This window comes from Microbacterium sp. KSW4-4, from assembly GCF_023091185.1.
In the GTDB taxonomy this organism is placed as follows: Bacteria; Actinomycetota; Actinomycetes; order Actinomycetales; family Microbacteriaceae; genus Microbacterium; species Microbacterium paraoxydans.
Genome location: NZ_JAHWXJ010000001.1, coordinates 112,580 through 167,596, shown reverse-complemented (window position 1 = coordinate 167,596; position 55,017 = coordinate 112,580). Strand labels below are relative to the sequence as shown.

Sequence of the window (55,017 nt, the reverse complement as noted above, 5' to 3'; positions counted from 1 at the left end):
CGTGAACACCGCGGAGGCGTACTCGATGATTGCGGCGACCGAGTGGATCATGTCGGTGAGCGGGGCGTGCTGGCGGACCTCGCCGTTCACCCGCGTCTCGATCGTGGCCTGTGCGGGGTCGAAGTCCGTCTCGATCACGGGGCCGAGCGGGCAGAACGTGTCGAAGCCCTTCGCCCGCGACCACTGCCCGTCCTTGCGCTGCAGGTCGCGCGCCGTGACGTCGTTGCCGATGGTGTAGCCGAGCACGTGGTCGAGGGCGTTCTCCGCCTTCACGTTCTTGGCGATCCGCCCGATCACGACCACGAGCTCGCCCTCGTACTCCGTCCGCTCGGAGAGGGCGACGGGACGCACGATCGCGTCGTCGGGGCCGATCACGGCGGTGTTCGGCTTGAGGAACAGCAGCGGCTCCTCGGGGGCCACTCCCCCCATCTCGGCGGCGTGGTCGTGGTAGTTCTTCCCAACGCAGACGACCTTGGAGCGCGGGATCACGGGCGCGAGCAGCGTGACCTCGGTCAGCGGGACGCGGGCGCCGGTGGTCTCGTACCCGGAGAACATCGGGTCCCCGGCCAGGACCACGAGCTCGCGGTCGTCGATGATCCCGTACATGATGGCGTCGTCGTGGCTGAACCGGGCGATCTTCATCCCTCCACCCTAGATCCCCTGCTCCCCTGTCGAGACCCCGCTTTCTCGTCGAGACCCCGCCTTGCGTGCGCAGGTGAGGCGGGGTCTCGACGCGAGCCCGGGGGCTCAACCGACCTCAGCCGGGCGGATGGATGCCGAACGCGGCGAGCCGGCGCCCGAGGTCCTCGGGGGTGCGGATGTGTCGGGAGCCCCAGCGCACCACCCGCCACCCCGTGACCCCGCGGATCTCGTCCTCGCGGTGCTTCTCCGCCATCACCGCATCGGTCGCCGTGGGCGTCGTCCGCAGCTCCGCATCCCGGTACTTGTCCTCCCCGTCGAACTCCCCGAAGGCCTGCGACCGCGGGAAGCCGAAGTCGGCGAAGTACCGCGCGCCGTCAGAGCCGACGACGGGGATCTGCAGACCGATGTCCCGGAAGCCGAGTCGGTGGAGCTGGAGGCGACTCACGCTCTCGCCCGGAAGCTGCGCCCGTCCGTCCGCGAAGGCTCCGATCCACCGCGCGCGCCGCACGCCCCGGAGCCCCGCCGTACACAGCCGGTCGACCTCGGCCCGCCAGGCGTCGACCTCATCGTGGTCGACCTCGTGTCCGTCGATCGAGACCATCCGAAGCGCCGCGTCCCCGGCCGCGACGACGGCCTCTGGGCGCAGCAGCCTCGCGAGGTCGAACACGGTACGGATCAACGACGTGCACCGGAGCCCGTGTCGCCGGACGATGTCGCCCTCGTCGAGCGCCATCTGGTGTCGGACGACCCCGGCCTCGGTCCGGCTGTGCCGACGGCTGCGGATCGCGGTGTGCACGTCGTCCCGGATCGGCCCCACGAGCGGCAGCCCCCAGAGCGCCGCCGCGGAGAGGTGCGAGAATACCGGACCTCCGCCGGCGCTGGCCCGTCGTACGGCGCACACCCGCACGAGCTGTCGCCCCTCCGGCCACAGCGCGTCCCAGACCTCCGCGTCGACATACGCCCCCCGGTGCACCCGTCGCAGCCTGCCGTACGCGACCGCCTCCCCCAGTTCCCGTTCCGTGACCCCCGTGTCGAGGACCTCCTCCCGCGATCGCACGAGATCCCAGGCTTCGGAGAACGAGAGGCGCCGCGACATCCCCTCACTCTCCCCCGCCTGCTCTCCTCACCTCTCGTTCTCCACACCCCCCGCTCCTCTTCCCCCACTCCCCCCGCATTGTGCAGGAACCGTCCCCGCGCGCGAGACCCCGGGTACACGCCGAGACCCCGCCTTCCACGCGGCGACACGGCGGGGTGTCGGCGGGGAGACGGGGTCTCGGGGAATCGGATCAGGCGTCGAGGCGGAGCAGCCAGCCGTGCTTGTCCTCGCGGCGCCCGTACTGGATGTCGGTGAGCTCTTCGCGGAGCGACAGCGCGAGCTCACCCAGCGGCTGCGGCTCGTCGAAGCCCTCGCCCACGAGCGCGCCGATCGGGGTCACGACCGCGGCCGTGCCACAGGCGAACACCTCGACGATGTCACCGGAGGCCACGCCCTCACGCCACTCGTCGATCGAGATCGGACGCTTCTCGACCGTGTAGCCGCGGTCCTCGGCGAGCTGCAGCAGCGAGTCGCGCGTGATGCCCTCGAGGATGCTGTCCGACTCCGGCGTCACGACACGACCGTCTTTGAACACGAACACGACGTTCATGCCGCCGAGCTCCTCGACATCGCGGTTCTCGTTGAGGAACACGACCTGGTCACAGCCCTTCGCACTGGCCTCGGCCTGCGGCAGGAGGCTGGAGGCGTAGTTGCCGCCCGTCTTCGCCTTGCCGGTGCCACCGCGTCCCGCGCGGGCGTAGTCCTCGGAGAGCCAGATCCGCACGGGCTTCACGCCTCCGGTGAAGTAGGCGCCCGCGGGGCTCGCGATCACGTAGTAGGCGACCTTCTGCGCCGCGCGCACACCGAGGAAGGCCTCCTTGGCGAACATGAACGGCCGCAGGTACAGGCTCTGGTCGGCGCCGGAGGGCACCCAGCGGCCGTCGACGGCGATGAGCTCGCGCAGCGACTGGATGAAGTACTCCGTCGGCAGCTCCGGCAGCGCCAGGCGGCGGGCGCTCGCCTGAAGGCGCGCGGCGTTGCGGTCGGGACGGAAGGTGTGGATCGAACCGTCCGCGTGCCGGTAGGCCTTGATGCCCTCGAAGATCTCCTGCGCGTAGTGCAGCACGGACGCCGCGGGGTCGAGCGGGATCGGGCCGTAGGGCTGCACGCGCGGACGGTGCCAGCCGCCCTTGGCCGACCAGCAGATGTCGACCATGTGGTCGGTGAAGACGACCCCGAAACCGGGGTTCTCCAGCACTTCGGCGACGCGTGCCGGCGAGGCCGCGTTCAGGTTCTTCGTCACGGCGAACTCCAGGGGAGCCACGCTCGTCTCGGCGTCGATCGTCGTCATGTCGTCATCCAATCCTCGTGGGGTGGGCGCATCCTCGCGCCCTGTCAGCCTACGCCCGCCGTTCAGAGACGGGCAGTGATCGCGGAGCCGATCTCCGCGGTGGTGCGGGCACCACTGCGGGCGGCGATGTCCGCCTCGACCGCGGCGCTCACACGCGCCGACTCGGCCGTCAGGCCGAGGTGGTCGAGCAGCAGCGCGATGGAGAGGATCGCGGCGGTCGGGTCGGCCTTCTGCTGGCCCGCGATGTCCGGAGCCGAGCCGTGCACGGGCTCGAACATCGACGGGAAGGCGCCATCGGGGTTGATGTTCCCCGAGGCGGCGAGGCCGATGCCGCCCGTGACGGCGCCGGCGAGGTCGGTGAGGATGTCACCGAAGAGATTGTCCGTCACGATCACGTCGAAGCGCGAGGGATCGGTGACGAGGAAGATGGTGGCGGCGTCGACGTGCAGGTAGTCGACGGCGACGTCAGGGTGCTCGGCGGCGACCTCGTTCACGATGCGCTGCCAGATCGCACCGGCGTGCACGAGCACGTTGGTCTTGTGCACGAGGGTCAGCTTCTGACGGCGGCGCTCGGCAAGCGCGAAGGCGTAACGGACGACCCGCTCGACGCCGAACGCCGTGTTCACGGACGTCTCGTTCGCGACCTCCTGCGGTGTCCCCTGCCGGATCGCTCCGCCGTTGCCGACGTAAGGCCCTTCCGTCCCTTCACGGACCACGACGAAGTCGACCTCGCCCGGGTCCGACAGCGGACCGGGCGCTCCGGCGAAGAGCTTCGAGGGGCGCAGGTTCACGTAGTGGTCGAGAGTGAACCGGAGCTTCAGCAGGAGTCCGCGCTCGATGTTCGCGTCCTTCAGGCGCGGGTCGCCCGGCGTGCCGCCGACCGCACCGAGGAGGATCGCGTCGTGCGCGGAGATCGCGGCGAGGTCGTCGTCGGTGAGCGTGTCGCCGGTCTCGAGGTACCGGCCGGCACCGAGCGAGAAGCGGGTCTTGTCGAACGTCACGGCACTGTCGGCGGTGACGGCGTCGAGCACCTTCTCCGCCTCGGCGATGACCTCGGGACCGATGCCGTCACCCGGGATGACGGCCAGCTTCACGACACGCGACATGAGACTCCTTGCGCACTGCACGGGGGTGGACCGGCCGCGGCGCGACCGCGGGTCGAACGGGCCGGTCCCCCCAGCGTAGTGGTCAGTGCGTGGGTGCCTTGCGCAGTGTGACGGCCGCGATGACCGCCGCGACGACGACGAGGCCCGCACCGATGAGCGACGTGACCGTGACTCCCGAGCCGAACGCGTCGGCCGCCGCCTGCCACAGGGTGTCGCCGAGCGCGGCCGGGAGCTCGTGGGCGGCGGTGTACGCACCGGCCAGCGTCTCCTGCGCAGCGCGGGCCACCTCGGCCGGAAGCCCCTCGGGCAGCACCAGCGCGCCGCGGTAGAACGCGGTGATGATGCCGCCGAGGATCGCGGTCCCCAGCACGGCGCCGAGCTCGTACGCCGTCTCGGACACCGCGCTCGCGGCACCCGCCTTCGCCGCGGGAGCGCTGGAGAGAATGAGTTCGTTCGAGATGGTCTCGGCCGCACCGATGCCGATGCCGAGGACGACGAAGGCGAGGATGAGCGGTGCCACGCCGTGCGCGTGCGTCGTGAAGGCGACGATGAGGTACCCCGCGACGGAGAACACCAGCGCCGCCGGGATGAGCACGTGCGGCGGAACCCGCCGCGAGATCGGTACCACCGTGAGTCCGGCGACGATCATGGCCGCCATCCCCGGCACGAGCGCGAGGCCCGCGACCATCGGCGAGAGTCCCAGCACGAGCTGCAGGTGCTGCGACACGAAGTAGAGGAACCCGACGAGGGCCACGACGCTGAGCAGGTTCACCAGGATCGCCCCCGAGAACGACCCGCGGCGGAACAGCGCCATGTCGAGCATCGGGGTGTCGGCGCGGAGCTGACGGCGCACGAACAGCGCCCCCATCACGAGGCCGAGCAGCGCCCATCCCCCGGCGTAGAGCGACGGACCGTCGACCGCGAAGGACTTGATCGCGTAGACGACCGGGATCATCGCGGCCATCGAGAGGGCGATGCTGAGCGGGTCGATGCGGCCCGGGTTCGGGTCACGGCTCTCCGGCACGAGCAGCGGCGCGGCGATGAGCAGCGGGATGAGGACGGGGACGGCGATGAGGAACACCGAACCCCACGCGAAGTGCTCGAGGAGGAAGCCGCCGACGATGGGGCCGAGCGCGGATCCGGCGGAGAACGCGGACGCCCAGACCGCGATGGCCATGCGGCGCTGGTCGCGGTTCTGGAAGATCGATCGCAGCAGCGACAGGGTCGACGGCATCAGCATGGCGCCGAAGAAGCCGAGCAGGGCGCGGGCGGCGATGAGCAGGCCCGCGGTCGGCGCGAAGGCGGCCAGCGCGGAGACCACGGCGAAACCGGTGGCGCCGATGAGGAGCAGACGACGACGCCCGAAGCGGTCGCCGAGTGTCCCCATGGTCACCAGGAGTCCGGCGAGCACGAGCGGATAGACGTCGATGATCCACAGCTGTTCGGCCCCGCTCGGCGCGAGCGAGATCGAGATCTCGGGCAGCGCGAAGCTCAGCACCGTGTTGTCCACTGACACCAGCAGCACCGGGAGCATGAGGACGACGAGCGCCGCCCACCCCCGAGCCCCGACGCGGGGAGCTTCCGTCTCTGTCGTCGGGATCGACGCAGTACGGGTCATGGAACACCTTTCCTTCCTGCGGACCGCTCGTTACTAAACCGTCCGGCTGGTATAGTAACAGATGCCGCCCTCCCGATCCCGCTCAGAGGATGAACGATGCCCCGCCCACCCCTCGCCCGCGAGAAGGTCCTCGACGCCTTCGAGGCGATCCTCATCGACGACGGCGAACGCGCCGCGACGCTCGAGGCGACGGCCAAGGCCGCCGGCGTGTCGAAGGGCGGCCTGCTCTACCACTTCCGCTCCAAGGACGACCTCGAGGCCGGGCTCCTGGAGCGCCTCGACCACCTGACCACCCTCGATCTGGAGCGCATGCGCACCGCCGACGAAGGTCCCGTCGCGTACTACGTGCGGACCTCGGTGATGGAGGACGACGCCCTCGATCGGGCGCTGATCGCCACGACCCGGCTGGCCCAGGGCGGCTCGTCCGCCGCGTCCGACATGCTCCGGGATACCCGGCGTCGCTGGGCGGAGACGATCCGCCCGCACGTCCGCGACACCGCCAGCCTCGACCTCGTGATGCTCGTGAGCGACGGCCTCTACTTCAACAACTCTCTCGACGTGCACGGGCCGGAGCGCCTGGTCCCGCGCAGCGACGAGCTCGCCGATCTCATCGCCCTCGTGCTGCGGGCCACCGCCTGACGCCGGATAGGGCTGCAGATACGGAGAAGGGCGGGAGCATCGCGCTCCCGCCCTTCTCCCCCGCTCTGCGGTGTCAGACCTCGGTGATCTCGATCTGACGGAAGAGGTCGGCGTCGATGGCGCCCCGCACGTCGTCCAGCAGCTCCTCGGACACGGGCGAGTCGAGCGTCAGCACGCTGAGCGCCTGGTCGCCGGCCGCGAGCCGCGAGATCTGCATGCCGGCGATGTTGATCCCGGCCTCGCCGAACTTCTGCCCGTAGACGGCCACGATGCCGGGGCGGTCGGTGTAGAGCATGACGACGTGGTGCTTCTCGATCGGCAGCTCCAGGGCGTGGTCGTTGATGCCGACGAGCTTCTCGGCCTGCTTCGGTCCGGTCAGCGTGCCCGACACCGAGAGCTGCGATCCGTCGGACAGCGCCCCCGTGAGGGTGATGACGTTCCGGTACTCCTCGCTCACGTCGTCCTTGAGCAGGCGCACCGCGATGCCGCGCTGCTCCGCCAGGAGGGGCGCGTTCACGTACGACACGGTCTCGCTCACGATGTTCGTGAAGACACCCTTGAGGGCAGCCAGCTTGAGCACGCTCACGTCGTAGTCGTTGAGCTCGCCGTGCACCTCGACGTCGAGGCTCGTGAGCGGCGACGTGGCCAGCGCGGCGAAGATCTGGCCGAGCTTCTCCACGAGCGAGATGCCGGGACGCACGTACGGGTCGATGACGCCGCCCGCGACGTTGACCGCATCCGGGACGAGGTCGCCGCCGAGCGCGAGCCGCACCGAGCGCGCGACCGAGACGCCGGCCTTCTCCTGCGCCTCTTCCGTGCTCGCACCGAGGTGCGGGGTCACGACGACGTTCGGGAGGTCGAGCAGCGCGCGGGCGCTACCGCCCTCGGCCGGGGGCTCGGAGGTGAAGACGTCCAGGCCGGCCCCGGCGATCTCGCCGGCGACGAGCGCCTCGTGCAGCGCCTCCTCGTCGATGAGTCCACCGCGGGCGACGTTGACGACGAACGCGGTCGGCTTCATGGCGGCGAACTGCTCCGCGCCGATCATGCCCGTCGTCTCCGGGGTCTTGGGCATGTGGATCGTGAGGAAGTCGGCTTCGGCGACGAGCTCGTCGAGCGAGAGGAGCTGCACGCCGAGCTGCTGGGCGCGCGCCGAGGTGACGTAGGGGTCGTACGCGACGACGCGCATGTCGAAGGCGGCGAGGCGAGCAGCGACGAGAGCGCCGATCCGGCCCAGTCCGACGATGCCGACGGTCTTCTCGAAGAGCTCGGCACCGGTGAAGGAGCTGCGCTTCCACTGCCCGGCGGACAGCGAGGCGTGCGCGGCCGGGATGCGGCGGGCCAGGCTGAGGATGTGGCCGACCGTCAGCTCGGCGGCCGAGACGATGTTCGACGTCGGGGCGTTGACGACCATGACGCCGGCCGCGGTCGCGGCCTTGATGTCGACGTTGTCGAGGCCGACACCGGCCCGCGCGACGACCTTGAGCTTCGGCGCGTGCGACAGCGCCTCCTCGTCGATGCGGGTCGCGGAGCGGATGAGCACCGCGTCCGACTCCGCGAGGGCGGCGAACAGCGCCTCGCGATCGGTACCGTCGACGTGGCGGACGTCGAAGTCGGGGCCGAGCGCCTCGATCGTGGCGGGAGAGAGTACTTCGGCGATGAGCACGACAGGCTTCGGCACAGTGGATCCTTCGGGGCAGCGCGACAGGCGGGAGGGGCCGATGCGCCGCACACCGTCGGGGGCGCGATCGCGACAACTCTACCGGAGCGCCGGGACCGCTCCGTGCCGTGTGACGGCGTGACGGATGCGGGTCAGGCGCTGGGCAGCGTCAGACTCAGCGCGAGCAGGCTCATCCAGAACACCGCGACGATCCCGAGTCCGGCGAGGAACGTCAGAGCGAGCTCGCCCACCCGCCGCCGCCGGCCGATCGCGAAGGCGAACCCGAACACGATGACGGGGAACACCACGCCGAACAGGAGCGTCGCCCATCCGGTGCCGGTGAGACCGGTCTGGGCCATGGTGATGAGGTGCGCGACCGCGTTCCACACCGCGTAGGCGTAGAAGAGCCCGGCGAGGGCGATGACGGTCCACACGAGCCAGCGCGGCGAGCCGGTCGCCACGGCGGACGGTGCCTTCGGAGCGGTCATGAGCCGATCACCCCCACGGTCACGAACGGCCACGGCACGAGCAGTACGACGCCCGCCAGGAGCACGGCGGCGCGGATCCAGGAGGCCCGGCCCCGCGTCAGCACCCATGTCGCGAGGAACCACAGCGCGGGGGCGGCGATCGCCAGCACGAACCAGGGCAGGAACATGAAATCCGCGACGAGGAACGAGGCGAGTGGCTGCAGGCGGAGACCGCCCGCGATCCACCCCAGGGTGTAGAGCAGGTAGACGCCCCCGACGACCCCGACGAGGACCAGCATCGCGTTGCTGAGACCGGAGGGCGCCGCGGTCGTCTCGTCCCCCGACGCGGATGCGGGCGCCGCGGGCGCGACGGCCTCGACCGGCGTCGGTTCCGGAGCGGGCGTGGAGCGCCGTGCGGCGTCCCGGGGGCGTCGCTCCGCGCTGTCGTCGCCCTCCCAGCTCAGGGCGTCGTCCGAATCGGATGTCATCTCTCCAGCGTAGGACACCGCGGCCACTAGGCTCGGGGATGCCTCGGCGGGGTCGCCGAGGACTTTCGGGGGAAAGGACAACCATGGCCGAGAACGACCAGACGTCTTCCGCCGCGCCGCGTCGTCCCACGACCGGCGCCGCGACCGGCGAGCCGCCCGCGGGCTGGACGCCGAGCCCGGAGGCCAAGGCCTCCGCGACGCGCTTCCGCATCATCGCCGCGGTCCTCTGGGCACTCGCCATCGCGGGCGAGGCCGTCGGCATCTTCTGGCTCCTGCGCCAGCGCGAGTTCGTCGACGAGGGCGGCAGGCTGCTCCGCGATCCGGACACCGGCCTCCTGGAAGAGCAGGGAGCGACCGCGCAATTCCCGCAGTGGGCGTTCATCGCCCTGCTCGTCCTGCTGGTCGTGATCGCCGCGCTGTCGATCGTCGGCTCGATCCTGTGGAAGAAGGCCAACACCCTCGACCCGGCGCGGCGCGCGGACAAGACGCGGTTCTTCGTCCAGAACCAGCTCGGCGCGATCATCGCGGTCGTCGCCTTCCTGCCCCTGGTCATCCTCATCTTCCTGAACAAGGACATGGACAAGGGGCAGAAGGCGACCGCCGGCATCGTGGGCATCGTCCTGGCCGTCCTCGCCGCGGTCGTCGGGACGAGCTTCGCCCCGCCGTCCGTCGAGCAGTACACCGCGGACCAGTCCGCCGTGATCCAGCTCCTCGGGGCCGATGAGGTCGTGTGGGTCGACGGCGGCAAGGTCTATCACGTCTGCGACGAGGTGCCCGCGCTCCAGACCGGCAGCGAGATCCGCACTGGCACCACCTCCGAGGCCATCGAGGCGGGGAAAATACGGCTCACCCTGCAGTTCGCGTCCGAGCTGCGCACCTGCGGCCTGGCGGTGCCCGAGAACGCCGACGAGATCACCGAAGCCCTCCGCGCGATCCAGGCCGGCCAGGTCGATACGCCTCTGCCTGCTCCGGTCTGGGCCGACCCGACGGACGCACCCATCGAGATCCAGGACGCCCCCGCCGACGCGGGCTGACGTCAGGAGCCGTGCAGGGCCTCGACGAGATGGTCCTCGGCCGAGGCGAGGTGGGCACGCAGCACGGCGGCCGCGCGCTCCGCGTCCCCGGCGGCGACGGCCTCGAGCATCTCGGCGTGCTGCGCGGCGATGAGTTCCGCGTCGAGGAGACGCCGCCCCTGCACCTGCGCCATGCACAGCCGCACCTCGTCCAGCACGCTCCGGTACATGCGACTGGTGCGCTCGCTTCCCAGCGCGTCGATGAGGGCCGTGTGGAAACGGAGGTCGGGATCGACCGTCGCGGGATCGGGGCCCGGTGCCATCGCCTGCAGCTCGGCGTTCGCCGCCACAGCGGCCGCCGGCACGGCCGCGCTCTCCGCCAGCTCGCGCAGCGCCGCGCTCTCCAGCCGGATCCGCGTGCGGTAGACGTCGCGGACGGTCTCCGCCTCGATGCCGACCACACGCGCCGTGCGATGCGCCGTCCGGACGAGCAGTCCACTGGCCACGAGCTGCTCGATGGCCGCTTTCGCGCTGGGCCGGGCGACGCCGTAGGCCTGGGAGACGGCCGCCTCGGTCAGCGGCTCCCCCGAGCGGATCTCGCCGGAGAGGATCCGGGTGCGCAGCTGTCCGGTCACGGCATCGACCACGCCGACCACGCCGAGGGGGCGCTCCGCGATCGAGGTCATGCGGAACAGTCTAGTGAGACGGCCGTCGTTCAGTACACTTGTCAGACAATCTTCGAGCGGAGCAGAGGAGCACCGTGCCCACCACCCTCGACCACCCCCTCGATCCCGCACTGTTGGGGACCGAGACGCAGGTCCACGCCCGATCCATCGACCGGTTCGCCCGCGCCCACGACGCCTCGCATTACCTGCTCGTCCCGGACGCAGTGCTCTCCCCCGCGGACGCGGAGGGCGTCGCCCGCGCGTTCACAGCGGTCCGGGCGGCCGGGCGTACGCTCACGTTCCGCTCCGGCGGCACCAGCCTCTCCGGACAGGGCATCAGCGGCGACATCCTCGTCGACACGCGCAGCCACTTCCGCGACATACACATCGAGGAGGACGGCGCCGCGGTGCGGGTCGGCCCCGGGGCCACGGTCCGGCAGGTGAACACACGGCTGTCCCGGTACCGCCGCAAGCTCGGACCGGATCCGGCCAGCGAGATCGCCTGCACGATCGGCGGCGTCGTCGCCAACAACTCCAGCGGCATGGCCTGCGGCATCACGGAGAACTCGTACCAGACGATCACCTCGATGGTCGTCGTGCTGCCCAGCGGCACCGTGCTGGACACCGGACGGGCGGACGCCGCGGATGTGCTCCGCGCCGCGGAACCCGGCCTGTTCGCCGGGCTGTCGTCGCTCCGGGAGCGGCTGCTCGCCGCGCCCGAGAACGTCGCCTTCCTCCGACAGCAGTTCTCGATGAAGAACACCATGGGCTACGGCCTGAACGCCCTGCTCGACTTCGACGACCCGGTGCGGATCCTCGAACACCTCCTCATCGGATCGGAAGGGACCCTCGGCTTCGTCGCGGAGGCCCGTTTCCGCACCATCGAGGTGCGCCCCGCGATCGCCACCGGCCTGCTCGTCTTCGAGACGCTGTCGGCGGCGATGACCGCGCTCCCCGCTCTCACGGAGCTCGGACTTGCGACGATCGAACTCCTCGACGCCGCCTCGCTGCGCGTCGCCCAGGGCCTGAGCGACGTCCCGGCCGCGATCTCCGAGATCGACGTGCAGGGCCACGCCGCCCTCCTCGTCGAGGTGCACGCCGTGGATGACGACGCCCTCGCCGTCGCGAGCGCATCAGCGCAGGCGCACTTCGATGCCCTCCCCCTCGCCGTCGCCCCACGCCTGACGACCGATGCGGGAGAGCGCGCCGCGCTGTGGCACGTCCGCAAGGGCCTCTACACGGCGGTCGCCGGAGCGCGGCCGTCCGGCACGACCGCTCTCCTCGAAGACATCGTCGTCCCCGTCCCCCGGCTGCTGGCCACCTGCGAACGCCTGATCGAGCTGTTCGCGGAACACGGCTACGAGGGGTCCGTCATCTTCGGGCACGCGAAGGACGGCAACGTCCACTTCCTGCTGAACGAGCGTTTCGACGACCCCGACAGCGTGGCGCGGTACCGCCGCTTCACGGACGACCTCGTCGAGCTCGTCCTCGCGCAGGAGGGATCCCTCAAGGCCGAGCACGGCACCGGCCGCATCATGGCGCCGTTCGTGCGGCGGCAGTACGGCGACGAGCTCACCGACATGATGTGGGAGATCAAGCGGCTGTTCGATCCGGACGGGATCCTCAACCCCGGCGTCGTGCTCTCCGACGACCCGGACTCCTATCTGCAGGATCTGAAGCGCGTGCCCACGGTCGAGCACGAGGTGGACCGCTGCGTCGAGTGCGGGTACTGCGAGCCCACGTGCCCGAGCAAGAGCATCACCCTCACACCGCGGCAGCGCATCGTGCTGCGCCGGGACATGGCCTGGGCCGAGGAGCAGGGCGACACGGCGCTGCTGCGGGACCTCCGCGCCGACTACGACTACGACGGCGTGCAGACCTGCGCGGTCGACGGCATGTGCGGCGTCGCGTGTCCGGTGGACATCAACACCGGCGACCTCGTCCGCCGCCTCCGCGCCGAGCAGGAGAACGCCGTGGAGGGGGCCGCGTGGGGAACGGCGGCGAAGCACTGGAGCACCGTCACGCGCGCCGGCGGCGTCGCCCTCACGGTCGCCGACGCTCTCCCCGTCCCGCTCGTGCGCGGCGCGACGCGGGTCGGACGCGCGGTGCTCGGTGCCGACACCGTGCCCCTCTACGACGGCGGCCTCCCCCGCGGCGGCACCGCGCCGTCCCGACCGGTCTCACCGTCCGATGCCCAAGCCGTCTTCTTCGGCGCCTGCATCGGCACGATGTTCGGCCCGGAGGACGAGGGTCCCGGCTCCCGCGACGCCCTGCGCGCCCTGCTCGACCGCGCCGGGATCCCCGTCGTGGTCCCGGAGGAGAACGGCGGGCTCTGCTGCGGGACGCCGTGGAAGTCCAAGGGACACCTCGACGGCTATCGCCTCATGTCGAACCGGGTGCTGGCCTCGCTCTGGGACGCCAGCCGCCACGGGGAGCTCCCGGTCGTCTGCGATGCGGCCTCCTGCACCGAGGGCCTCGACGTGATGCTCACCCAGGCCGTCGCCGCGCACCCGGAGTACGCGGGGCTGCGCATCGAGGACGCCACCACGTTCGTCGCGCGGGAGGTGCTGCCGCGCCTCTCCGTCGATGCGAAGCTCCCCTCGATCGCCGTGCACCCGACCTGCTCGACGACCGCGCTCGGCGCGACCGGGGCACTGACGGCGATCGCTGCCGCCGTCGCCGACGAGGTCTTCGTGCCGGACGGCTGGGGCTGCTGCGCGTTCGCCGGCGACCGCGGCATGCTGCACCCCGAGCTCACCGCGAGCGCGACGGCGCAGGAATCGGCCGAGGTGGCCGCAGCCGATACGGCCCGCGGCGGCTTCGACGCCTTCGTGTCGGCCAACCGCACGTGCGAGATCGGCATGACCCGCGCCACCGGCCGCCCGTACCGCCACGTGATCGAGGTTCTCGAGGAGCGCACGCGCCCCTAGCTCAGCGACGAAGGGCCCCCGTCGGATCACCGACGGGGGCCATTCTGCGGAGCGTGTGTCAGGCGCCGTGCGCGGTGAGCACGGCGACCGGAGCCTCGCGGAGACCGGCCGGGATCACGATGCGGGTCGCACCGCCGTCCACGGTCGCGTGGGCCGGGGTCCCGTCGGCCCACGACAGCGCAGCGCCCGCGAGCTCGGACGGCAGCTCGAACTCGCCTGCCGCCGGGTCCAGCGCGTGCACGTGCACCGCATCCGTCGACGTGGTGTAGCGACGAGGAGCCCCCGTCCGCTCCCCCATCCGCGTCCAGGGCCGCGTGCCGTAGATCGCCGAGCCGTTCACGGCCAGCCAGCCGCCGAGCTCCTGCATCGCCTTCCGCTGCAGCGCCGGAATGGACCCGTCCGCCGCGGGACCCACGTTGATGAGCAGGTTGCCGTTCTTCGCGACGACGTCGACGAGGAGCCGGATCAGGGCCGCCCCGGAGAGCGAGTGCCGCTCGTCCTCCGCCTGGTTGAACCCGAACGAGTAGCCGAGCCCGCGGGTCGACTCCCAGGGCTCGGGGATGATGTCCGGGATGTTCGTGTATTCGCGGGTGAGGAAGCCGTGGTACGGCACGCCCCACCGGTCGTTGACGACGCCGTCCGGGACGGCGTCGAAGTAACGCCGTAGCAGTGCGGCCACGGCGTAGTCCTCCGTGCCCTTGCCGCCGTCCGGCCACTCGATGTCGTTCCAGAGCACGTCGGGCGCGAACCGGTCCACGAGCTCCTCGAGCTGCGCGGCGGCGTACCGGGAGAAGTGCGCGTCGTTGCGACGGAACCGGAACAGGTCGGTGTCCGACTCGATCGGCGGGAAGTCGCTCACGTGCCAGTCGAGCGCTCCGGAGTAGTACACGCCGAACTTGGCTCCGGCCCGCCGCGTGGCGTCGTGGAACTCGGAGATGAGGTCACGACGAGGGCCGCGCGCGACGGCGTTGAATCCCGTCGTGGCGGTGTCCCACAGACAGAACCCCTCGTGGTGCTTGGTCGTGGGCACGACGTAACGCGCCCCCGCCGACACGAGCTCACCGACGAAGGCGTCAGCATCGAAGGCGTCGGCGTCCCACTGGTCGGCGAGGTCCTCGTACGAGGTCCCTGGGCCGTAGGTGCGCTGGTGACGCTCCCACGTCGGGCTGCCCGGGATGCGCACCGTGTTGCCGTACCACTCCGCGTACTGGTGCCACGCATAGGCGTCCTCGGTGGGGATGTTCACGCCCTCCCCGTGCTGCACGGCCCACGCCGGCACGGAGTACAGCCCCCAGTGCACGAAGAAGCCGAGCTTGGCGTCGCGGTACCAGTCCGGCACGCCGTTCGCGGGGTAGACCGGGGACGCCGCACCGAAGTCGGGGCCGGTGCGCTTCTCGAAGTTCATCATGATGCCGTGTCCTCCTCGTCGGCCCCGCGGCGCACGACCACCGCGGTCAGATCGGGGTCGCCTGTCGTGTCGAACGGGAACACCCCGGGGCGCAGGCGATGGTGTCCGAGGCGGAGCAGGTCCTGGTCCACCCCGCCCGGGGTGAGCGCCAGCGTCCATCCCGCCGCCAGCTCATACAGCTCCGGCTCCAGGTAGCCGATCTTCACGACCACGACGTCGGCCGTCGTCGGCTCGAGCCCCAGCATCCGGAAGTCGGAGAGGTGGTGGAAGGGCTTGCGGCGCGCGGTCACGATGGCGTGCAGCCCGCCGACAGCGATCACCACCTGGGTGCCGGCGTCCGGGTCGCCGTCGGTGACGGAGAACACCGTGCCGGTGATCTCGACCGGTCCGTGGGGCCCGGAGTCGACCGCGGCGCCGGCGGACAGCGTGACCGTCGCACCGACGCCCGCCTCCACGGCTTCGGCGACGGCCCGCGGATCGAAGATCGAGGCGACCAGCGTCGTGTGCGTCCCGTCGGTGAGCTCGGGTCGCTGGAGCAGCTGGGCGAGGGTCCAGGTCACGTCGCCCGCTCCCCCGGCCGTAGGGTTGTCCCCGGAGTCGGAGATCACGTACGGACGCGGGGCTCCGGACGCCAGGGCCTCCTCCAGCGCCTCGTCGAGGCTTCCGGTCTTCGCGACGAAGACGAAATCCTCCCGCGCCTCCCAGAACATCCGGGCTACGCGCTCCGCCTCCCGGGCGATGACCTCACGGTCGTCCCCGGTGACCACGACGTAGGCCTGGCAGCGCGGCTCGTCCGCCCACGCGTAGCCGATCCACACGGAGGCGTCGACGACACCGGGCAGAGCCTCGATCTCGGGGAGCTCGGCATAGATGCCCTGCGCGGGCTCGAGCCGCGTGCTCGTCTTCTCCCCCGGCAGGAGCACAGGCACGGGCACCCAGGCGGTGAAGGGTCGCCGCGCCTGCACATCGCCGCCGTGCGGTCCACGGAGACGGTCGAGCAGGTTCCACACCGCCCGCTCCTTCGTGTTCAGCCAGTCCTCGTGCGGGGCCATGCGGTAGCAGGTGAGCAGATCCACCGCGTCGCGCAGGGTCTCCGAGACGTTGCCGTGCAGGTCCATCGACGTGGAGACGAGGGTGTCCGGGCCGAGAGCCTCCCGCACCGCGAGAGCCAGATCGCCCTCGGCATCGTCCATCCCGACGACGCTCATCGCGCCGTGGATGTCGAAGAAGAAGCCGTCGAACGGGCCCTGCGTGCGGATCCCCTCGACGAGGGCGTCCTTCATCCGCCGATAGGTGTCCGGGTCCACGGCGCCGCCGGGGAGCGACCGCCCGTGCGTGAGCGGGACCCACTCCGCCGCCTCGGCGAGCTCGCGTCCGGCGTCGAGGAACGGGTAGTACGCCCGCAGTGCATCGCCGGTGCGGATCGTGAAGGCCTCGTCCCCGGAGATGTGCGGGGAGAAGGTGCTCGACTCGATGGAGATGCCGCCGATGCCGATCCGGGGCCGCGCGAGCCCGCCCTCGGCGAGCGGCGGCAGCGGACCCATCCAGATCTCGTGGGCTTCCGGGCGTGCGGTCACGGTGGTGTTCTCCTCTGCGGTCGCAGTCGTGGTCAGGAAACGGGGGCGAGGGCGCGTCGGGCGCTCTCGATGGCGCCGAGCGCGACGGCGTCGGCTCCGAGGACGGCGGGGACGACGCGCAGCGCGATGCCCGACACCGGGGCATCGGTACCGAGCGTCCGCTCGATCGACGGCTCCAGGACGTCCCAGGCGGCCGTGACCCCGCCGCCGACGATGGCGATCGGCAGGTCGAGGAGCGTCGCGGCACTGGCGCAGGCGAGAGCGAGCGCCCGTCCGGCGGCGTCGAACACCGCGCGGGCGTCGGCGTCACCCGCCCGGGCGGCCTCCGCCACCTCCCTGGCATCGCTCACCGAGCGCCCGGTGCGCTCCTCGAACCGCCGGGCGATCGACGTCCCGGAGGCCAGGGTCTCCAGGTGACCGGTCTGCCCGCAGGTGCAGACGAGGTCGCTGTAACCGGGCGTGTGCCCGATCTCGCCGGCCGCGCCGTGCGGGCCGTGGTGCAGCTCCCCGCCGATGACCAGCGCGCCGCCGACGCCCGTGCCGAGCATCACACCGAGCACATCGGGCACGCTCGGGCCCGCCGCGGCGGCTTCACCGAGGAGGAAGGCGTTCACGTCGTTCTCCACCCGCACCGGGACACCGAGGCGCTGCGCCAGCTCCGGGCCGAGCGGGAAGCCCGCCCAGTCCGCGAACAGGGCGGACGCGGCGCGGATGGTGCCGCTCTCGTGGTCGATGACGCCCGCGGCGCCCACCCCCACCGCGGCGACGGCGACACCGGCCTCGGCCGCCAGCCGCGCGACGAGACCGGCCGCCGCATCCGCCATCGCCGGGCCGCCGACGCTGGCGGGTGCCGGCACGCTTCCGCGTGCGAGGACGTCTCCGAACGCGTCCACGACGAGGGCCGCGATCTTCGTGCCCCCGATGTCCACCCCCGCCAGCGCCAGGTCGGATCCGAGGCCCGTGGTCGTTCGTCGAGGGTCGTCCGTCTGCTGCCCGACCGCGCTCATCGTCCGCCCAGTCCGGCCATCGCGATGCCCTTGACCAGATGCTTCTGCAGCACGATCACGAGCAGGGTGGTGGGGATCATCGAGATGATCGCTGCGGCCATCTGCAGGTCCCAGCGGGTGCCGGTGAGGCCGGCGAAGCTCGCCAGACCGACGGGCAGCGTGCCGTGCGCGTTGTAGTCGACCGTGACGATGAGGGGCCAGAGGTAGCTGTTCCAGAAGGACAGGAACGTGAAGACCGCGAGCACCGCGACCGCGGACTTCGACAGCGGCAGGATGATCTGCAGGAAGGACCGGACAGGGCCGGCGCCGTCGACACGGGCCGCCTCCTCCAGCTCGTAGGGGATGCCGCGGAAGAACTGCCGCATCAGGAACGTGCCGAAGGCGCCGAACGCGAAGGGAAGGATGAGCGCCTGATAGGTGTCGACCCAGTTGAACCACTGCATGACCTGGAACATGGGGATGACGAGCACCTCGGCGGGCACCATCAGCGTGGCGAGGAAGAGGACGAAGACCGCGTCGCGGCCCTTCCAGCGCAGGCGCCCGAACGCGTATCCGGCGGTCGTGGACACCACGAGCACGACCAGGGTGCCACCGATCGCCACGATGAACGAGTTCATGATGTACGTGAGGAACGGTCCGTAGGCGAAGACGTCGACGAAGTTGCTCCAGCGGAGCTCGGAGCCCACGAGCGTCGGCGGCATCGAGAACATCTCGGAGTTCGGCTTGAGGGCCGAGAAGAACGCGTAGACGAGCGGCGCGATGAAGATGAGCGCCGCGACGTAGATGGTGACGTGCGCGAGGATCAGTCGGGCGCGGGCGCCCGGCGTGGTCGCCGCACCACGCGCCTTCTCCCGCTCGCGCTGACGCCGCGGGGCGGTGCCGGTGGGCCGGACGAGGGTCTCAGTGCTCATAGTGCACCCACTTCTTCTGTGCGGCGAACTGGATGCCCGTGATCGCGATGATGATCGCGAACAGGATCCACGCGGCGGCGGCGGCGAGTCCGAGATCGCCGAAGGTGAAGCCCTGCTCCCAGATGTACATCACGAGGGGCTTGGTGGCGTTGCCGGGGCCGCCTCCGGTGAGCATCTGCGGCTGGACGAAGACCTGGAGCGAGGTGATCATCGTCATGATCGTCGCGAAGAAGATCGACGGGGAGATCATCGGGATGATGATGCTCCACACACGCCGGATGCCCTGTGCGCCATCGATACTGGCCGCTTCCAGGACGCTCTCCGGGAGCTGCTCGAGGGCGGCGGAGAAGATCAGCATGTTGTAGCCGAGTCCCTGCCAGACGCTCATCACGACGACCATGATCATCGCCCAGTTGGGGTCGGCGAGGAAGTTCGGCAGCTCGATGCCGAACCAGGTGACCGAGAGGCCGTTGAAGAGCCCCTGCGGCTGCAGCATCATCTTCCACACCAGGACGTTCGCGACCATCGGGGTCACGACGGGGATGAAGAAGAGCACGCGCAGGGCACCGCGGCCGCGGATGCGGGGGCCGAGGCCGAGGGCGAGCACGAGCGAGAGAGCGACGCTCAACGGCACGTACAGCAGCGTGTACACGGCCGAGTTGCGCAGCGCGGGCCAGAAGTCCGGGCTGCTGGTGAACAGCTTGACGTAGTTGTCCACCCCGTTGAAGGTGCGTTCGCCGAAGGTCGGCCAGTCGAAGACGCTCATCACGATCGAGAGCCCCACGGGCACGATCGTGAACAGGGCGAGGCCCACCAGGGCCGGGCTTGCGAAACCCAGCGCCTGGCGGCCCTCGACCTTGGCGAGCGATCCTCGACGTCTCGTCGTGATCGTCATCTCGTTGTCTTTCTCTGTTACTGCTGTGCGAGCCGGATCCGGCTCACTCGCCGAACTGCGCCTGGGCGTTCGACAGCAGCTCCTCCATCGTCATCTGGCCGTTGTAGACGCTGACGAGGTTGGGCTGGATGTAGCTGTCGAGCTTCTGCCAGTTCTTGGTCATGTACAGCGGCACCGTGTCACCGAACGCGGCCTCGAACACCGACTGGACCTGGTCGCGGTACTGCTCGTCGATCGACTCGAAGTACAGCGGCTGCGACGAGATGCGGGCCGGGTAGGAGCGGCCGGACGACGCGATGTAGTCCTGCGCGTCCTCGCCGACGAGGGAGCCGAGCACCTTCAGCGCGGCCTCCGGGTTCTTGCAGTTCTCGGCGATGCCGTAGCCGGAGCCGAGGATGGGACCGGGGTTGCCGTCCACACCCGCGGGCAGCGGCACCATGCCGGCGGCGAAGCCGGACTCGTTGTTGAGGTAGCTGACGGCGTTCCAGGTGCCGTCGACGGCCATGGCCGCGTTGCCACCCGTGTACTGGTTCTCGCCCCAGCCGGTGTCGGAGGCGGAGGCGACCGGAGCCGCGACCTTCTTCTCCGTGACCAGGCCGGCGTACCAGGACGCGGCGTCGACGAAGTCCTCGTCGTCGATGTGCAGCGTGCCGTCCTCGGAGGCGGGCTGCGTGGCGGAGTACGCGATCGGCATCGACATCCACTGGTAGCCGCCCATGCCCATGCCGAAGCCGTACTTGCCGTCCTTCGTGGCGTCGGCGGCGATCGTGTCGAAGTCGTCGAACGTCCAGCCGATCTCCGGCGTGGCGGCACCGGCGGCGCTGAGCATGTCCTGGTTGTAGTAGACGAGCATCGTGGCGACGTCGAACGGCACGCCGTAGACCTTGCCCTCGAAGCTGAGGATGCCGTCGGCGCTCGGGTTGAACTCCGACCAGTCGATGCCCGCGGTCTTGAGATCCTCGTCGCTGAGCTCGCGGAAGCCGGCCGTGTAGCCGCCGAGCTGCGCGCCGCTCATGCCGGTGATGCACGCCATGTTGCCGCTGGCCATGTTGGTCGTGAGCTTGGTGAAGAAGTCACTCCACGGCGACGTCTGCAGCTTGATCTTGATGTCCGGGTTCTGCTTCTGCGCGAACTCGATCTGCGCCTCCAGCGCATCGACGTCCGACTCGCTGCCGGCCCACATGTCCACGACGATGGTGTCGCCGTCGGCCGAGCCTCCGGATCCCCCGCTGCTCGCACAGCCGGTCATCGCCACGGCCACGCCCGCGACAGCGGCGACAGCCCCCACACGCAACTTCTTCATTGAATGCCTCCTGAGAAGGGAACGGTTATTTCGAGACTCGAACTAACCAATTAGGATTTCGTATGAAGTTACGCTGTCATAGTTCGCAAGGTGCCGCAAGCTGAACATCCGATGTTTATAGGGTGGTGATAATTCGTCACTCCCCCGAAACATGCGACACCCCCGCTACGCTGACGATGCTCCGAGACGAAGGGCCTCCATGACGAACCCCGCCGACACCCCCGTCGACGATCCGCACACACGGCGCATCCTCGACTTCGTCGCGCGCGGGCAAGCCCGCTCCCGCTCGGAGCTCGCCTCCGCTCTCGGCGTGGCCGCCTCCACCGTCGGCCTGCGCGTACAGGCGCTTCTCGATGCCGGCGTGCTGGAGGAGGCCGGGGCCGGCACCTCCCGCGGGGGACGACGGCCACGCGTGCTCCGGATCGCCGGCGACGGCATCGTGCTGTCCGCCGATCTCGGCGGGCGCCATGCCCGCATCGGGCGGCACGACCTCAGCGGCGGCCTGCTCCACTCGGAGACCATCGCGATCGACGTCGCGGACGGCCCGGAGGCCACCTTGGAGAGAGTGTCGGAGGTGTTCGAGCGCCTGCTCGCCGAGACGCGGGTCCACGCGATCGGCGTGAGCCTGCCCGGCCCCGTCGACGTCGCGACCGGCTCCGTGGATCAGCCCTCGCGGATGCCGGGGTGGCCTGGATTCCGCGTCGGCGAGCACCTCGCGGAGCGCCACGGTGTCCCCGTCGTCGTCGACAACGACGCCAATCTCGCCGCCCTCGGCGAGCACCGTCGCCAGCTCGGGCACGCCCAGCACAGCATCACCGTCAAGGCGGGCACCGCGATCGGCAGCGGGATCATCGTGGACGGCCACATCCACCGCGGGGCCACCGCTGCGGCCGGCGACATCACGCACACGCGCATCGACGGCAGCGGGGACATCCCCTGCTCCTGCGGCAACACCGGCTGCCTGGAGACCGTGGCCAGCGGCGCGAGCCTCGTCCGCCAGATGCGCGAGCGCGGCAACACGGACGTCCGCACCACGGCCGACGTGCTGACACTGGCACGGGACGCGGACCCGCTGGCGACGACGCTCGTCCGCACCGCCGGGACCCACCTGGGTCAGGCGCTCTCCGGGGTCGTGAACTTCTTCAACCCGCACGCCCTCTTCCTCACCGGGAGCATGAGCGCCTCCGAGCCGTTCATCGCCGCGGTGCGCAGCCGGGTCTACGAGGCCTGCCACCCGCTCGCGACCCAGCGCCTGCGGATCGAGGCCGCGGCCACCGGCGCGGACGCGATCCTGCACGGCGCCGCACGCCTCGCGCTGGAGGGCATGGAGATCCCGGTGGCGACGGCCTGAGCCGCCGCCACCGACGGCCTCACTCCCCTGTCAGGCGCAGCTCGATGACCGGCATCAGCACGTCGGGACGCCGTACCGGGAGATGCACCGTGAGCGTCCCCTCGGCCTCGCCTGCCGGCGTCATCAGGTCGGCCTGCTGGTCCGGGTCGCTGATGCTCGTGCGCAGCCAGGACCCGTCGTTCAGCAGGCGCGCATACGAGACCCTGCCCGCGAGTGCCGGCAGATGCACGAAGCCCAGCGGCCAGCTGAACAGGCTCAGGTAGAGCCGGTCGCCGCGGAGCGTGTACACGCCCTCTCGGGGCGGCGTGAACGGCGCATGACCGGCCCCGATCACGGCGCGGTCGTGGAGCCGCATCCACTCGCCGATCTCGGCGAGGGTCGCCGCGTCCCGGGGGGCGATCGCCCCGCGGCCGTCCGGACCGATGTTGAGCAGCATGTTGCCGCCCATCGACACCGAGTCGACGAGCATCTGCACGAGCAGCACCGGCGACTTCTGGTCGGTGTTGTCCCGGTGATAGCCCCAGGAGCCGTTGAGCGTCTGGCACGCCTCCCACACGAGGGGCACGCCGTCGCGGACGATCGGAGCCGTCGGCTGGTACTGCTCTGGCGTCACGAAGTCCGCGGGGATGCCGAGCCGGTCGTTGACGAGCATCTCCGGCTGCAGCTCACGGCACAGCGCGAGCAGCGCCTCGGCGTCCCAGTCCTGCGGCCCCTTCCCCTCCCAGCCGTCCTTGGACTCCGGGTAGGTGAAGTCGAAGAACAGGTAGTCGATGTCGCCGTACTCGGTGAGCAGCTCGCGGACCTGACCATGCAGGTACTCCCGGTAGCGGGCCATGTCGCGCCCCTCGTTCAGGGCGTGCGCGTTCTCGTCGTCGCGTCGGGGGTGGTTCCAGTCCACCGTGAAGTCGGGGTGATGCCAGTCGATGACCGAGTGGTAGAGGCCGACGCGGATCCCTTCGGCACGGAGGGCGTCGACGTGCTCGCGGACGAGGTCCCGTCCGACCGCCGTGACGGAGGTGAAGTCGGTCAGCTTCGAGTCCCAGAGGCAGAAGCCGTCATGGTGCTTGGTCGTGAGCACGACGTAGCCCATCCCCGTCTCCTTGGCGGTCTTCGCCAGGGCCGCGGCATCGAAGAGGTCGGGATCGAAGTTGTCGAAATAGGGGCGGTACTCCTCGTCGGTGAGGCGTTCGTAGTTCTGCACCCACTCGTGCCGCGCGGCTCCGCTGTAGAGGCCGAAGTGGACGAACATGCCGAAGCGGGCGTCATCAAACCATTCCTGTCGCATGCGTCCATCCTGGCACAGACATCCGATGTCTGCGCCCCGTGAATGCTGTGCGGAACGCCGAACGGGCGCCCCCGAGGGGACGCCCGTTCGTTCGCGAGTCGAATCAGCGCGCGGCGCTGCCGTCGACGTAGTCCTCGTCCTGCTGCTTCCAGGCGAAGAGCGAACGCAGCTCCTTGCCGGTCGCCTCGATCGGGTGCTGCTCCTCCTTGGCGCGGAGGGCGAGGAACTCCTCGGCCCCGTTGTCCTGGTCCTCGATGAAGCGCTTCGCGAACGCGCCGGACTGGATGTCGGACAGGACGCCCTTCATGCTCTCCTTGACGCGCTCGTCGATCACGCGCGGGCCGGACACGTAGTCGCCGAACTCGGCGGTGTCGGAGATCGACCAGCGCTGCTTGGCGATGCCGCCCTCCCACATGAGGTCGACGATGAGCTTGAGCTCGTGCAGGACCTCGAAGTAGGCGATCTGCGGCTGGTAGCCTGCCTCGACGAGGGTCTCGAAGCCCGCCTGCACCAGGTGGCTCATGCCACCGCAGAGCACGGCCTGCTCGCCGAACAGGTCGGTCTCGGTCTCCTCGGTGAAGGTCGTCTTGATGACGCCGGCGCGGGTGCCGCCGATCGCCTTCGCGTACGAGAGCGCGAGGTCCCAGGCGTGACCGGACGCGTCGCGCTCGACGGCGATGATGTCCGGAATGCCGCGGCCGGCGACGAACTCGCGACGCACGGTGTGACCGGGAGCCTTCGGCGCGACGAGGATCACGTCGACACCCTCGGGAGCGTCGATGTAGCCGAAGCGGATGTTGAAGCCGTGCGCGAAGGCCAGGGTCTTGCCCGCCGTCAGGTTCGGGGCGATGGACTCGCTGTAGATCGTGCGCTGGTGCTGGTCCGGCGCGAGGATCATGATGACGTCGGCCCACTCGGTCGCCTCGGCGACGGTCTTCACGGGGAAGCCGGCCTCCTCGGCCTTCGCGGCGGACTTCGAGCCCTCCTTGAGGGCGATCGCGACCTCGACACCCGAGTCGCGCAGGTTCTGGGCGTGGGCGTGGCCCTGCGAGCCGTAGCCGACGATGGCGACCTTCTTGCCCTGGATCAGGGACAGGTCGGCGTCGTCGTCGTAGAAGATCTCGGTGCTCACTGGTTTCTCTCCTTGGTTGTGGTTGTGCGGGACGCGCGGTCCCTGAGTCTGTCGAAGGGTCAGCCGCGCAGGACGCGCTCGGTGATGCTCTTGCCGCCGCGGCCGATCGCGAGGAGGCCGGACTGGGCGATCTCCTTGATGCCGAAGGGCTCCAGAGCGCGCAGCAGCGCCTCGACCTTGCCCTTGTCTCCGGTGACCTCGATGACGAGGGCGTCGGCGGCGTAGTCGACGACCGAGGCGCGGAAGAGGTTGACGACCTCGATCACGTTCGAACGGCTGGCATTGTCGGTGCGCACCTTCACGAGCATGTGCTCGCGCTGCACGGACGACGCCGGGTCGAGCTCGACGATCTTGATGACGTTGATCAGCTTGTTGAGCTGCTTGGTCACCTGCTCGAGCGGCAGCTCCTCCACGTCGACGACGACCGTGATGCGGGAGATCCCCGGCACCTCGGTCACGCCGACGGCGAGGGAGTCGATGTTGAAGCCCCGGCGCGCGAACAGGCCGGCGACGCGGGTCAGGAGGCCGGGGGTGTTCTCCACCAGCAGGCTCAGGACGTGGGTCGACATGGCTCAGTCCTCCTCGTCGAACGCGGGCGCGTGGTCGCGCGCGTACTGGACATAGCTGTTGCTGACCCCCTGCGGCACCATCGGCCACACCATGGAGTCGGCGCTCACGACGAAGTCGATCACGACGGGGCGGTCGTTCGTCTCCAGCGCGAGCTGGATGGCGGCGTCGACCTCCTCCTCCTTCTCCACGCGGATCGCGAGGCAGCCGTAGGCCTCCGCGAGCTTCACGAAGTCGGGGATGCGGATCGTGCCGTGCCCGGTGTTCAGGTCGGTGTTGGAATGACGGCCGTCGTAGAAGAGCGTCTGCCACTGCCGGACCATGCCCAGAGACGAGTTGTTGATGATCGCGACCTTGATCGGGATGTTGTTGATCGCGCAGGTGGCGAGCTCCTGATTGGTCATCTGGAAGCAGCCGTCGCCGTCGATCGCCCAGACCTGGCGTTCCGGCTCCGCGACCTTGGCGCCCATGGCCGCCGGCACCGAGTAGCCCATCGTGCCCGCGCCGCCGGAGTTCAGCCAGGCGTTCGGGCGCTCGTACTTGATGAACTGCGCAGCCCACATCTGGTGCTGCCCCACACCGGAGGCGAAGATGCCCTCCGGACCGGTGAGCTCTCCGATGCGCTGGATCACGTACTGCGGGGCGAGCAGGCCGTCGGTCGTCGGCGCGTACCCGAGGGGGAACTCGTTGCGAAGTCCGTCGAGGTACGACCACCACTCCTCGATGTCGGGCTTCGCGTCGGCCGTCGCTCCGCGGAAGGCGGCATCGAGATCGGTGAGCACGTCGCGCACATCGCCCACGATCGGCACGTCGGCCGTGCGGATCTTGGAGATCTCCGCCGGATCGATGTCGACGTGCACGACCTTCGCGTGCGGCGCGAACAGCGCGGCCTTGCCCGTGACGCGATCGTCGAACCGGGCGCCGAGCGAGACGAGGAGATCGGCCTCCTGCAGCGCGAGCACGGCGGGAACCGTGCCGTGCATGCCCGGCATGCCCAGGTGCTGCGGGTGCGAGTCGGGGAACGCGCCGCGCGCCATCAGCGTGGTGACGACGGGCGCGCCGGTCGACTCGGCGAGCTCGAGCAGCTCGGCCGCGGCACGGCCGCGGACGACGCCTCCACCCACGTACAGCACCGGCTTCTTCGCCTCGGCGAGGAGGGCGGCTGCCGCCTGGATCTGCTTGCCGTGCGCCTTGGTCACCGGTCGGTACCCGGGGAGGTCGATCTTCGGCGGCCACACGAACGGGGCCGTCGCCTGCTGCGCATCCTTGGTGATGTCCACGAGCACGGGACCGGGACGACCGGTGCCGGCGATCTCGTAGGCCGCGGCGATGGCACCGGGGATGTCGGCGGCGTCCTTCACCAGGAACGAGTGCTTGGTGATCGGCATCGTGATCCCCACGATGTCGGCCTCCTGGAACGCGTCCGTCCCCATCAGCGTCGAGAACACCTGGCCTGTGATCGCGAGCAGCGGCACCGAGTCCATGTAGGCGTCGGCGATCGCCGTGACGAGGTTGGTCGCTCCGGGACCGGAGGTGGCGATGCACACGCCGACCTTGCCGGATGCGGACGCGTAGCCCTCGGCCGCGTGACCCGCGCCCTGCTCGTGCCGCACGAGGATGTGGCGCAGCTGCGAGGCGTCCATGAGCGGGTCGTAGACCGGGAGGATCGCGCCGCCGGGAAGGCCGAAGACGTCCGTGACGCCGAGAAGCTCGAGCGAGCGGACGACGGCCTCCGCACCGGTGATCTCCGGAGCGGATGGACGGGCGGGCGGCCTCGGCACGGCCGAGACGGAGTCAGCAGTCATGACTTTCCTTCTGATGAACTGTGCGGGACACCGGCGCTCCGATCGAGCGGTTGCTGAGCCGGTCGATGGATCAGCCGGTCGTCGCTCCCTCGGCGGCGGACCGCACGAGGCGCGAGTACTTGGCAAGAACGCCTCGGGTGTAGCGCGGGGGAAGCGGCTCCCAGCCAGAGCGGCGGGAGGCGAGCTCTGCCTCGTCGACGAGTAGATCGAGAGAGCGAGCTGCGATATCGACCCGTATCAGATCACCATCGCGCACGAAGGCGATAGGACCTGCGTCCACCGCTTCGGGTGCTATGTGGCCGATGCACAGGCCGGTTGTGCCGCCTGAGAATCGTCCGTCCGTCAAGAGTAGTACATCTTTTCCGAGCCCCGCGCCCTTGATGGCCGCGGTGATGGCGAGCATCTCGCGCATGCCCGGTCCGCCCTTGGGGCCCTCGTACCGGATGACGATGACCGTCCCCGGCTCGATGCTGCCCTCGGCGACCGCGTCCATGGCGGCGCGCTCCCGCTCGAACACCCGCGCGGGGCCCTCGAAGACGGCAGCGTCGAAGCCGGCGGTCTTGACCACGGCACCCTCCGGCGCGAGCGATCCGTGCAGGATCGTCAGGCCGCCGGTGGCGTGGATCGGGTTGTCGAACGTGTGGATGACCTCGCCGTCGATCGGCTGCGGGTCGAGCTCGGCGAGGTTCTCGGCGAGCGTCTTGCCGGTGACCGTGAGCGCGTCGCCGTGCAGCAGCCCTTCGTCGAGCATGGCCTTCATGATCACGGGGATGCCGCCGTGCCGGTCGACGTCGTTCATGACGTACTTGCCGAACGGCTTCATGTCGGCCACGTGCGGGACCTTGTCGCCGATGCGGTTGAAGTCGTGCAGGCTCAGCTCGACCTCGGCCTCGCGGGCGATCGCGAGCAGGTGGAGGACGACGTTGGTCGAGCCGCCGAGGGCCATCGCGAGGGCGATCGCGTTCTCGAACGCCTCCTTGGTGAGGATGTCGCGCGTCGTGATCCCCTGGCGGAGCAGGTTCACGACCGCCTCGCCCGAGCGGTGCGCGAAGTAGTCGCGACGGCGGTCGGCGGCGGGCGGCGCGGCGGAGCCCGGGAGGCTGAGCCCGAGCGCCTCGGCGACGGAGGCCATGGTGTTGGCCGTGTACATGCCGCCGCACGCGCCCTCACCGGGAGCGATGGCGCACTCGATGCGCTTGAGGTCCTCCTCGCTCATGAGGCCGGCACGGCAGGCACCGACCGCCTCGAACGAGTCGATGATCGTGACGTCCTTCTCGGTGCCGTCGGAGAGCTTGACCCAGCCCGGCGCGATCGACCCGGCGTAGAGGAAGACGCTCGACAGGTCGAGGCGCGCGCTGGCCATGAGCATGCCGGGGATCGACTTGTCGCAGCCCGCGAGCAGGACGGAGCCGTCGAGGCGCTCGGCCATCATCACGGTCTCGACCGAGTCGGCGATGACCTCGCGGGAGACGAGCGAGAAGTGCATCCCCTCGTGGCCCATCGAGATGCCGTCCGAGACGGAGATGGTTCCGAACTGCAGCGGGTACCCGCCGCCGGAGTGCACGCCCTCCTTCGCGCCCTGCGCGAGCCGGTCGAGGCTCAGGTTGCAGGGCGTGATCTCGTTCCAGCTCGACGCGATGCCGATCTGCGGCTTGTCCCAGTCGGCATCCCCCATGCCGACGGCGCGGAGCATGCCGCGGGAGGTCGTGGCCTCGATGCCGTCGGTGACGACGCGACTGCGGGGCTTGATGTCGATGGGCGCGCTGGCGGAGGGATCATGCGAGGACATGACGAGAGTCTATTCCTGCGCGACGGCCCTCTCGTTCGCGAGCGTCTCCAGAAGCGCGGCGATCTGTTGTGGAGAGTCCACACGGAGGGTCGCGGCGCTCTCCCCCGGCCCGACGCGCACGCCGAGGTCGCCCTCCTGCAGCACGCGCATCGCATCCTCGTCGGTCACGTCGTCGCCGGCGAAGAGGATCCCCGTCGCGTCGAAGCGCTCACGGAGGGCGATCATCGCGGCGTCCTTCCCCTCGTTCCGCGACGAGAACTCCAGCACCCGGTGGCCGGCACGCCGCCGCCAGTGCGGGAAGCGCTCGGCGACGAGGGCATCGATCTCGGCGAAGACCTTCTCCTCGGTGTCCCGGTCCGCGCGGCGGGTGTGCACGCCCATGCCGAAAGTCTTGGGCTCCAGTTCCGCCCCCTCGTAACGGTCGATGATCGGCTGCGCGGCAGCCCACAGCTCCTCCCGCGCCCCGGTCTCGGTCGCATCGCCCGGGGCGTCGGCGGCCCCCTCGCCGGGGAACCAGTACTGCGCGCCGTGGGAGCCGGCGAGGACGACGACGGAGTCGTCGGTGTGCTCGGTGATCTCGCGGAGGTCGTGCATGCTGCGCCCGGAGACGTAGGCGACCACGGTGTCGGGCATCGCAGCGAGGCGATTCATCTGCACGGCCACCTCGGGAAGCGCCCGCGCGGCCATGGGGTCCACGACGAGCGGGGACGCGGTGCCGTCGAAGTCGAGGGCGACCACCAGGCGCGGCGTCGTCGCGAGGGCGGTGAGGTCGGCGTCGGCGGTTCCGGGGATCCAGGGGCGCGTCACGGTGTCTCCGATCGAGAGGAAGAAGGGGGTGCAGGAAGGGCGGTCAGCGGCTGCGGACGTCCGCGAGGGCCTCGAGGAAGGACGACGACCAGGCGTTCACGTCGTTGTCGAGCACCCGTCGGCGCAGGGACCGCATGCGGCGTCCCTGCTCGGCGGGCGACATCTCCACGGCCTCCATGATCGCGTCCTTGAGCCCGGCGATGTCGTGCGGGTTGACGCGCACGGCCTGACGGAGCTCGTCCGCCGCGCCGGTGAACTCGCTGAGCACCAGCACGCCGCGGTTGTCCGTCCGCGTGGCGATGTACTCCTTCGCGACGAGGTTCATGCCGTCGCGCAGCGCCGTCACGAGCATGACGTCCGCCGCGAGGTACAGGGCGACCATCTCCTCGCGCGGGTATCCCTGATGCAGGTAGCGGATGGCGGAGTGGCCGACCGTGTCGTGGTCGCCGTTGATGCGGGCCACCGCGAGCTCGATCTCGTCCCGGAGGTGCGCATAGGCGTCCACCCGCTCCCGGCTCGGGCTCGCCACCTGGATGAGGGTGACGTCCTCCACATCGAGGCGGCCGTCTTCGAGGAGCTCGCCGTAGGCCTTGATCCGGTGCCCGATGCCCTTGGTGTAGTCCAGGCGGTCGACGCCGAGGAGGATGCGCTTGGGGTTGCCGAGGCTCGCGCGGATCTCCGCAGCCCGCGCCCGGACGTCCTCCCGCGCGGCCAGTTCGAGGTACGGGGCGGTGTCGATGGAGATCGGGAACGCCTTGGCGATCGCCGTCCGCGAGCCGCCCTGCTCCGGGACCGTGATGTTCGGCCCCTTCACCTCGTAGCGCAGCCGACGCCGCACCGCGGTGAGGAAGTAGGTCGCGTCCTGCGCCCGCTGGAAGCCGATGACGTCGGCGCCGAGCAGTCCGCGGAGGACCTGGTCGCGCCAGGGAAGCTGAGCGTAGAGGCCGTGCGCGGGGAACGGGATGTGGTGGAAGTAGCCGATCGTGACATCGGGGCGCAGCTCGCGGACCATCTGGGGCACGAGCTGGAGCTGGTAGTCGTGGACCCAGACGGTCCCGTCCTCAGCGGCGGCGGCCGCGGCAGCCTCGGCGAACCGGCGATTGACCCGCACATACGCCTCCCACCACTCACGGTGGTACTGCGGCGGGGCGATGACGTCGTGGTAGAGCGGCCAGATCGTGTCGTTGGCGAAGCCCTCGTAATAGTCCGCGACCTCCTCGGAGCTCAGCGTCACCGGGATGAGATGGATCCCATCGGCATCGAAGGCCTCGAGCTCCACGTCCGGCTGACCGGGCCAGCCGACCCAGGCGCCGTGCACGCGGCGCATCATCGGCTCGAGTGCGGCGACGAGTCCGCCGGGCGACGTCCGCCAGGTCTCCTCGCCGTCCGGCCCCACGACCCGGTCCACCGGGAGGCGGTTGGCGACGACGACGAAATCAGCAGCGGTCACAGGGGCACTCCTCGGTCCAGGAGCTTCCAACCTACCGAGGATGAGCGCCGACCGCTGGTCCGCGCTCAGGCCTTGACAGCGGACGTTCCGCGGTGCAGACCGCTGAGGGCCCAGTTGGCGAGACCCGCCGCGAACGCGATGCCGGCCGCGATCATCGGAAGCACGAGGGCGGCCGACGTGCCGAGGCTCTCCGCGATCTCCCCCGCCACCGCGGCGCCGATCGACTGGCCGACGATCACCCCGGAGCCGAGCATCGTCATCACCGTCGCCGACCGGCCACGGGGGCTCCGCGCCGCTCCGAAGCTGTACTGGGTGACGAGGGTCGGACCGATGCCGATGCCCATGATGGCCAGGGCGAGCATCATCCCCGCCGGCGAGTCGACGATGCCGAGCAGCAGCGAGCCGGCGAGGAGGACTCCGGAGAACACGAGCCATCGCGCCCGGAGCGAGAACCGCGCGGGGAGCCACGCGACACCCAGGGCCAGCAGCGCGGAGCCGACGCCCATCACGCCGTACAGCAGGCCCGCCTGCTCCGGGGCACCGAGGTCGGCCATGAACGACGTGAGCGAGGTGAGCATGGTCCCGAAGAAGATGCCGACTCCCAGGATGCCGAGGACGACGATGAGGAGCTGCGGCCGGAACAGCTCGGACACGGCGGACGGCGCCCGGCCGTCCTCGGTGCGGTCCTGCGACACATGCCGTCCGCTCGGGTGCAGCGCGAAGGCCCCGACGAACACCAGGGTCAGTACGGCGGCGCCGACCAGCGGCGCCCAGGGCGCGAGTGCCGAGGCGAGGACACCCACGAGGAAAGGACCGAACACGAAGACGGTCTCGTCGGCGGCCGACTCGTACGCCATCGTGCCGGAAACCGTGCGGGCGCGGCGCTCCGCCGGCATCCGCTCGCCGATGATCGTGACCAGACGGGAGCGCGAGAGCGGCGCCACCTGCGGGGCCGTCGCGCCGATGCCGATCGCGGTGAGAAGCACGAAGCCGTCGGCGGCCGGACCATAGACCACCGCGGTGAAGAGCAGGAGCATCGCCGCGTTGCCCACGGCGAGCGCGAGGAGGACCGTGCGCTGGCCGAAGCGGTCGGCGGCGGCGCCCAGGAGCGGACCGAAGCAGGCGGTGCCGAGACCGACCGCAGCGGAGGTGAGCCCGCCGAGGGACAGGGATTCCCGCGCCGATACGACGACGGTCAGCACACCGACCACCATCATGGCGAAGGGCAGACGCGCGATGAACGCGATCAGGAAGTAGGGCAGGCCGGCGAGGCGGAAGAGGCTCGGCTCGGCGGTATCGGGCGTGGTGCTGGCGTGTGTCATGGCTCTCGCGCGTCGACGACGCGATGTCGGGTGCCGCCGCTGTCCGCCGGAGACGCCGACGGCCGGTAGATACACGGTTTCTGCGGCCGCGGGCGAACCGCGACCCTTCCATGATATCCGGTGCCCCTGGGCGGGCGCCCTGCCAGCCTCTCCCCCGGCTTGTCAAGGCTCCGGCCCGCGCACCCCGGCTGCGGGTACCGTAGGGGCATGCGCTACCTCTTCAGCACCGGACTCGTCGCCGCGATCTCGGCTGGGATCTCGCTGCTGCGCGGCACCCGCAACGAACCCATCACCTGGCGCTCGCTCCTGTCGTGGGTGAGCTGGGGCATCACGATGGCGCTCGCGGTCGGCGCGGTCGTCGACATGCGCCGCGAACGCCACGGCGTGCCGGTGGACGCGGACTCCCCGCAGTCGGTAAAGAAGTCCAAGAAGGCGCAGCGTCTGCAGTTCCGTTCGCAGAAGGCCCTCGCCGACGCGCAGGGGCACGCCCAGGACAAGCGGTCCTGACGCACCCCCGCGCCTCCCGCGTCAGCGCGTGAGGATGAGCGCCTCGCCCTGACCGCCGCCGCCGCACAGGCCGACCGCCGCGGTTCCGCCTCCCCGACGGGCCAGCTCGTGCGCGACGTGCACCACGAGACGGTTGCCGGAGGCACCGATCGGATGACCGATCGCGATGCCGCCGCCGTGCACGTTGACGATCTCACCGTCCAGCCCGAGCTCGGTCTGCGAGCGGGCCACGACGGCCCCGAACGCCTCGTTGATCTCCACGAGGTCGAGGTCCTGCGGGGTGATGCCCTGTTTCCGGCACGCCTGCTCGATCGCTCGCGCCGGCTGCGCCTGGAGCGAGTTGTCAGGGCCGGCGGTCTGGCCGCTCGCGCCGACGGTCACGAGCACCGCCCAACCCTTGGCCTCGGCGGTCGCCCGCGTCGTGACGACCACGGCGGAGGCGCCGTCCGAGATCTGGGACGAGTTACCCGCCGTGATCGAGCCACCCTCGGCGAAGGCGGCACGTAGTCCCGCGAGGGTCTCCACCGTCGTCTCGGGGCGCACGCCCTCGTCCCTGGTCACGCGCACCGGTTCGCCCCGGCGCTGCGGCACCTCGACGGCGACGATCTCCGCGTCGAGCACACCGCTCTCCTGCGCGGCGGCGGCGCGCTGATGCGAGAGCGCGGCGACCTGGTCCTGGGCCTCCCGGGTGAGTTCGTAGCGCGCGTTGTGCCGTTCCGTGGACGCGCCCATGCTCTCCCGGTCGTAGGCGTCCGTCAGCCCGTCGTAGGCCATGTGGTCGAGGACCTCGACGGTGCCGTAGGTCCAGCCCTCGCGCGATCCCATGAGCAGGTGCGGTGCACGGGTCATCGACTCCATGCCGGCGGCGACGACGACCTCGGCGTCCCCGGTCCGGATCATGCGCGCCGCGTCGATCACGGCGGTGAGCCCGGACAGGCAGACCTTGTTCACGGAGTGGGCGGGGACGTCCCAGCCGATTCCCGCGCCGATGGCGGCCTGACGAGCGGCGTTCTGACCCGACCCCGCGGCGAGCACCTGTCCCACGATGACCGCGTCGACGTCTGCCGGGTCCACTCCGCCCTGCTCCAGCGCACCGCGGATCGCGAACGACCCCAGCTGCGGCGCGGTGAAGGCGGCGAGCTGCCCCTTCAGCCGCCCCTGCGGGGTGCGCGCCGCGGCGACGATGACGACATCGTTCTCACTCATTGATCTCGGTCCTTCCGTTGTCCAGTTCCGGGGCGAGGCGGAGAGGCGGCTCCGTGGCGTGCCGCACCTGCTCCACCGTGACATCGGGCGCGAGCTCGACCAGGACGAGCCCGTCCGGCGTCACGTCGATCACCGCGAGGTCCGTGATGATCCGGTCCACGACGCCGCGTCCGGTCAACGGCAGCGTGCAGGCGTCGACGATCTTCGCCGAGCCGTCCTTGGCGACGTGCTCCATCAGCACGATCACCCGTCCCGCGCCGTGCACGAGGTCCATCGCACCCCCGGGGCCCTTGACCATCTTGCCGGGGATCATCCAGTTCGCGAGATCTCCCGAGGCGGAGACCTGCATCGCCCCGAGGATCGCGGCATCGATCTTCCCGCCGCGGATCATGCCGAAGCTGAGGGCGGAGTCGAAGAACGCCGTCCCCGGGAGCGTGGTCACCGTCTCCTTCCCCGCGTTGATGAGATCCGGGTCGACCTCGTCCTCTCGCGGATAGGGCCCGACCCCGAGGATGCCGTTCTCCGACTGCAGCACCACGGTCACGTCGGACGGGACGTGGTTCGGCACGAGCGTGGGCAGACCGATGCCGAGGTTCACATACGCGCCGTCCGGCAGCTCGGCCGCCGCACGCGCGGCCATCTGGTCTCTCGTGAGCGCCATGTCAGGCTCCTTCCGCGGCGACGGTCCGTCGCTCGATGCGCTGGGGGATGTCGTCGCCGACTTCGACGATCCGGTGCACGAAGACCCCGGGCAGATGGATCGCGTCCGGGTCGAGATCTCCCGGTTCGACGAGCCGCTCCACCTGCGCGATGCACACGCGCCCGGCCATCGCGGCGAGCGGGTTGAAGTTCCGCGCCGCTTTCCGGAACACGAGGTTGCCGTGCCGGTCGCCGCGGACCGCGTGGACCAGGGCGAAGTCGGTGGTGATCGCCTCCTCCAGCACGAAATCGCGGGATTCGCCGTGCACCGTGAACGTGCGCACGTCCTTGGGCGGCGAGGCCACCGCGATCGACCCATCGGCGTGGTACCGGCGAGGAAGGCCCCCCTCGGCGACCTGGGTGCCGACGCCCGTCTGGGTGAAGAACGCGGCGATTCCGGATCCTCCCGCCCGCAGCTTCTCGGCGAGCGTGCCCTGCGGGGTCAGCTCCAGCTCGAGCTCCCCGGACAGGAACTGCCGCTCGAACTCCTTGTTCTCCCCCACGTACGACGACGTCATCTTCCGGATGCGCTGCGCGGCGAGCAGAATGCCGAGCCCCCAGTCGTCCACCCCGCAGTTGTTGCTGACGACGCTCAGGTCGGTCGTGCCCTGGGCGAGGAGCGCTTCGATGAGGGCGATCGGGTTCCCGGAGAGCCCGAAGCCTCCGACCGCGAGCGAGGCGCCGTCCGGGATGTCGGCGACCGCGGCGGCCGCGGACTCCCATTGCTTGTCGATCACGTCTGCTCCTTCGGTTCCGTGTCCCCTCCAGCCTCTCGCCCCGGCGGAGCCACGGCCAGCACCCTCTTGCGATGTGGACGCCCGCACCACTAGCGTCCACGATGTGGACACTGTGACGAACGCCGTCCCCGGCACTCAGGCCGTCGCGCGGGCGGCTCGGCTTTTGCGCCTGGTGACGGCGGCCGGCACCGACGGCGCCACCCTGCAGGAGCTCGCGGCACGCGCCGGGCTCTCCCGACCCACCACACATCGCCTGCTCAGTGCCCTCCGCGCGGAGGGACTCGTGGACCGCGACGCCGACAGCACGCGCTGGATGCCGGGACCCGAGCTCTTCCTCATGGGGTCCGTGGCTGCCGCTCGATACGACGTGACCGCCCTGGCCCGGGACATCGTGCGGTCGCTCGCGGTGAAGACCGAGGAGAGCGCGTTCTTCTCCGTCCGCCGCGCGGACGAGACGGTCTGCCTGCTGCGGGAAGAGGGCTCGTTCCCCATCCGCTCGTTCGTGCTGAGCGAGGGAGTGCGCTTCCCGCTCGGCGTGGCGAGCGCGGGCCTGGCGATCCTCGCCTTCCTCCCCGACCACGATGTGGATGCCTACCTGGAGCGCCATCCGGAGCTCGTCGAGAACTGGGGACGCGCTCATGGGGAGCGCCCGCTGCGGAAGCGCCTCGCCGAGACGAAGGAGCGCGGGTTCGCCGTCAACCCCGGCCTGATCGTCGAGGGGAGCTGGGGCCTCGGCGCGGCGGTGTTCGACCGCGCCGGACGCCCGGAGTGGGCCCTCAGCCTCACCGGTGTCGCGTTCCGCTTCGGCCCGGAGCGTCAGGCCGAGCTGGGCCGGATCCTCCTCGCGCACGCGCATCAGCTCTCCGCGAGGATCGCGCACGCCCGACGGTGACCTCGATACATACCAACAGGTATATACTTTCTGGTATGAATCGCTCGGAGGTCATCCCGTCGCTCGTCCTGTCGGGCTATGCGCTGGGTCGCATCGCCGCCCAGGACGCGGGGAACGAGGCCCCCGCCGCGCAGTGGCGGGTGCTCAGCCTGCTCGACCAGTCAGGCCCCCGTCGCGTCGGCGAGCTCGCCACGGCAGCCCGCACGACACAGCCCGGCATGACCCGGCTGCTCGGCGCCCTCGAACGCGAGGGCCTCATCCGCCGCTCCCCCGATCCCGACGATTCCCGTGCCACCGTCGTCGCCGCGACCCCCGACGGCACGGCGGCCCTGGCCGCTTGGCGCTCCGAGTTCCGGGAGACGATCGCACCGCGGTTCGCCGACCTCGACGACGACGACTGGCATGCCCTCACCCGTGCGGCCGAGATCCTCGCCGCCCACACCTCTGCCGACCGGACAGGAGACATCCGTTGAACACCGCCCCCGCATCCCCCGCCCCCTCGGTCTGGAGGCAGCCCGCCCAGGTGTGGGCCGTCGCCTTCGCGTGCGTCGTCGCCTTCATGGGGATCGGACTCGTCGACCCCATCCTCCCGGCGATCGCGGAGTCGCTCGAGGCCACGCCGGTCGAGACGGAACTGCTGTTCACCAGCTACCTCCTCGTCACCGGCCTCGCGATGCTCGTCACCAGCTGGATCTCCAGCCGGATCGGCGCCAAGGCCACGCTCCTCGTCGGTCTCGGCCTGATCGTCGTGTTCGCCTTCCTCTGCGCGATCAGCGGCAGCGTCGACGCGGTCATCGGCTTCCGTGCCGGCTGGGGGCTGGGCAACGCGCTGTTCATCTCGACGGCGCTGGCCACGATCGTCGGTGCCGCATCCGGCGGCAGCAGCGCGGCCATCGTGCTGTACGAGGCGGCGCTCGGCCTCGGCATCGCCGTGGGTCCCCTGCTCGGCGGCATCCTCGGTGAGCAGAGCTGGCGAGGACCGTTCTTCGGCGTCGTGGCCCTGATGGCCATCGCCTTCATCGCCGTGCTCGTGCTGCTGCGGGGACCGGGCGAGAAGCGCACGCCGGTGAAGTTCTCCGCCCCTTTCACGGCTCTGCGCCGTCCCGCGCTCGCGATCCTCGCCGTGGCCGCCCTGTTCTACAACATCGGCTTCTTCGTGCTGCTCGCGTTCTCGCCCTTCCCCCTGGGCTTCGGAGCGATGGGCATCGGCCTGACGTTCTTCGGCTGGGGTGTCGCCCTCGCGATCACCAGCGTGTGGGTCGCGCCGGTGCTGATGCGCCGGATGCCGAGGACCCACGTGATCCTCACCGTGCTGCCGCTGCTCGCCGTCGACCTCGTCGTCGCGGGGCTGGTGGTCGCCGAACCTGCCGCTCTCGTCGTGTGCATCATCGTGGGCGGCCTGCTCCTCGGCGTCATGAACACCGTGCTGACCGAAGCCGTGATGGAGGCGACCGACCTCCCCCGCTCCGTCGCCTCCTCGGCCTACTCCGCGGTCCGCTTCCTCGGCGGCGCGATGGCCCCGCCGATCGCGGCTCTGCTGTGGCACCTGTTCAGCGCGACGGTGCCGTATCTCTTCGCCGCCGCCGCGGTCCTGCTGGCCGCACTGACGATCCTCCTCGGCCGGAAGGTCCTCGCGCACATCGACGACGAGCCGGGCGACGTGGTCACCGAGGACGCGGCGGCGATCCTCGTCGGCGACGCCGGCTGACCCGCTCGGCTACCGTGGGGACATGACCGACGCTCCTCCCCTCCCCGAGCGCAGCCGACAGGTGCAGGAACACCTCCACGCCGCCGGCGTGGAGACCGAGATCCGGGTCCTTCCCGACTCCGCCCGCACCGCCGCGGAGGCCGCCGCCGCCATCGGCTGCGACGTCGCAGCGATCGCCAACAGCCTCGTCTTCCTCGCCGATGGCCGTCCCGTCCTCGTCATGACCAGCGGCGGGCACCGCGCGGATCTCGCGGTCCTCGCGCGGAGCATCGGGGCGCGTGCGGTGGTCATGGCTCCGCCCGCCGTCGTCCGTGAGGCCACCGGACAGGCGATCGGCGGAGTGGCGCCCGTCGGCCACCCCACGCCCCTCCCCACCTTCATCGACAGTGCCCTGCAGGTATACGACGTGGTCTGGGCGGCGGCCGGCCACCCGCACACCGTCATGCCGCTGACCTTCGCCCAGCTGTCGGATCTGACCGGCGGCACCGTGATCGACGTGGTCTGACACCCCGGATGTCCGCGCCATGCCCCATGATGGAGGCGATGCGGGCCGCGGCGCGAGCGACCGGCGAGACGGAGGCGACGAGATGTGCGGACGATTCGCGAACGACGCGGCGACGGACGAGCTGATCCGGGAGTTCGTCGCCGATGGCGGCCGCCCGGAGGACTGGTGGAAGTCCTGGCACGGCGCCTACTCGATCGCGCCCACCGAGAGCGCCCCCATCGTCCGGGACCGCGGCGAGGGCCGCATCCTCGAACTCGTGCGGTGGGACTGGCAGAGTCCCCCCAACCGTCCGCAGCGCGCCCCGCTGATCAACGCCCGGATGGAGAAGCTCGCCGCCGGGTTCTGGGCGCCGGCGTTCTCCGCCGCGCGGTGCCTCGTCCCGATGCGCGGGTACTTCGAATGGACGGGCGAGAAGGGCCACAAGACCCCGCACTTCCTCCACGGTGACGGCCTGCTCGCCGCCGCCGGCCTCACCTGGTCGATGGAGCACGAAGGAGAGAAGGTGCGCTGCTTCGTCGTCGTCACGCGGGAGGCACGCGACGCCGGTGGGGAGGTGCACGACCGGATGCCCGCCTTCCTGACTCCCGACACCTGGGACGCGTGGCTCACACCGGAGAAGCTCACCGGGCAGACCAAGCTCGACACGCTGGCGATGCTCGATCACACCTCCGCCGATGTCGCGGCGACGCTCCGCGGACACGTCGTGGACCGCAAGGTGAGCAACACGCGCACCGTCGACCCGTCCGATCCCACGCTTCTCGATCCGGTGGCCTGAAACAGGGAGACACGCGACGACGCACGACACCCCGGTCGGGTAGGAGAACGGGCAGAAGTGTGAAACGCTGAGCACACCCCACACCAGCGGTCATCGCGTCCGCGCCTCTTCGCACAGGTTCCCGTGGCGAGAAGGGAATCTTGCAATGGGCAAGTTCATCTACGAGAACAGCGTCAAGGTCGATATCGAAGACCGCGCTCTCACTCACATCCAGCTGGTCATGACCGCGAAGCTCCGCCGTGGCGAGCCCTTCGGCTTCACGTGGAAGGACGACGTCAGCATGGGCGGCGGCCGGACGACGGTCTGGATCCATGCCGGCAGCTCGCTCGTGTACAAGTACCACGGCAGTCGCCAGCCCAGCGTCAACCGCGCCTGGATCGAGGCCCTCGCATTCACCGCCAACGCCCCGAGCGGTCTGTACCTCGTCCCCGAGCCTGCGGAGCAGCAGCTGTCGGACGGCAGCGAGAGCGCTCTCACGCGGTCCTAACACGCTCTTCGACGGGGTTCAACCCCTCTTGTCGGGTTCCGAGGAGGTTCGTACCGTGGAGCGCATGGGGAACCAGACGGGAATGACGACGACGCACATCGAGATCGATGGGCACGACTTCCTCCTGCCTCGCAGCACGGATGTCGCGGACCTCATGTCTCGGATCGAAGCGGCGGCGCGCTCGCAACCGACGTTCATCGACTTGGCGACCGGCGACGCTCTGACGAGCGTGCTCATCACCGCGCAGTCGCGTGTCGTCGTCTACCTGATCCGCGAGGACGCCGGTCACGACGCCCCCGTCGACGTGCGCTCCACGCTCGACTGGGACCTCTGAGCAGCACGGTCCGCTCGTAGACTGGACAGATGCTCGTCGCCCTCATCCGCCCCCGAGGATCCATGACCGTCGACGTCACCGGGACATCCCTCGAAGACGTCCACACCCAGCTCGATGCTCATCGTGAGCCGGGCTACGCGCTCACCTCCGCCCCGGTGCGCATGCTCAAGGGTGAGGCGAAGATGGAGGCGACGGGAACGTTCCAGCGCGTCGACGGCGTCGAGCAGATCGAGGCCGACGACATGGCAGGCATCGAGGCGAAGGTTCCCGAGGGCTGGCAGCTGCTGTCCGTCCGCCGCGCCTGACGCGCGACCCACCCCCAGATCCCGCCGCCCCTCCCGCCCCGTGCGGGTTCGAGAAGGTGCCTCTCCCGGCCGCGAAAGGCACGGTTTCCATCCCGGCCCGAGCGATCCGGCCCCGAAACGGGCAGAGAAAAAGCCTCGGAGATGGCGAGATCTCTGAGGCTTGTTCCGTGCACCCCCAGGGACTTGAACCCTGAACCCACTGATTAAGAGTCAGTTGCTCTGCCGATTGAGCTAGAGGTGCGTGGCCCGGGATAACCCCGACCGAGGAATTACATTACCAGCGGTTGGCGCCGACACGAAATCCGGCGCGGCCCGGGCGTGGCTCGGGCGTTTCGCCCCCTGATCCTGGCCGATGGTCTCTGCGGGCGCGGTCGGGGCGGCGACTATCCTGAGAGCGTGACCGCCACTCCCGACGCCGCCGACCTGCGCGCCGATCTCCAGCTCGCCCTTCGCCTCGCCGACGCCGCGGATGCCCAGTCGCTCCCGCGTTTCGACGCCGCCGACCTGGAGATCTCCACGAAGGCGGACCACTCGCACGTGACCGACGCCGACCTGGCGACGGAGCGGGCGATCCGCCGGATCCTCGAGGAGGAACGACCCGACGACGGCATCTTCGGCGAGGAGTTCGGCGCTCAGGGCAGCACCGCCCGGCAGTGGATCATCGACCCGATCGACGGCACCGCGAACTTCCTCCGCGGCGTTCCTCTGTGGGGCACGATGATCGCCCTCGCGATCGACGGCGTGCCGCGCGTCGGCGTGGTCAGCATGCCCGCCCTCGGCCGACGCTGGTGGGCGGCGGCCGGACATGGCGCTTGGACCGTCAGCGACCGCAGGGAGCGCCGTCTCTCCACCTCCACCGTCTCCTCGCTGGACGAGGCCAGCGTGAGCTTCCAGAGCATCGCGCAGTGGCGTGACGCCGGAAAGCTGGATGCCCTGCTGCGCCTGAGCGCGCGCGTCTGGCGCGATCGGGCGTACGGCGACGTCTACGCCTACATGCTCCTCGCCGAAGGGCGACTGGAGGCGGTCGCGGAGTTCGATGTGAAAGAGTACGACATCGCAGCGGCTGTGGCGATCGTGAACGAGGCCGGCGGGCGCATGACGGCATTCGACGGCTCCGAGACGATCTCGGCGCGCTCGACACTCGCCACCAACGGCACCCTTCACGACCAGTTCCTCCGTCTCCTGCACGACTGACTCTCCGAGGCCACGATGACCACCCGACGACTCGCGATCCTGATCGGTCTCGTGCTCGCGGGAGCCGCCCTCACGGCGTGCACGGGTGGCGGCACCCCTGATCCGTCGGCGCCGGGCTCGGCCGCTCCCACGGGAGACGGCGGCGCGAGCGCGACACCGGGCGGGGACGAGCTCACGTGCGAGTCGATGATCTCCGAAGGCACCGTCGCGGCCCTCACCGACGCCGGCTGGACGGCAGAGCCGCGCGAGTTCCGCGTCGGGGGCGTCGAGCTGACACAGGGACTCCTCTGCTTCTGGGCGGACTTCAGCGTGCCCTCGGACCACGGGCAGATGTACGGCTGGTCTCCCCTGTCCATCGAGGAGGCGGAGCGCGCACAGGCGGGCCTCGAGGAGGAGGGGTGGCGGAGCGAGGAAGACGCCCAGGGCACGTACGTCACCGAGGACTCGCAGTTCGCCATGAGCACGGACGAGGACGGGTACGGCATGACCTACCTCTTCGGCGACGGCTGGGTGAAGGTCGCCGACACGAAGCAAGGACTCCTCCTCATCGAAGGCCCCCGCTGACGGCACACACCATCCGGTCGGCTGTCAAGCGGCTGGGCCTGCGGCCGGTGATGGACGAGGCTGGAGGCATCCGAGGAAAGGAACGCCCATGGGTAACGACAGCGACCGCAACGACATCAGCACCGAGCCCTCCCCCGGCCCCGAGGAGAACGACAACCTCGGCGCCGAGGACAACAAGGGCGAGCCGCGCACCGTTCCGCCCACGGACGGATCGGATGACGACGGCGACGACGTGCTCGCCGAGGACCCGGACCGCTCGCACTGAGCCCGCTGGCCCGATGACAGGAGCCCCGCCTCGCACGAGGTGGGGCTTCTGCGCTGTCACTCCGTCGTCGAGCCCTGGACGATCTCGTCGACGAGCGTGATGCCTCCGGTGGAGTTCGCCGATTGCATGAGGTCATCGATCCACTTCGGGTTCAGCTTGGGCGGCTCCCGCCCTTCGAACGTGAAGCGCAGCGGGATCGACGGATGCAGCCAGATCGTGGAGCGTCCGTACGCATCGCCCTCGGGGTGGGTCCACGACACCGTGAAGCTCTCGTTGCGTCGGAGCTTCGTCGCGATCACGACCTTGAGGTGCGCGAGCGCGCGGTCCTCGATGTGGAGCTGGCTCGTGCTGTCGTACATGATGAACCCCATGTGCGAATCGTAGGCCTCGCCCGACTCCGCCACCAGGGCCGTCATGCCGCGTGCATCTCAGCCGCGGACGTCCCTGGGGTCGTCGCCATAGCTGTTCCGCTCCCCGATCGTGCCGTCCTCCCGTCGGATGAGGTGCTCGACCTGACGCGCCCGAGCCGTCTCCCGCCCAACGGCGACCGCCTCGTCCTTCGTGTCATGCGGCCCGCTGAACGTGTTCACCTCGCCCTGGACGCGATTGAACCAGCCACCCTCCTGGTGGAACGTGTCGACATCGCCCTTCGGCATGGCCTCTCCCTTCGTCGTGGACCCCCTTGGTACCGCGCGACGCCGCTCGTCTCCGACCCCCTTGCGCGCGCGCCGGATCGGTCGTACGCGGCCGCGGATCCGTTCGCGTCCCCCGAAGAGGGGACAGACATCCGGTCCCTCCGCCTGCGATCATCGCGGTGAGGGAGTCGAACGGGCGGGCGCTGTCCCGCCGATCGGGGAAGGAGACTTCTGATGACGACCGATATGATCGCGGGGCCGTTCCTGACGGCTGTCCGTCAGGCCTGGGACCGTGCGCGTGGAACACTCATCATCCCCCGGGATTTCACCCTGACGCAGTTGGCGGCCGGAGCGGGATCGCTGAGCGCGGAGGTCACCGACTCGACGGGGACCCGGTTCGGCTTCCGCGTTCCGCTTCCCGCAGCCGCCCGATGGGAGGGGAGGGCACAAGGTGGTGAAGGCACTCCGGAGCACTGGGCGCTGTGGAGCGTCATCATCCCCCTCATGGAGGAACTGGAGACGGACGCCGGGCGCCGCTTCACCCCCGACGCCGACGGCGTCCGCTGGGTGACCGCGTAGAGGATCGCGGTCACCGCGCCGCGGAGCCTAACGCAGACCGTCTTGGCAGTTGCTTCCCTGACGGGCTTCCGACCACAGCGCGTACTCGGTTCCGTTCTCGGTCTCGATCGTCCACGGCGGGAAGGTAAGGCCCGCCTCCCCAGTGAACACTAGGGAGGCGGGCCTCATTCCGTGTGACAGCGACCTGGTGGAGCTGGGGGGAATCGAACCCCCGTCCAACGCTGAGTCTCCACGCCTTCTCCGGGCGCAGTCTGTGGAAGCGTTCTGCTCGGCTCCGACCTTTGTCACAGACACCTAAGTCGACGAGCCCAGCCTGGGAAGAGTCCCACGAGACGTCCAGACGCCGTCACGCAGCAAGATTCCTAGATGACGCCAGGATCCGTATCGGAATCACATACGGTCTGACGGACTATCGGGCTCGCTTAGGCAGCGAGGGCGAAGTCGTTGCGCTTGGTTTCGGCAACTATTGTTTTGCAGAGAGCGTTTACGAGATAACTCTGCATCCTCGGCCCGCTTCTCGTGGATTCACAGGCGCTGTCGAAACCGATCAGCCCCGTGGTCCTTCTCTCGAAGGAGCCGCTGTCACGCTGTGGAATTGTCAGCCTCGGACGACGAACGCCCGAGCATCACAGACTACAACGTCTGCGCCTCCGCCGCCATTCCCCGCCGCCGTGCCCGTCGCGTAGAGTCGCCCCATGAGCGATGTGACAGTCACCGTCCGCGGCGAACACGAAGCCCGCCTGGCGCCGGAACGGGCGACCGTCCGCGTCTCGGTGCGCGCCGAGGGTCCGGAGCGCGCGACCGTCGTCGATCACGTCATGCGCCTGGCCGAGCCGGTCCGCAGCAGCATCGTGGGACGCGTGGACGCCGGCTCCGCCCTCGACTGGAGCAGCACGCGGCTCTCCGTGCGCGCCGAGCGCCCCTGGAACGCCGACGGCAAACGTCTCGCCCCGGTCTACTACGCGAGCATCGACCTCACCGCGACCTTCGCCGAGGCGTCGGAACTGTCTGTCTGGATCTCCGATATCTCCGCCTGGGATGGCGTCGAGGTCGGCGGTGTCGACTGGCACCTCACCCCCGAGACCCGCGTTCGCGTGGAACGAGAGGTCGCCACGCAGGCCGTCCATGTGGCCGTGACGAGAGCCGAGGCCTACGCCGCCGCGCTCGGCCTCGCTGAGGTGACGCCCCTGGAGATCGCCGACACCGGCCTGCTGTCCTCGGCACCTGCACCCGGCGCTCCGCTGGGGAAAGCACGCGGCGCCGTCGCCTTCGCGGCCGACTCCGCGCCGGCCATGGAGTACGAGCCGCAGGACATCGTCCTCACGGCGACCGTCGAGGCGCGCTTCCTCGCTCGCTGAGCCTCCGCCGTCAGTCGCTGACGACGTAGGCCGCGAGGTCGGCGGCGAGACGCTCGGACACGTGCGCGTGCACCGCGGTCCCTGCCTCCTGGTGCTCGACGGACAGCAGCATCCCGGTCTCGTGGATCGCCGCGACGAGGTCACCGCGGTCGTACGGGATCACGGCATGGAGCTCGACGGCCGGTTTCGGCAGCGCCTCCTCGATCGCCGCGCGGAGCTCGACGATGCCCTCGCCGGACCGTGACGAGACGAAGTGCGCCTGCGGCTCCAGGCCGCGCAGCACGAGCCGCTCGTCCTCGGGGATGAGGTCGGCCTTGTTGAAGACGACGATCTCGGGCATGTCTCGCACGCCGACATCGCCCATCACGTCGCGCACCGTCTGCAGCTGGCCGGCCGGGTCGGGGTGCGAGCCGTCGACCACATGCAGCACGACGTCCGCGTCACCGACCTCCTCCAACGTGGAGCGGAAGGCTTCGACGAGCTGATGCGGCAGGTTCCGCACGAATCCGACCGTGTCGGTCAGCGTGTACACCCGGCCGTCTTCGGTCTCGGACCGACGGACGGTCGCATCGAGGGTCGCGAACAGCGCGTTCTCCACGAGCACGCCCGCGCTCGTCAGCGCGTTGAGCAGACTCGACTTCCCGGCGTTCGTGTATCCGGCGATGGCGACGGAGGGGATGGTGTTGCGCTTGCGTTCGGCCCGCTTCGCCTCGCGCGCGGGCGCGAAGTCGCGGATCTGCTTGCGCAGGAGCGCCATCTTCGTCCGGATGCGTCGGCGGTCGAGCTCGATCTTCGTCTCACCGGGACCGCGCGAGCCCATGCCCGCGCCTCCGGCGCCGACCTGTCCACCGGCCTGTCGGCTCATCGACTCACCCCAACCGCGCAGGCGCGGCAGCAGGTACTCGAGCTGCGCGAGCTCGACCTGAGCCTTGCCCTCTCGGCTCTTGGCGTGCTGGCTGAAGATGTCGAGGATCACGGTGGTCCGGTCGATGACCTTGACCTTCACGACGTCTTCGAGCGCACGTCGCTGGCTGGGGGCCAGCTCGGTGTCGGCGATGACGGTGTCGGCGCCGACGGCGGCGACGATGTCCTTCAGCTCCTGCGCTTTGCCGCGTCCGAGGTAGGTGGCGGCGTCCGGGTGCGGACGGCGCTGCAGCACGCCGTCGAGCACGACGGCGCCGGCGGTCTCCGCAAGGGCGGCGAGCTCCCGCAACGAGTTCTCCGCGTCCTCCTGGGCCCCTTGCGGGTACACGCCGACGAGCACGACGTTCTCGAGGCGCAGCTGACGGTACTCGACCTCGGTGACGTCTTCGAGCTCCGTCGACAGACCGCCCACACGCCGCAGCGCGTGCCGATCCTCGAGGTCCCACTGGTCGCCGTCTGCCGTCGAGTGCGCGGCCGTCGCTTCGTCCTGGAGCGCCTGTGCGGCGCCGAACATCCGCACCTCCGAGCGCTTCTCTGCGTTCGCCAGCACGCGGTCGACCGTCTGGTCGTCGGTGGAGGGTGTCTTCGTCTCCGTCATCCGTTCCTGTCTCTGGTTTCCTCGCGAGCCTTAACCTTAGCCCGCGCCGTCCGGTACGCTCACCGTATGGGGTCCGACCACTACTTCACTGCGGCCCCGGCTAGCCCCGAGAACCTGCGCAAGATCCGCGTATCCCTGGCAGGACGTGAGCTCGAAGTGACCACTGCGGGTGGTGTCTTCAGCCCGGATCGACTCGACGCCGGCACCGCAGTGCTTCTCGCCAACATGCCTCCCGTTCCTCCCGGAGGTCATCTTCTCGACCTCGGCAGCGGGTGGGGTCCCATCTCCCTGTCGATGGCGCTGGCCGCACCGCACGCGACCGTCTGGGCGGTCGATGTGAACGAGCGGGCTCTGGACCTCGTGCGTCGCAACGCCGCAGCCCTCGGCCTCACCAATGTCAACGCCACACTGCCCGAAGATGTTCCCGCCGACGTGACCTTCCGCACGATCAGATCCAATCCCCCGATCCGGGTGGGGAAGAACGAGCTGCACGGTCTGCTGGAGAAGTGGATCCCGAGGCTCGACGAGCGCAGCGATGCATGGCTCGTCGTGCAGCGGAACCTCGGCGCCGACTCCTTGCAGCGCTGGATCGCGGCGACCTTCCAGCCCGGTTACAGCGTCTTCCGGACGGCGACCGGCAAGGGCTACCGCATCCTCAAGGTGCGCAAGCACGGAACACCGCCGACGGAGCCCATCGACATCGTCTGAGAGGTCCGCCCCGCGGCCTCAGACCAGGTCGACCTCACCCTGATAGACGAGCTGCGCAGGCCCGGACAGTGCGACGTGCTCCCCGTCTTCGGCGGGGAACATGCGCACGCCGAGCGTGCCACCGGGAACCTCGACATGCCAGTTGTCGGGGGCCTGAGCGCCGGCCCAGTAGCGCACAGCGAGAGCCGTGGCGGCGACGCCCGTCCCGCAGCTCAGCGTCTCGCCGACCCCGCGCTCGAAGACGCGCATCCGCACGTGCCCGATGCCGTCGCGCACGAGGGGCTCGCCGGGCACCACGAACTCGACGTTGGCTCCCGCGGGCGGGGCTGGCTCCAGCTCGGGCGTGCGGGTGAGTTCCAGCAGTCCGAGCTCCGCGTCCGAGGCAAGCGCCACCACGACGTGCGGGTTCCCGACGTCGATACCCAGTCCCGGACGGGTGACGCTCAGCCCGTCCGCGCGCACCAGCGGGTCGTCTCCCGACAGCTTCCACGCGCCGAGGTCGACCTGATAGCCGCTCACGCTGCGTGTGACGTCACGGACGCCCGCTCTGGTGCCGATCGGAAGCGTGCTGCCGGGCTCGATCGACGCAAGACCGGAGCGGACGAGGTAGTGGGCGAAGACGCGGATCCCGTTGCCGCACATCTCGGCCACGGAACCGTCCGCGTTGCGGTAGTCCATGAACCACTCGGCATCCGGCTCTTCCGCCAGGGCCGTTGCGCCCTCCGGGATCGCGGATGAGCGCACGACGCGCAGCACGCCGTCCGCGCCGATGCCGAAGTGACGATCGCAGAGCACGGCGACCTGCTCCGCCGTCAACTCCAGCTGCCCTTCGGGGTCGGCGATGATGATGAAGTCGTTGCCGGTACCGTGCCCCTTGGTGAATGCGACCATGGGACCAGTCTAGGGAGCCGACGCCCCTGCGCCCGGCCGTGCGACGCGATAGCGCCCGCAGAGGAAGCTGCGGTTGCGGGCCACCTCGATCAGTTCCAGATCGAGTCGCCGCGGCAACAGCGGGGCGCCGCTCCCGAGGGTCACCGGTGCGTACTGCACCCAGAACTCGTCCAGCAGCCCCGCGTCGGCGAACTGCCCGGCGAGGTCTCCCCCGCCGACCACCCACAGATCCTTGCCACCCGCCGCGTCGAGCATCGCGCTGTGCACGTCGAGGATGTCGGCACTCGTCACGCGGACATCAGCCCCCTCCGGCACCGCGAGATCACGATGCGACAGCACCCACGTGGGCTGAGTGTACGTCCAGCGGCCCTCCTCATGGCGCATGACCCACTCGAACGTGGACGCCCCCATCACCAGCGCACCGATGCTCTTCTCGAAGGCGCGGTACGCCATCGGACCGTCCATGTCGATGTCCTGGCTCAGCAGCCAGTCCAGGGAATGCTCGGCAGTGGCGATGAAGCCGTCCAGGCTGGACGCGGTGAAGTAGTGAGTGGCCATACGCGCATGCTCGCACGGGCCGCCGACATCGCGGTCAGTCCCCCAGCAGGTCGGCGACGGCCACGGGTGGCGTCACCCACTCCAGCTCCGGGTAGCGCTTGAACCACGACACCTGCCGACGTGCGTAGCGCCGCGTGAGCGCCTGAGTCTCGGCGATCGCCTCCTCGGCGGTGGAGCGTCCGTCCAGCTGTGCGAGCGCCTGCGCGTATCCGATCGCCCGCGGGGCTGTCGTCCCCCGCTCCAGACCGCGGTCCCGCAGCCCGGCGACCTCTGCCACCAGCCCGTGCTCCCACATCCGACGCACGCGCGCATCGAGACGGGCGACGAGTTCGGCCCGATCCACCTGCAGGCCGATCAGACGCGTGTGCGGGTGCCAGAGCGTCGGGGTCGCCGGGAGAGCGGCACCATGCGTCGCGCTCCCCTGCTCGATGATCTCGAGCGCGCGGATCACGCGTCTCCCGTTGCGCGGGTCCACTCGGGCCGCGGCTTCCGGATCGCGCGCACGCAACCGCTGAAGCAGGGGCTCGACGCCCTCGCGATCGAGCTCCTGCTCGAGACGCTCGCGGATGGCGGGGTCTCGGGGCGGGAAGTGGAACTCGTAGACGACGCTCGACACGTAGAGCCCGGATCCACCGACGAGGATCGCGTCTCCTCCCGCCGCGTGGATCCGCTGCACGGCGTTACGCGCGAGCGGCTGATACCAGGCCACGGCGGCGTCTTGCGTCACCTCTCGCACGTCGAAGAGGTGGTGCGGAATGCCGCGACGTTCGGCGAACGACAGCTTCGCGGTACCGATGTCCATGCCGCGGTAGAGCTGCATGGCGTCGGCGTTGACGATCTCCGCCGGGTTGCCGCGACGCCGGAGCTCCTCAGCGAGATCGAGCGCCAGATCGCTCTTCCCCGTGCCGGTCGCACCGACGACGGCCCAGAGCCGAGGCGCGGTCACACTCCGACGCGGAGGGTCGGCAGGCCGAGGGAGACGGCGCGCGGAGCGCCGTCGCTCGGTGCCGGCACGGCGCACGACTCGGCCTGTCCCCGATCCCACGCATCGCCACCACGCGTCCGGCGGATGCGGAGCGGGGCACCCGTCGGGTCGTCGGCGAGGAGGTGGAACGGCGCGGCGTGCGTCACCGTCACCGTGACGACATCTCCGGGGCGCGGCAGCTCGGACCCGGGAGTGACCTCGAAGTGCACGAGCCGGTTGTCCTGCGCCCGCCCGGTGAGGCGACGCGTCTCCGTGTCCTTCTTGCCTTCGCCCGTGGACACGAGAACCTCGACCTCCCGGCCGACCTGCTTCTGGTTCTCCTCGAGCGAGATGCGCTCCTGGAGCGCGATCAGCCGGTCGTAGCGGGCCTGCACGACGTCCTTGGGTACCTGGTCGGGCATCGTGGCCGCAGGGGTGCCTTCGCGGATCGAGTACTGGAAGGTGAACGCTCCGGAGAAGCGCGACTGTTCGACGACGCGCATCGTGTCCTCGAAGTCCTCCTCGGTTTCGCCGGGGAAGCCGACGATGATGTCGGTCGTGATGGCCGCGTGCGGGATGCGCTCGCGGACGCGGTCCAGGATGCCCAGGAAGCGCTCGCTGCGATAGGAGCGGCGCATCGCCTTGAGGATCCGGTCGCTCCCCGACTGCAGCGGCATGTGGAGCTGCGGCATGACGGCGGGCGTCTCCGCCATCGCGTCGATCACGTCGTCCGTGAAGGCGGCGGGATGCGGGCTCGTGAAGCGGATGCGCTCGAGTCCCTCGATCTCGCCGGCGGCGCGGAGGAGCTTGCCGAACGCCTGCCGATCCCCGAACTCCACCCCGTACGAGTTCACGTTCTGCCCGAGGAGCGTCACCTCGATGGCGCCGTCCTCCACCAGCAGGCGGATCTCGTTGAGGATGTCGCCCGGCCGACGGTCCTTCTCCTTGCCCCGGAGGCTCGGGACGATGCAGAAGGTGCAGGTGTTGTTGCAGCCGACGGAGATCGACACCCAGCCGCTGTGCGCCGAGTCGCGCTTGGTGGGAAGCGTCGACGGGAAGACCTCGAGGGACTCGAGGATCTCGAGTTCGGCATCGCCGTTGTGGCGCGCGCGCTCCAGGAGACCGGGCAAGGACCCCATGTTGTGTGTGCCGAACACCACGTCGACCCAGGGAGCCTTGTCGAGCACGGCCTGCTTGTCCATCTGCGCGAGGCAGCCACCGACGGCGATCTGCATCCCGGCCTTACGTCGCTTGACGGCGGCCAGATGCCCGAGAGTGCCGTAGAGCTTCCCGGCGGCGTTGTCCCGGACGGCGCAGGTGTTGATGATCACCACGTCGGCCTCGGCTCCGGCCTCGGCACGGATGTAGCCGGCGCTCTCCAGGGATCCGGACAGACGCTCGGAGTCGTGGACGTTCATCTGGCAGCCGAAGGTGCGCACTTCGTAGGATCGCTGGCGCCCGTCATCGTCGACGGCCGCCGACGACGCGCTGATGATCGTCGGTTCACTGCGGGGGATAGTCATGATGCTCCCATTGTACGAGCGTCACCGAGAGCCGATCGCGTGCGGACCGTCAGTCGGAATCCACGAACCGGACGCCGGAGACACCACCGCCGAACGAGGCTTCCCGCAGTGCCGTCTTCGCCGCGTTCATGGCGACCGATCCCCCGTACCCGCGGCGCGACAGCTGCCCGACCAACCGTCGGAGCGCCGCGTCGGGGTCGAGGCGTCCCATCGAACGCGCTTTGGTCCGGGCGAACTCCAGTGCCCGCTCCGCATCGTCGTCGGGCAGCTCGTCGAGCGCGGCGTCGATGACCTCACGAGGAATGCCCCGCTGCGCGAGCGCTCGAGACAACGCGACCCTCCCCTGGCCCTTGCGTTCGACGCCGGACGTGACGAGGAGCTCGGCGAGCACGGCGTCGTCCAGGTATCCGCGCCGTACGAAGTCGTCGATCACGTCTTCGATGGCGTCCGTCGCGAGCCCGTGTCCTCTCAACACCAGCCGGGCCTCGGAGACGGACAGCGACCGCGTGCGGAGCTTCCGCACCAACGACTCCTCCGCCGTCACTCGGACCTCCGCCGCCGAGGGGCCGTTCTCCGCGCCCTCTCCCCCTCCGGTCGATCGGGACGTATCGCCGACGGCGCGCAACGTGGTCGTCTTCCCGCCCCGGGAAGCGGCCCGCGCCGCGGCACCCCGGGCGGGGTGCCGCGCGCTGGGAGAACCGTCGTCGACCGACGGGGACCCTGCCGACGAGGGCTCGTGCCACGTCGAGCGCCAGAGTCGCGCCGCGTCCGCGGTCGGCCCCGACCCCGCAGGCGGTGCGGATGACGAGTCCTCCGCACCGCCATCGGCCGGACGCTCCGCACGCGCGGGTCCGCCGAAAAGAGGGATGATGGGGGCGATCCGCTCGGAATCGCCCCCACGCTGGTCACTCATCAGGCCGGGCGACGCTCGGCCAGCTCATCAGAACCCGGAGCCGCGGCCGGGCCGCCGATACCGAGCTTCTGCTTGATCTGACTCTCGATCGCCAAGGCGATGTCGGCGTTGTTGAGCAGGAACGTCCGCGCGTTCTCCTTGCCCTGGCCCAGCTGATCGCCGTCGTAGGTGTACCACGATCCCGACTTCTTGACGATGCCGTGCTCGACGCCGAAGTCGATCAGGCTGCCCTCGCGGGAGATGCCGACGCCGTAGAGGATGTCGAACTCCGCCTGCTTGAAGGGCGGGGCCATCTTGTTCTTGACGATCTTGACGCGGGTGCGGTTACCCACAGCGTCCGTGCCGTCCTTGAGCGTCTCGATGCGGCGGATGTCCATACGCACGGAGGCGTAGAACTTCAGCGCCTTACCACCGGCCGTGGTCTCCGGGGAGCCGAAGAACACGCCGATCTTCTCGCGCAGCTGGTTGATGAAGATCATCGTCGTGTTCGTCTGGTTCAGACCACCGGTGAGCTTCCGCAGCGCCTGCGACATGAGGCGGGCCTGGAGGCCCACGTGGGAGTCACCCATCTCGCCCTCGATCTCCGCACGCGGCACCAGGGCCGCCACCGAGTCGACGACGATGAGGTCGATGGCACCGGAGCGCACGAGCATGTCGGCGATCTCGAGAGCCTGCTCACCCGTGTCGGGCTGCGAGACGAGAAGGGCATCGATGTCGACGCCGAGCTTCGCGGCGTAGTCGGGGTCGAGCGCGTGCTCCGCGTCGATGAATGCCGCGATACCGCCGGCCCGCTGGGCGTTGGCGATGGCGTGCAGCGTCAGCGTCGTCTTACCCGAGGACTCCGGGCCGTAGATCTCGACGATGCGGCCACGCGGCAGACCTCCCACGCCGAGGGCGACGTCGAGGGCGATGGAACCGGTGGGGATGACGGCCACAGGGGCACGCTCATCGCTGCCCAGTCGCATGACCGAGCCCTTTCCGAACTGGCGGTCGATCTGGGCGAGGGCAGTCTCGAGGGACTTCTCGCGGTCGGCGGGTGATGGCATGGTGTGCTCCTTCTGCGCGTGTGCTGCCGCCTGTAGGCTGTCGCGGCTCTTCCGGCGGAAGGAACTCTCCGACAAGGCGTATGGCTTTTCAGCCTGGACCTCACGGTACGGCGGACCTCCGACATTGCGTCGAGGAGCCACGGATCGTGGGGATCAGAACCGTCTGACCACTTGTGCAGAAGACTACGCCCGGTTCGAACAGATTTTCGACAACACGCCGGTCCGGCGTGTCGGACTTCCGCACACCCGGGAAGCCGCCGTCATCGACCGCGCGGCTCCAGACGCCCCACGCCGTGGCGACGGGATTCCGGGACATCCATGTCGGCGCAGAGCGCGAGCCAGATGTCGCGCGGAGGTACGCCGGCTTCGAGAGCCTCGAGTGCCGTTCGTCCCCCCATGCCGGAGAGCACGAGGTCGTTCACCAAAGAAGAGGCTCGGGCATGGAACTCGGCGTCGACGGCGCGCAGGAACTCACTGCGTCGCATAAGGGTGCTCTCCGAGTGTCAGCGGAGCGAGAGCTCGGGCTCCACGGACGCGACCAGGTCGTCCGGAACGACGTCCGGGAAGACCTGGATGCCTTCGAGCACCGAGATGCGGTCCCCGACCTCGCGCATGATCGTGGAGATGGGGACGTCGAGTGCCTCTGCCACCGAGGCGAGGATCTCGCTCGATGCCTCCTTCTGTCCGCGCTCGACCTCACTGAGGTAACCGAGAGCGACGGATGCCTTGCCCGCGACCTGCCGGAGCGTCCGCCCCTTCTGCAGACGGAAGTCCCTCAGTACGTCGCCGATCTCCTGTCGTACAAGAATCATCGGAACCTCCTCCGCAGTTCGTGAATCGAGGTCTCCCTCGAAGAGACGGCCAGTCTAGTCCTCCTGGCTTGCACAGAATCTACCCTTGCACTCTGTGGTTTGAATGTGAGCACATCCATATCAACATGACGCGGGGGGTCGCTATTCCCGCAGCGCAGCGGCCAGCACATCGAGGACCGCCGCGACCGTCTGTGCTCGCACCGCGTCGCGGTCCCCCTCGAAGTGGAACGGTCGGGTCCGACTCACCGTCGGGGTGACCACGCCGATGTGGACGGTCCCCACGGGCTGCCCATCCGGGGAGTCCGGACCCGCGATCCCCGTGGTGGACACCCCGACATCGCCGGGGAGACCATCCACCGCGACGGCGTCGCGCACTCCGGCAGCCATCTGCCGCGCTACCTCCGGGTGCACCGGCCCGTATCGCTCCAGCAGGTCGGTGTCGACGCCGAGCAGCGTGTGCTTGACGGGCGTGGCGTAGGCGACGACGCCGCCGAGGAGCACCGCGGAGGCGCCGGGAACCGCGACGAGCGCCGCGCACACCGCACCGCCGGTGAGCGACTCCGCCACACCCAGGGTCCAGCCTCGCTCACGCAGAGCGTCCAGAGCCTCGGCCGGCGTCGTGCCGCTCATCGGCTCTGACGCGCGCCGCGCACCTGCGCGACGATGTAGTCGATCCCGCTGACGACGGTGAGCACGAGCACGATGACCATGAGGACGGTCGTCACGACCGTCCACGGGGCGAGCCCGATGAACACGTGCAGCGGCAGGAGAGCCCAGCCGAGGGCGACGCCCTGGAAGGCCGTCTTGATCTTGCCCATCCAGGCGGCTGCGACAACGTGCTCGCTCGCGACGACCAGACGATGGATGGTGATCCCCCACTCGCGGACGAGGATGATCACGACGATCCACCAGGAGACCTCGCCCAGGATCGCCAACCCGACGAATCCGGCGCCGGTGAGGAGCTTGTCCGCGATCGGGTCCCAGAGCTTGCCGAAGTCGCTGACGATGTCGTAGCGACGTGCGAGGTAGCCGTCGACCCAGTCGGTCGAGATGGCGACGATGAAGAGGACGGCAGCGATCCAGCGCACGGTGAGATCGGCGAGGCCGTA

The 55,017-nt window shown here is 69.9% G+C and carries 58 protein-coding genes, 1 tRNA gene and 1 other RNA gene (2 of these 60 only partly in view); 19 read left to right on the top strand and 41 right to left on the bottom strand.

Annotated features, from left to right (window positions below):
- The 5 genes from KZC57_RS00825 to KZC57_RS00805 all read right to left on the bottom strand — a co-directional run.
- Positions 1-642, bottom strand: partial view of a fumarylacetoacetate hydrolase family protein gene (locus KZC57_RS00825; protein WP_060922668.1) — the 5' portion only. The gene continues 138 nt to the left of window position 1, outside the view; the window shows 642 of its 780 coding nt (coding positions 1-642); its start codon is at positions 640-642; the stop codon falls past the left edge of the window.
- A gap of 115 nt (positions 643-757) precedes the next feature.
- Positions 758-1,738, bottom strand: a complete 981-nt coding sequence (locus tag KZC57_RS00820) for a hypothetical protein (protein ID WP_247640834.1) — start codon at positions 1,736-1,738, stop codon at positions 758-760.
- A 190-nt stretch (positions 1,739-1,928) separates the two neighbouring features.
- Positions 1,929-3,029 carry a branched-chain amino acid aminotransferase gene (locus KZC57_RS00815; RefSeq protein WP_062634807.1) on the bottom strand — a complete coding sequence of 367 codons (1,101 nt, stop codon included), beginning with the start codon at positions 3,027-3,029 and terminating at the stop codon, positions 1,929-1,931.
- A 62-nt stretch (positions 3,030-3,091) separates the two neighbouring features.
- Positions 3,092-4,135, bottom strand: a complete 1,044-nt coding sequence (locus KZC57_RS00810; protein ID WP_247640833.1) for a 3-isopropylmalate dehydrogenase — start codon at positions 4,133-4,135, stop codon at positions 3,092-3,094.
- A gap of 82 nt (positions 4,136-4,217) precedes the next feature.
- Complete coding sequence (locus tag KZC57_RS00805; protein ID WP_060922664.1) at positions 4,218-5,753, bottom strand: MFS transporter; 1,536 nt, start codon at positions 5,751-5,753, stop codon at positions 4,218-4,220.
- Positions 5,754-5,849: 96 nt separating this feature from the next.
- Between KZC57_RS00805 and KZC57_RS00800 the strand changes: the two genes are divergently transcribed.
- Positions 5,850-6,392, top strand: coding sequence for a TetR/AcrR family transcriptional regulator (locus KZC57_RS00800; protein WP_060922663.1), 543 nt, complete (start codon positions 5,850-5,852; stop codon positions 6,390-6,392).
- Positions 6,393-6,465: 73 nt separating this feature from the next.
- On the opposite strand, the gene serA is transcribed toward KZC57_RS00800, so the two are convergent.
- The 3 genes from serA to KZC57_RS00785 form a co-directional block, all read right to left on the bottom strand.
- Positions 6,466-8,070 (bottom strand): phosphoglycerate dehydrogenase, encoded by a 1,605-nt coding sequence (serA, locus tag KZC57_RS00795; protein ID WP_105949735.1) that lies wholly within the window; start codon positions 8,068-8,070, stop codon positions 6,466-6,468.
- A gap of 131 nt (positions 8,071-8,201) precedes the next feature.
- Positions 8,202-8,537 carry a hypothetical protein gene (locus KZC57_RS00790; protein WP_247640832.1) on the bottom strand — a complete coding sequence of 112 codons (336 nt, stop codon included), beginning with the start codon at positions 8,535-8,537 and terminating at the stop codon, positions 8,202-8,204.
- Positions 8,534-9,004, bottom strand: coding sequence for a hypothetical protein (locus tag KZC57_RS00785; protein ID WP_247640831.1), 471 nt, complete (start codon positions 9,002-9,004; stop codon positions 8,534-8,536). Before KZC57_RS00785 ends, KZC57_RS00790 begins: the two co-directional genes overlap by 4 nt.
- Positions 9,005-9,087: 83 nt before the next feature.
- Here KZC57_RS00785 and KZC57_RS00780 point away from each other — a divergent pair, with 83 nt between their 5' ends.
- Entirely contained in the window at positions 9,088-10,038 is a 951-nt protein-coding gene (locus tag KZC57_RS00780; RefSeq protein ID WP_247640830.1) for a hypothetical protein, read from the top strand.
- Positions 10,039-10,040: 2 nt separating this feature from the next.
- Here the strand turns inward: KZC57_RS00780 and KZC57_RS00775 are convergent, their stop codons facing one another.
- On the bottom strand, positions 10,041-10,703 hold the full coding sequence (locus tag KZC57_RS00775; protein ID WP_247640829.1) for a GntR family transcriptional regulator: 663 nt from the start codon (positions 10,701-10,703) through the stop codon (positions 10,041-10,043).
- A 74-nt stretch (positions 10,704-10,777) separates the two neighbouring features.
- On the opposite strand from KZC57_RS00775, the gene KZC57_RS00770 reads away from it, so the two are divergent.
- Entirely contained in the window at positions 10,778-13,612 is a 2,835-nt protein-coding gene (locus KZC57_RS00770; protein WP_247640828.1) for an FAD-binding and (Fe-S)-binding domain-containing protein, read from the top strand.
- 58 nt (positions 13,613-13,670) lie between these two features.
- Here KZC57_RS00770 and KZC57_RS00765 read toward each other — a convergent pair whose 3' ends face one another.
- The 6 genes from KZC57_RS00765 to KZC57_RS00740 all read right to left on the bottom strand — a co-directional run bounded on the left by KZC57_RS00765 (position 13,671) and on the right by KZC57_RS00740 (position 20,713).
- Positions 13,671-15,020 carry an alpha-L-fucosidase gene (locus KZC57_RS00765; protein ID WP_247640827.1) on the bottom strand — a complete coding sequence of 450 codons (1,350 nt, stop codon included), beginning with the start codon at positions 15,018-15,020 and terminating at the stop codon, positions 13,671-13,673.
- A complete protein-coding gene (locus tag KZC57_RS00760; protein WP_254635686.1) occupies positions 15,017-16,564 on the bottom strand; it encodes a M81 family metallopeptidase in 1,548 nt (515 codons plus the stop codon). The genes KZC57_RS00765 and KZC57_RS00760 overlap by 4 nt, the downstream gene beginning before the upstream one ends.
- 65 nt (positions 16,565-16,629) lie before the next feature.
- Entirely contained in the window at positions 16,630-17,604 is a 975-nt protein-coding gene (locus tag KZC57_RS00755; RefSeq protein WP_247640826.1) for an ROK family protein, read from the bottom strand.
- Positions 17,601-18,515 (bottom strand): carbohydrate ABC transporter permease, encoded by a 915-nt coding sequence (locus KZC57_RS00750; protein ID WP_060920974.1) that lies wholly within the window; start codon positions 18,513-18,515, stop codon positions 17,601-17,603. The genes KZC57_RS00755 and KZC57_RS00750 overlap by 4 nt, the downstream gene beginning before the upstream one ends.
- Complete coding sequence (locus tag KZC57_RS00745; RefSeq protein ID WP_060920975.1) at positions 18,505-19,410, bottom strand: carbohydrate ABC transporter permease; 906 nt, start codon at positions 19,408-19,410, stop codon at positions 18,505-18,507. Before KZC57_RS00745 ends, KZC57_RS00750 begins: the two co-directional genes overlap by 11 nt.
- A gap of 43 nt (positions 19,411-19,453) precedes the next feature.
- On the bottom strand, positions 19,454-20,713 hold the full coding sequence (locus KZC57_RS00740; RefSeq protein ID WP_060920976.1) for an ABC transporter substrate-binding protein: 1,260 nt from the start codon (positions 20,711-20,713) through the stop codon (positions 19,454-19,456).
- Between the two features lie 199 nt (positions 20,714-20,912).
- On the opposite strand from KZC57_RS00740, the gene KZC57_RS00735 reads away from it, so the two are divergent.
- Entirely contained in the window at positions 20,913-22,064 is a 1,152-nt protein-coding gene (locus KZC57_RS00735; RefSeq protein WP_247640825.1) for an ROK family transcriptional regulator, read from the top strand.
- 19 nt (positions 22,065-22,083) lie between these two features.
- Here the strand turns inward: KZC57_RS00735 and KZC57_RS00730 are convergent, their stop codons facing one another.
- From KZC57_RS00730 to KZC57_RS00695, 8 genes are all read right to left on the bottom strand, one after another.
- Positions 22,084-23,349 carry an alpha-L-fucosidase gene (locus KZC57_RS00730; protein WP_247640824.1) on the bottom strand — a complete coding sequence of 422 codons (1,266 nt, stop codon included), beginning with the start codon at positions 23,347-23,349 and terminating at the stop codon, positions 22,084-22,086.
- Between the two features lie 103 nt (positions 23,350-23,452).
- A complete protein-coding gene (gene ilvC / locus KZC57_RS00725) occupies positions 23,453-24,481 on the bottom strand; it encodes a ketol-acid reductoisomerase (RefSeq protein WP_060920979.1) in 1,029 nt (342 codons plus the stop codon).
- Between the two features lie 59 nt (positions 24,482-24,540).
- Complete coding sequence (gene ilvN / locus KZC57_RS00720) at positions 24,541-25,050, bottom strand: acetolactate synthase small subunit (protein WP_025103268.1); 510 nt, start codon at positions 25,048-25,050, stop codon at positions 24,541-24,543.
- Positions 25,051-25,053: 3 nt separating this feature from the next.
- Complete coding sequence (locus KZC57_RS00715) at positions 25,054-26,853, bottom strand: acetolactate synthase large subunit (protein WP_025103267.1); 1,800 nt, start codon at positions 26,851-26,853, stop codon at positions 25,054-25,056.
- 70 nt (positions 26,854-26,923) lie between these two features.
- Entirely contained in the window at positions 26,924-28,642 is a 1,719-nt protein-coding gene (gene ilvD / locus KZC57_RS00710) for a dihydroxy-acid dehydratase (RefSeq protein ID WP_060920981.1), read from the bottom strand.
- A 9-nt stretch (positions 28,643-28,651) separates the two neighbouring features.
- Entirely contained in the window at positions 28,652-29,449 is a 798-nt protein-coding gene (otsB, locus tag KZC57_RS00705) for a trehalose-phosphatase (RefSeq protein ID WP_025103265.1), read from the bottom strand.
- 43 nt (positions 29,450-29,492) lie between these two features.
- Complete coding sequence (locus KZC57_RS00700) at positions 29,493-30,899, bottom strand: trehalose-6-phosphate synthase (RefSeq protein WP_060920982.1); 1,407 nt, start codon at positions 30,897-30,899, stop codon at positions 29,493-29,495.
- Between the two features lie 65 nt (positions 30,900-30,964).
- Positions 30,965-32,221, bottom strand: coding sequence for an MFS transporter (locus KZC57_RS00695; protein WP_060920983.1), 1,257 nt, complete (start codon positions 32,219-32,221; stop codon positions 30,965-30,967).
- A 207-nt stretch (positions 32,222-32,428) separates the two neighbouring features.
- On the opposite strand from KZC57_RS00695, the gene KZC57_RS00690 reads away from it, so the two are divergent.
- On the top strand, positions 32,429-32,728 hold the full coding sequence (locus KZC57_RS00690) for a hypothetical protein (RefSeq protein WP_025103262.1): 300 nt from the start codon (positions 32,429-32,431) through the stop codon (positions 32,726-32,728).
- Between the two features lie 21 nt (positions 32,729-32,749).
- On the opposite strand, the gene KZC57_RS00685 is transcribed toward KZC57_RS00690, so the two are convergent.
- The 3 genes from KZC57_RS00685 to KZC57_RS00675 are packed head-to-tail and all read right to left on the bottom strand — an operon-like array spanning position 32,750 to position 35,370.
- Positions 32,750-33,934, bottom strand: a complete 1,185-nt coding sequence (locus tag KZC57_RS00685; protein ID WP_060920984.1) for an acetyl-CoA C-acetyltransferase — start codon at positions 33,932-33,934, stop codon at positions 32,750-32,752.
- Positions 33,927-34,595: a CoA transferase subunit B gene (locus KZC57_RS00680; protein WP_247640823.1), complete on the bottom strand. Its 669-nt coding sequence runs from the start codon at positions 34,593-34,595 to the stop codon at positions 33,927-33,929. Before KZC57_RS00680 ends, KZC57_RS00685 begins: the two co-directional genes overlap by 8 nt.
- A gap of 1 nt (position 34,596) precedes the next feature.
- Positions 34,597-35,370, bottom strand: coding sequence for a CoA transferase subunit A (locus tag KZC57_RS00675; RefSeq protein ID WP_247640822.1), 774 nt, complete (start codon positions 35,368-35,370; stop codon positions 34,597-34,599).
- Positions 35,371-35,473: 103 nt separating this feature from the next.
- Between KZC57_RS00675 and KZC57_RS00670 the strand changes: the two genes are divergently transcribed.
- From KZC57_RS00670 to KZC57_RS00635, 8 genes are all read left to right on the top strand, one after another.
- The gene (locus KZC57_RS00670; protein WP_060920986.1) at positions 35,474-36,262 is read left to right on the top strand and encodes an IclR family transcriptional regulator; all 789 of its coding nucleotides are present in this window, start codon (positions 35,474-35,476) and stop codon (positions 36,260-36,262) included.
- A gap of 35 nt (positions 36,263-36,297) precedes the next feature.
- Complete coding sequence (locus tag KZC57_RS00665) at positions 36,298-36,735, top strand: MarR family winged helix-turn-helix transcriptional regulator (RefSeq protein WP_144880985.1); 438 nt, start codon at positions 36,298-36,300, stop codon at positions 36,733-36,735.
- Positions 36,732-37,970, top strand: a complete 1,239-nt coding sequence (locus KZC57_RS00660) for an MFS transporter (RefSeq protein ID WP_144880984.1) — start codon at positions 36,732-36,734, stop codon at positions 37,968-37,970. Before KZC57_RS00665 ends, KZC57_RS00660 begins: the two co-directional genes overlap by 4 nt.
- Before the next feature lie 22 nt (positions 37,971-37,992).
- Entirely contained in the window at positions 37,993-38,475 is a 483-nt protein-coding gene (locus KZC57_RS00655) for a YbaK/EbsC family protein (RefSeq protein ID WP_247640821.1), read from the top strand.
- A gap of 82 nt (positions 38,476-38,557) precedes the next feature.
- Positions 38,558-39,250: an SOS response-associated peptidase gene (locus KZC57_RS00650; RefSeq protein ID WP_144880982.1), complete on the top strand. Its 693-nt coding sequence runs from the start codon at positions 38,558-38,560 to the stop codon at positions 39,248-39,250.
- 145 nt (positions 39,251-39,395) lie between these two features.
- Positions 39,396-39,737: a hypothetical protein gene (locus KZC57_RS00645; protein ID WP_060920991.1), complete on the top strand. Its 342-nt coding sequence runs from the start codon at positions 39,396-39,398 to the stop codon at positions 39,735-39,737.
- A gap of 64 nt (positions 39,738-39,801) precedes the next feature.
- On the top strand, positions 39,802-40,071 hold the full coding sequence (locus KZC57_RS00640) for a hypothetical protein (RefSeq protein WP_144880981.1): 270 nt from the start codon (positions 39,802-39,804) through the stop codon (positions 40,069-40,071).
- 29 nt (positions 40,072-40,100) lie between these two features.
- Entirely contained in the window at positions 40,101-40,376 is a 276-nt protein-coding gene (locus KZC57_RS00635; RefSeq protein ID WP_060920993.1) for a hypothetical protein, read from the top strand.
- A 168-nt stretch (positions 40,377-40,544) separates the two neighbouring features.
- On the opposite strand, the gene KZC57_RS00630 is transcribed toward KZC57_RS00635, so the two are convergent.
- Positions 40,545-40,617: transfer RNA gene (locus KZC57_RS00630), tRNA-Lys, on the bottom strand.
- Between the two features lie 155 nt (positions 40,618-40,772).
- On the opposite strand from KZC57_RS00630, the gene KZC57_RS00625 reads away from it, so the two are divergent.
- From KZC57_RS00625 to KZC57_RS00615, 3 genes are all read left to right on the top strand, one after another.
- Entirely contained in the window at positions 40,773-41,570 is a 798-nt protein-coding gene (locus KZC57_RS00625; protein ID WP_247640820.1) for an inositol monophosphatase family protein, read from the top strand.
- A gap of 15 nt (positions 41,571-41,585) precedes the next feature.
- Entirely contained in the window at positions 41,586-42,134 is a 549-nt protein-coding gene (locus KZC57_RS00620) for a hypothetical protein (RefSeq protein WP_247640819.1), read from the top strand.
- An 88-nt stretch (positions 42,135-42,222) separates the two neighbouring features.
- Positions 42,223-42,399 (top strand): hypothetical protein, encoded by a 177-nt coding sequence (locus KZC57_RS00615; protein WP_158698530.1) that lies wholly within the window; start codon positions 42,223-42,225, stop codon positions 42,397-42,399.
- 56 nt (positions 42,400-42,455) lie between these two features.
- Here the strand turns inward: KZC57_RS00615 and KZC57_RS00610 are convergent, their stop codons facing one another.
- Both KZC57_RS00610 and KZC57_RS00605 read right to left on the bottom strand, forming a co-directional pair.
- Positions 42,456-42,770, bottom strand: a complete 315-nt coding sequence (locus KZC57_RS00610) for a hypothetical protein (protein WP_025103247.1) — start codon at positions 42,768-42,770, stop codon at positions 42,456-42,458.
- A gap of 57 nt (positions 42,771-42,827) precedes the next feature.
- On the bottom strand, positions 42,828-43,055 hold the full coding sequence (locus KZC57_RS00605) for a DUF2188 domain-containing protein (protein ID WP_060920996.1): 228 nt from the start codon (positions 43,053-43,055) through the stop codon (positions 42,828-42,830).
- 213 nt (positions 43,056-43,268) lie between these two features.
- On the opposite strand from KZC57_RS00605, the gene KZC57_RS00600 reads away from it, so the two are divergent.
- Positions 43,269-43,613 (top strand): hypothetical protein, encoded by a 345-nt coding sequence (locus tag KZC57_RS00600; RefSeq protein ID WP_105949716.1) that lies wholly within the window; start codon positions 43,269-43,271, stop codon positions 43,611-43,613.
- A 185-nt stretch (positions 43,614-43,798) separates the two neighbouring features.
- On the opposite strand, the gene ssrA is transcribed toward KZC57_RS00600, so the two are convergent.
- Positions 43,799-44,168: a transfer-messenger RNA gene (ssrA, locus tag KZC57_RS00595) on the bottom strand.
- 140 nt (positions 44,169-44,308) lie between these two features.
- On the opposite strand from ssrA, the gene KZC57_RS00590 reads away from it, so the two are divergent.
- Complete coding sequence (locus tag KZC57_RS00590; protein ID WP_060921063.1) at positions 44,309-44,971, top strand: SIMPL domain-containing protein; 663 nt, start codon at positions 44,309-44,311, stop codon at positions 44,969-44,971.
- 10 nt (positions 44,972-44,981) lie between these two features.
- On the opposite strand, the gene hflX is transcribed toward KZC57_RS00590, so the two are convergent.
- A complete protein-coding gene (gene hflX / locus KZC57_RS00585; RefSeq protein WP_126893028.1) occupies positions 44,982-46,493 on the bottom strand; it encodes a GTPase HflX in 1,512 nt (503 codons plus the stop codon).
- Between the two features lie 66 nt (positions 46,494-46,559).
- On the opposite strand from hflX, the gene KZC57_RS00580 reads away from it, so the two are divergent.
- A complete protein-coding gene (locus KZC57_RS00580) occupies positions 46,560-47,201 on the top strand; it encodes a class I SAM-dependent methyltransferase (protein ID WP_217584491.1) in 642 nt (213 codons plus the stop codon).
- 18 nt (positions 47,202-47,219) lie between these two features.
- Here KZC57_RS00580 and dapF read toward each other — a convergent pair whose 3' ends face one another.
- From dapF to pgsA, 10 genes are all read right to left on the bottom strand, one after another.
- Positions 47,220-48,092 (bottom strand): diaminopimelate epimerase, encoded by an 873-nt coding sequence (gene dapF, locus KZC57_RS00575; protein WP_247640818.1) that lies wholly within the window; start codon positions 48,090-48,092, stop codon positions 47,220-47,222.
- Positions 48,093-48,101: 9 nt separating this feature from the next.
- Positions 48,102-48,650, bottom strand: coding sequence for a dihydrofolate reductase family protein (locus tag KZC57_RS00570; RefSeq protein ID WP_247640817.1), 549 nt, complete (start codon positions 48,648-48,650; stop codon positions 48,102-48,104).
- 34 nt (positions 48,651-48,684) lie between these two features.
- Complete coding sequence (gene miaA, locus KZC57_RS00565; protein ID WP_247640816.1) at positions 48,685-49,596, bottom strand: tRNA (adenosine(37)-N6)-dimethylallyltransferase MiaA; 912 nt, start codon at positions 49,594-49,596, stop codon at positions 48,685-48,687.
- A complete protein-coding gene (gene miaB / locus KZC57_RS00560; RefSeq protein ID WP_060921069.1) occupies positions 49,593-51,137 on the bottom strand; it encodes a tRNA (N6-isopentenyl adenosine(37)-C2)-methylthiotransferase MiaB in 1,545 nt (514 codons plus the stop codon). The genes miaA and miaB overlap by 4 nt, the downstream gene beginning before the upstream one ends.
- Positions 51,138-51,186: 49 nt before the next feature.
- Positions 51,187-52,050: a regulatory protein RecX gene (locus tag KZC57_RS00555; protein ID WP_082749917.1), complete on the bottom strand. Its 864-nt coding sequence runs from the start codon at positions 52,048-52,050 to the stop codon at positions 51,187-51,189.
- The gene (gene recA / locus KZC57_RS00550; protein ID WP_060921071.1) at positions 52,050-53,096 is read right to left on the bottom strand and encodes a recombinase RecA; all 1,047 of its coding nucleotides are present in this window, start codon (positions 53,094-53,096) and stop codon (positions 52,050-52,052) included. The genes KZC57_RS00555 and recA overlap by 1 nt, the downstream gene beginning before the upstream one ends.
- A 260-nt stretch (positions 53,097-53,356) precedes the next feature.
- Positions 53,357-53,581, bottom strand: a complete 225-nt coding sequence (locus tag KZC57_RS00545) for a DUF3046 domain-containing protein (protein WP_060921072.1) — start codon at positions 53,579-53,581, stop codon at positions 53,357-53,359.
- Positions 53,582-53,599: 18 nt separating this feature from the next.
- A complete protein-coding gene (locus KZC57_RS00540) occupies positions 53,600-53,908 on the bottom strand; it encodes a helix-turn-helix domain-containing protein (protein WP_247640815.1) in 309 nt (102 codons plus the stop codon).
- 141 nt (positions 53,909-54,049) lie between these two features.
- Positions 54,050-54,538: a CinA family protein gene (locus KZC57_RS00535; RefSeq protein WP_060921073.1), complete on the bottom strand. Its 489-nt coding sequence runs from the start codon at positions 54,536-54,538 to the stop codon at positions 54,050-54,052.
- Positions 54,535-55,017, bottom strand: partial view of a CDP-diacylglycerol--glycerol-3-phosphate 3-phosphatidyltransferase gene (gene pgsA / locus KZC57_RS00530; protein WP_060921074.1) — the 3' portion only. Its footprint extends 93 nt past the window's final position; only the last 483 of its 576 coding nucleotides appear in the window; its start codon lies off the right edge, out of view — the gene reads right to left on this strand; it ends in the stop codon at positions 54,535-54,537. Before pgsA ends, KZC57_RS00535 begins: the two co-directional genes overlap by 4 nt.

Bases quoted from the DNA above. Each gene is read 5' to 3' on its own strand.
- KZC57_RS00820 (WP_247640834.1), bottom strand. From the start codon at position 1,738: ATGTCGCGGCGCCTCTCGTTCTCCGAAGCCTGGGATCTCGTGCGATCG.
- KZC57_RS00815 (WP_062634807.1), bottom strand. From the start codon at position 3,029: ATGACGACGATCGACGCCGAGACGAGCGTGGCTCCCCTGGAGTTCGCC.
- KZC57_RS00810 (WP_247640833.1), bottom strand. From the start codon at position 4,135: ATGTCGCGTGTCGTGAAGCTGGCCGTCATCCCGGGTGACGGCATCGGT.
- KZC57_RS00805 (WP_060922664.1), bottom strand. From the start codon at position 5,753: ATGACCCGTACTGCGTCGATCCCGACGACAGAGACGGAAGCTCCCCGC.
- KZC57_RS00800 (WP_060922663.1), top strand. From the start codon at position 5,850: ATGCCCCGCCCACCCCTCGCCCGCGAGAAGGTCCTCGACGCCTTCGAG.
- KZC57_RS00790 (WP_247640832.1), bottom strand. From the start codon at position 8,537: ATGACCGCTCCGAAGGCACCGTCCGCCGTGGCGACCGGCTCGCCGCGC.
- KZC57_RS00785 (WP_247640831.1), bottom strand. From the start codon at position 9,004: ATGACATCCGATTCGGACGACGCCCTGAGCTGGGAGGGCGACGACAGC.
- KZC57_RS00780 (WP_247640830.1), top strand. From the start codon at position 9,088: ATGGCCGAGAACGACCAGACGTCTTCCGCCGCGCCGCGTCGTCCCACG.
- KZC57_RS00775 (WP_247640829.1), bottom strand. From the start codon at position 10,703: ATGACCTCGATCGCGGAGCGCCCCCTCGGCGTGGTCGGCGTGGTCGAT.
- KZC57_RS00765 (WP_247640827.1), bottom strand. From the start codon at position 15,020: ATGATGAACTTCGAGAAGCGCACCGGCCCCGACTTCGGTGCGGCGTCC.
- KZC57_RS00760 (WP_254635686.1), bottom strand. From the start codon at position 16,564: ATGGGTCCGCTGCCGCCGCTCGCCGAGGGCGGGCTCGCGCGGCCCCGG.
- KZC57_RS00755 (WP_247640826.1), bottom strand. From the start codon at position 17,604: ATGAGCGCGGTCGGGCAGCAGACGGACGACCCTCGACGAACGACCACG.
- KZC57_RS00750 (WP_060920974.1), bottom strand. From the start codon at position 18,515: ATGAGCACTGAGACCCTCGTCCGGCCCACCGGCACCGCCCCGCGGCGT.
- KZC57_RS00745 (WP_060920975.1), bottom strand. From the start codon at position 19,410: ATGACGATCACGACGAGACGTCGAGGATCGCTCGCCAAGGTCGAGGGC.
- KZC57_RS00740 (WP_060920976.1), bottom strand. From the start codon at position 20,713: ATGAAGAAGTTGCGTGTGGGGGCTGTCGCCGCTGTCGCGGGCGTGGCC.
- KZC57_RS00735 (WP_247640825.1), top strand. From the start codon at position 20,913: ATGACGAACCCCGCCGACACCCCCGTCGACGATCCGCACACACGGCGC.
- KZC57_RS00730 (WP_247640824.1), bottom strand. From the start codon at position 23,349: ATGCGACAGGAATGGTTTGATGACGCCCGCTTCGGCATGTTCGTCCAC.
- ilvN (WP_025103268.1), bottom strand. From the start codon at position 25,050: ATGTCGACCCACGTCCTGAGCCTGCTGGTGGAGAACACCCCCGGCCTC.
- KZC57_RS00715 (WP_025103267.1), bottom strand. From the start codon at position 26,853: ATGACTGCTGACTCCGTCTCGGCCGTGCCGAGGCCGCCCGCCCGTCCA.
- ilvD (WP_060920981.1), bottom strand. From the start codon at position 28,642: ATGTCCTCGCATGATCCCTCCGCCAGCGCGCCCATCGACATCAAGCCC.
- KZC57_RS00695 (WP_060920983.1), bottom strand. From the start codon at position 32,221: ATGACACACGCCAGCACCACGCCCGATACCGCCGAGCCGAGCCTCTTC.
- KZC57_RS00690 (WP_025103262.1), top strand. From the start codon at position 32,429: ATGCGCTACCTCTTCAGCACCGGACTCGTCGCCGCGATCTCGGCTGGG.
- KZC57_RS00685 (WP_060920984.1), bottom strand. From the start codon at position 33,934: ATGAGTGAGAACGATGTCGTCATCGTCGCCGCGGCGCGCACCCCGCAG.
- KZC57_RS00680 (WP_247640823.1), bottom strand. From the start codon at position 34,595: ATGGCGCTCACGAGAGACCAGATGGCCGCGCGTGCGGCGGCCGAGCTG.
- KZC57_RS00665 (WP_144880985.1), top strand. From the start codon at position 36,298: ATGAATCGCTCGGAGGTCATCCCGTCGCTCGTCCTGTCGGGCTATGCG.
- KZC57_RS00655 (WP_247640821.1), top strand. From the start codon at position 37,993: ATGACCGACGCTCCTCCCCTCCCCGAGCGCAGCCGACAGGTGCAGGAA.
- KZC57_RS00650 (WP_144880982.1), top strand. From the start codon at position 38,558: ATGTGCGGACGATTCGCGAACGACGCGGCGACGGACGAGCTGATCCGG.
- KZC57_RS00645 (WP_060920991.1), top strand. From the start codon at position 39,396: ATGGGCAAGTTCATCTACGAGAACAGCGTCAAGGTCGATATCGAAGAC.
- KZC57_RS00640 (WP_144880981.1), top strand. From the start codon at position 39,802: ATGGGGAACCAGACGGGAATGACGACGACGCACATCGAGATCGATGGG.
- KZC57_RS00635 (WP_060920993.1), top strand. From the start codon at position 40,101: ATGCTCGTCGCCCTCATCCGCCCCCGAGGATCCATGACCGTCGACGTC.
- KZC57_RS00620 (WP_247640819.1), top strand. From the start codon at position 41,586: ATGACCACCCGACGACTCGCGATCCTGATCGGTCTCGTGCTCGCGGGA.
- KZC57_RS00615 (WP_158698530.1), top strand. From the start codon at position 42,223: ATGGGTAACGACAGCGACCGCAACGACATCAGCACCGAGCCCTCCCCC.
- KZC57_RS00610 (WP_025103247.1), bottom strand. From the start codon at position 42,770: ATGGGGTTCATCATGTACGACAGCACGAGCCAGCTCCACATCGAGGAC.
- KZC57_RS00605 (WP_060920996.1), bottom strand. From the start codon at position 43,055: ATGCCGAAGGGCGATGTCGACACGTTCCACCAGGAGGGTGGCTGGTTC.
- KZC57_RS00600 (WP_105949716.1), top strand. From the start codon at position 43,269: ATGACGACCGATATGATCGCGGGGCCGTTCCTGACGGCTGTCCGTCAG.
- KZC57_RS00590 (WP_060921063.1), top strand. From the start codon at position 44,309: ATGAGCGATGTGACAGTCACCGTCCGCGGCGAACACGAAGCCCGCCTG.
- hflX (WP_126893028.1), bottom strand. From the start codon at position 46,493: ATGACGGAGACGAAGACACCCTCCACCGACGACCAGACGGTCGACCGC.
- KZC57_RS00580 (WP_217584491.1), top strand. From the start codon at position 46,560: ATGGGGTCCGACCACTACTTCACTGCGGCCCCGGCTAGCCCCGAGAAC.
- dapF (WP_247640818.1), bottom strand. From the start codon at position 48,092: ATGGTCGCATTCACCAAGGGGCACGGTACCGGCAACGACTTCATCATC.
- KZC57_RS00570 (WP_247640817.1), bottom strand. From the start codon at position 48,650: ATGGCCACTCACTACTTCACCGCGTCCAGCCTGGACGGCTTCATCGCC.
- miaB (WP_060921069.1), bottom strand. From the start codon at position 51,137: ATGACTATCCCCCGCAGTGAACCGACGATCATCAGCGCGTCGTCGGCG.
- KZC57_RS00555 (WP_082749917.1), bottom strand. From the start codon at position 52,050: ATGAGTGACCAGCGTGGGGGCGATTCCGAGCGGATCGCCCCCATCATC.
- recA (WP_060921071.1), bottom strand. From the start codon at position 53,096: ATGCCATCACCCGCCGACCGCGAGAAGTCCCTCGAGACTGCCCTCGCC.
- KZC57_RS00545 (WP_060921072.1), bottom strand. From the start codon at position 53,581: ATGCGACGCAGTGAGTTCCTGCGCGCCGTCGACGCCGAGTTCCATGCC.
- KZC57_RS00540 (WP_247640815.1), bottom strand. From the start codon at position 53,908: ATGATTCTTGTACGACAGGAGATCGGCGACGTACTGAGGGACTTCCGT.
- KZC57_RS00535 (WP_060921073.1), bottom strand. From the start codon at position 54,538: ATGAGCGGCACGACGCCGGCCGAGGCTCTGGACGCTCTGCGTGAGCGA.